At 61.8% G+C, this 57,671-nt stretch carries 50 protein-coding genes (2 of these 50 running past the window's edge); 17 read left to right on the forward strand and 33 right to left on the reverse strand.

Annotated features, from left to right (window positions below):
• From P3T20_RS03185 to P3T20_RS03195, 3 genes are all read right to left on the reverse strand, one after another.
• A protein-coding gene (locus P3T20_RS03185; protein ID WP_429286027.1) for a carbohydrate ABC transporter permease crosses the window boundary here: on the reverse strand, nucleotides 1-142 show its 5' portion. It extends 734 nt beyond the left edge of the window; only the first 142 of its 876 coding nucleotides appear in the window; its start codon is at nucleotides 140-142; its stop codon lies beyond the left edge, outside the window.
• A 93-nt stretch (nucleotides 143-235) separates the two neighbouring features.
• Nucleotides 236-1,468 carry an ABC transporter substrate-binding protein gene (locus tag P3T20_RS03190; protein WP_074269194.1) on the reverse strand — a complete coding sequence of 411 codons (1,233 nt, stop codon included), beginning with the start codon at nucleotides 1,466-1,468 and terminating at the stop codon, nucleotides 236-238.
• 29 nt (nucleotides 1,469-1,497) lie between these two features.
• Nucleotides 1,498-2,631, reverse strand: coding sequence for an ABC transporter ATP-binding protein (locus P3T20_RS03195; RefSeq protein WP_429286028.1), 1,134 nt, complete (start codon nucleotides 2,629-2,631; stop codon nucleotides 1,498-1,500).
• Nucleotides 2,632-2,906: 275 nt separating this feature from the next.
• Here P3T20_RS03195 and P3T20_RS03200 point away from each other — a divergent pair, with 275 nt between their 5' ends.
• Entirely contained in the window at nucleotides 2,907-3,935 is a 1,029-nt protein-coding gene (locus P3T20_RS03200; protein WP_429286029.1) for a LacI family DNA-binding transcriptional regulator, read from the forward strand.
• A 66-nt stretch (nucleotides 3,936-4,001) separates the two neighbouring features.
• On the opposite strand, the gene P3T20_RS03205 is transcribed toward P3T20_RS03200, so the two are convergent.
• Nucleotides 4,002-4,808, reverse strand: a complete 807-nt coding sequence (locus P3T20_RS03205; RefSeq protein WP_074269197.1) for a winged helix-turn-helix domain-containing protein — start codon at nucleotides 4,806-4,808, stop codon at nucleotides 4,002-4,004.
• Between the two features lie 309 nt (nucleotides 4,809-5,117).
• Here P3T20_RS03205 and P3T20_RS03210 point away from each other — a divergent pair, with 309 nt between their 5' ends.
• Both P3T20_RS03210 and P3T20_RS03215 read left to right on the forward strand, forming a co-directional pair.
• Nucleotides 5,118-6,782 carry an ATP-binding protein gene (locus tag P3T20_RS03210; protein ID WP_429286030.1) on the forward strand — a complete coding sequence of 555 codons (1,665 nt, stop codon included), beginning with the start codon at nucleotides 5,118-5,120 and terminating at the stop codon, nucleotides 6,780-6,782.
• On the forward strand, nucleotides 6,775-7,533 hold the full coding sequence (locus tag P3T20_RS03215; protein WP_074266211.1) for a response regulator: 759 nt from the start codon (nucleotides 6,775-6,777) through the stop codon (nucleotides 7,531-7,533). The genes P3T20_RS03210 and P3T20_RS03215 overlap by 8 nt, the downstream gene beginning before the upstream one ends.
• A gap of 72 nt (nucleotides 7,534-7,605) precedes the next feature.
• Here P3T20_RS03215 and P3T20_RS03220 read toward each other — a convergent pair whose 3' ends face one another.
• The 6 genes from P3T20_RS03220 to P3T20_RS03245 all read right to left on the reverse strand — a co-directional run bounded on the left by P3T20_RS03220 (nucleotide 7,606) and on the right by P3T20_RS03245 (nucleotide 15,600).
• Nucleotides 7,606-8,748, reverse strand: coding sequence for a porin (locus P3T20_RS03220; RefSeq protein ID WP_429286031.1), 1,143 nt, complete (start codon nucleotides 8,746-8,748; stop codon nucleotides 7,606-7,608).
• Nucleotides 8,749-9,203: 455 nt separating this feature from the next.
• On the reverse strand, nucleotides 9,204-10,760 hold the full coding sequence (locus P3T20_RS03225) for a methyl-accepting chemotaxis protein (protein WP_074266213.1): 1,557 nt from the start codon (nucleotides 10,758-10,760) through the stop codon (nucleotides 9,204-9,206).
• Between the two features lie 78 nt (nucleotides 10,761-10,838).
• Nucleotides 10,839-11,849, reverse strand: a complete 1,011-nt coding sequence (gene araH / locus P3T20_RS03230) for an L-arabinose ABC transporter permease AraH (RefSeq protein ID WP_074266214.1) — start codon at nucleotides 11,847-11,849, stop codon at nucleotides 10,839-10,841.
• A gap of 30 nt (nucleotides 11,850-11,879) precedes the next feature.
• Nucleotides 11,880-13,460 carry an L-arabinose ABC transporter ATP-binding protein AraG gene (araG, locus tag P3T20_RS03235; RefSeq protein WP_429286032.1) on the reverse strand — a complete coding sequence of 527 codons (1,581 nt, stop codon included), beginning with the start codon at nucleotides 13,458-13,460 and terminating at the stop codon, nucleotides 11,880-11,882.
• A gap of 135 nt (nucleotides 13,461-13,595) precedes the next feature.
• Entirely contained in the window at nucleotides 13,596-14,600 is a 1,005-nt protein-coding gene (locus P3T20_RS03240) for an arabinose ABC transporter substrate-binding protein (RefSeq protein ID WP_074266215.1), read from the reverse strand.
• A 70-nt stretch (nucleotides 14,601-14,670) separates the two neighbouring features.
• Complete coding sequence (locus P3T20_RS03245) at nucleotides 14,671-15,600, reverse strand: Gfo/Idh/MocA family protein (protein WP_429286033.1); 930 nt, start codon at nucleotides 15,598-15,600, stop codon at nucleotides 14,671-14,673.
• Between the two features lie 177 nt (nucleotides 15,601-15,777).
• On the opposite strand from P3T20_RS03245, the gene P3T20_RS03250 reads away from it, so the two are divergent.
• Together P3T20_RS03250 and P3T20_RS03255 are read left to right on the forward strand one after the other, a co-directional pair.
• Nucleotides 15,778-17,520, forward strand: a complete 1,743-nt coding sequence (locus P3T20_RS03250; RefSeq protein WP_429286034.1) for an IlvD/Edd family dehydratase — start codon at nucleotides 15,778-15,780, stop codon at nucleotides 17,518-17,520.
• A 705-nt stretch (nucleotides 17,521-18,225) separates the two neighbouring features.
• Entirely contained in the window at nucleotides 18,226-20,433 is a 2,208-nt protein-coding gene (locus tag P3T20_RS03255) for a LamG-like jellyroll fold domain-containing protein (protein ID WP_429286190.1), read from the forward strand.
• A gap of 68 nt (nucleotides 20,434-20,501) precedes the next feature.
• Here P3T20_RS03255 and P3T20_RS03260 read toward each other — a convergent pair whose 3' ends face one another.
• From P3T20_RS03260 to nac, 15 genes are all read right to left on the reverse strand, one after another.
• Nucleotides 20,502-21,572, reverse strand: a complete 1,071-nt coding sequence (locus P3T20_RS03260) for a zinc-binding dehydrogenase (protein ID WP_429286035.1) — start codon at nucleotides 21,570-21,572, stop codon at nucleotides 20,502-20,504.
• Between the two features lie 138 nt (nucleotides 21,573-21,710).
• Nucleotides 21,711-22,466, reverse strand: a complete 756-nt coding sequence (locus P3T20_RS03265; RefSeq protein ID WP_429286191.1) for a glucose 1-dehydrogenase — start codon at nucleotides 22,464-22,466, stop codon at nucleotides 21,711-21,713.
• A gap of 106 nt (nucleotides 22,467-22,572) precedes the next feature.
• Entirely contained in the window at nucleotides 22,573-23,421 is an 849-nt protein-coding gene (locus tag P3T20_RS03270) for a transporter substrate-binding domain-containing protein (RefSeq protein ID WP_174567538.1), read from the reverse strand.
• Nucleotides 23,422-23,492: 71 nt separating this feature from the next.
• On the reverse strand, nucleotides 23,493-24,221 hold the full coding sequence (locus tag P3T20_RS03275; protein WP_074266222.1) for an amino acid ABC transporter ATP-binding protein: 729 nt from the start codon (nucleotides 24,219-24,221) through the stop codon (nucleotides 23,493-23,495).
• A gap of 25 nt (nucleotides 24,222-24,246) precedes the next feature.
• A complete protein-coding gene (locus P3T20_RS03280) occupies nucleotides 24,247-24,996 on the reverse strand; it encodes an amino acid ABC transporter permease (protein ID WP_429286036.1) in 750 nt (249 codons plus the stop codon).
• A gap of 2 nt (nucleotides 24,997-24,998) precedes the next feature.
• Entirely contained in the window at nucleotides 24,999-25,700 is a 702-nt protein-coding gene (locus P3T20_RS03285) for an amino acid ABC transporter permease (RefSeq protein WP_074266224.1), read from the reverse strand.
• Between the two features lie 347 nt (nucleotides 25,701-26,047).
• The gene (locus P3T20_RS03290) at nucleotides 26,048-27,058 is read right to left on the reverse strand and encodes a 2-hydroxyacid dehydrogenase (protein WP_429286037.1); all 1,011 of its coding nucleotides are present in this window, start codon (nucleotides 27,056-27,058) and stop codon (nucleotides 26,048-26,050) included.
• A 57-nt stretch (nucleotides 27,059-27,115) separates the two neighbouring features.
• A complete protein-coding gene (locus tag P3T20_RS03295; RefSeq protein ID WP_074266226.1) occupies nucleotides 27,116-27,874 on the reverse strand; it encodes an SDR family oxidoreductase in 759 nt (252 codons plus the stop codon).
• 154 nt (nucleotides 27,875-28,028) lie between these two features.
• Nucleotides 28,029-28,796 (reverse strand): LamB/YcsF family protein, encoded by a 768-nt coding sequence (locus P3T20_RS03300; protein ID WP_429286038.1) that lies wholly within the window; start codon nucleotides 28,794-28,796, stop codon nucleotides 28,029-28,031.
• 34 nt (nucleotides 28,797-28,830) lie between these two features.
• Nucleotides 28,831-29,295: an acetyl-CoA carboxylase biotin carboxyl carrier protein gene (locus P3T20_RS03305; protein WP_429286039.1), complete on the reverse strand. Its 465-nt coding sequence runs from the start codon at nucleotides 29,293-29,295 to the stop codon at nucleotides 28,831-28,833.
• Between the two features lie 3 nt (nucleotides 29,296-29,298).
• Entirely contained in the window at nucleotides 29,299-30,306 is a 1,008-nt protein-coding gene (locus tag P3T20_RS03310; protein WP_429286040.1) for a biotin-dependent carboxyltransferase family protein, read from the reverse strand.
• Nucleotides 30,303-30,974, reverse strand: a complete 672-nt coding sequence (pxpB, locus tag P3T20_RS03315; RefSeq protein WP_074269200.1) for a 5-oxoprolinase subunit PxpB — start codon at nucleotides 30,972-30,974, stop codon at nucleotides 30,303-30,305. The genes P3T20_RS03310 and pxpB overlap by 4 nt, the downstream gene beginning before the upstream one ends.
• A gap of 83 nt (nucleotides 30,975-31,057) precedes the next feature.
• Nucleotides 31,058-32,410 carry an acetyl-CoA carboxylase biotin carboxylase subunit gene (gene accC, locus P3T20_RS03320; RefSeq protein ID WP_074266230.1) on the reverse strand — a complete coding sequence of 451 codons (1,353 nt, stop codon included), beginning with the start codon at nucleotides 32,408-32,410 and terminating at the stop codon, nucleotides 31,058-31,060.
• A gap of 75 nt (nucleotides 32,411-32,485) precedes the next feature.
• Complete coding sequence (accB, locus tag P3T20_RS03325; RefSeq protein ID WP_429286041.1) at nucleotides 32,486-32,953, reverse strand: acetyl-CoA carboxylase biotin carboxyl carrier protein; 468 nt, start codon at nucleotides 32,951-32,953, stop codon at nucleotides 32,486-32,488.
• A 132-nt stretch (nucleotides 32,954-33,085) separates the two neighbouring features.
• On the reverse strand, nucleotides 33,086-34,012 hold the full coding sequence (nac, locus tag P3T20_RS03330; protein ID WP_074266232.1) for a nitrogen assimilation transcriptional regulator NAC: 927 nt from the start codon (nucleotides 34,010-34,012) through the stop codon (nucleotides 33,086-33,088).
• A 283-nt stretch (nucleotides 34,013-34,295) separates the two neighbouring features.
• On the opposite strand from nac, the gene P3T20_RS03335 reads away from it, so the two are divergent.
• From P3T20_RS03335 to P3T20_RS03345, 3 genes are all read left to right on the forward strand, one after another.
• A complete protein-coding gene (locus tag P3T20_RS03335) occupies nucleotides 34,296-35,504 on the forward strand; it encodes an aspartate transaminase (RefSeq protein ID WP_429286042.1) in 1,209 nt (402 codons plus the stop codon).
• Between the two features lie 158 nt (nucleotides 35,505-35,662).
• A complete protein-coding gene (locus P3T20_RS03340; RefSeq protein WP_083611537.1) occupies nucleotides 35,663-36,736 on the forward strand; it encodes a porin in 1,074 nt (357 codons plus the stop codon).
• Between the two features lie 187 nt (nucleotides 36,737-36,923).
• The gene (locus tag P3T20_RS03345; RefSeq protein ID WP_074266235.1) at nucleotides 36,924-37,961 is read left to right on the forward strand and encodes an L-idonate 5-dehydrogenase; all 1,038 of its coding nucleotides are present in this window, start codon (nucleotides 36,924-36,926) and stop codon (nucleotides 37,959-37,961) included.
• An 88-nt stretch (nucleotides 37,962-38,049) separates the two neighbouring features.
• Here the strand turns inward: P3T20_RS03345 and P3T20_RS03350 are convergent, their stop codons facing one another.
• Nucleotides 38,050-38,718, reverse strand: coding sequence for an RraA family protein (locus P3T20_RS03350; RefSeq protein ID WP_429286043.1), 669 nt, complete (start codon nucleotides 38,716-38,718; stop codon nucleotides 38,050-38,052).
• 227 nt (nucleotides 38,719-38,945) lie between these two features.
• Between P3T20_RS03350 and P3T20_RS03355 the strand changes: the two genes are divergently transcribed.
• The 7 genes from P3T20_RS03355 to P3T20_RS03385 all read left to right on the forward strand — a co-directional run bounded on the left by P3T20_RS03355 (nucleotide 38,946) and on the right by P3T20_RS03385 (nucleotide 45,910).
• A complete protein-coding gene (locus P3T20_RS03355) occupies nucleotides 38,946-39,857 on the forward strand; it encodes a LysR family transcriptional regulator (protein WP_429286044.1) in 912 nt (303 codons plus the stop codon).
• 332 nt (nucleotides 39,858-40,189) lie between these two features.
• Nucleotides 40,190-40,897, forward strand: coding sequence for a 2Fe-2S iron-sulfur cluster-binding protein (locus P3T20_RS03360; RefSeq protein ID WP_429286045.1), 708 nt, complete (start codon nucleotides 40,190-40,192; stop codon nucleotides 40,895-40,897).
• 9 nt (nucleotides 40,898-40,906) lie between these two features.
• Nucleotides 40,907-41,908: an FAD binding domain-containing protein gene (locus P3T20_RS03365; protein ID WP_429286046.1), complete on the forward strand. Its 1,002-nt coding sequence runs from the start codon at nucleotides 40,907-40,909 to the stop codon at nucleotides 41,906-41,908.
• Nucleotides 41,905-44,151, forward strand: coding sequence for a xanthine dehydrogenase family protein molybdopterin-binding subunit (locus P3T20_RS03370; RefSeq protein ID WP_429286047.1), 2,247 nt, complete (start codon nucleotides 41,905-41,907; stop codon nucleotides 44,149-44,151). The genes P3T20_RS03365 and P3T20_RS03370 overlap by 4 nt, the downstream gene beginning before the upstream one ends.
• 88 nt (nucleotides 44,152-44,239) lie before the next feature.
• Complete coding sequence (locus P3T20_RS03375; protein ID WP_074266241.1) at nucleotides 44,240-44,827, forward strand: nucleotidyltransferase family protein; 588 nt, start codon at nucleotides 44,240-44,242, stop codon at nucleotides 44,825-44,827.
• A 203-nt stretch (nucleotides 44,828-45,030) separates the two neighbouring features.
• Entirely contained in the window at nucleotides 45,031-45,753 is a 723-nt protein-coding gene (locus tag P3T20_RS03380; protein WP_429286048.1) for a PIG-L deacetylase family protein, read from the forward strand.
• Between the two features lie 4 nt (nucleotides 45,754-45,757).
• Nucleotides 45,758-45,910 carry a hypothetical protein gene (locus tag P3T20_RS03385; RefSeq protein ID WP_167379410.1) on the forward strand — a complete coding sequence of 51 codons (153 nt, stop codon included), beginning with the start codon at nucleotides 45,758-45,760 and terminating at the stop codon, nucleotides 45,908-45,910.
• A 21-nt stretch (nucleotides 45,911-45,931) separates the two neighbouring features.
• Here P3T20_RS03385 and P3T20_RS03390 read toward each other — a convergent pair whose 3' ends face one another.
• The 7 genes from P3T20_RS03390 to P3T20_RS03420 form a co-directional block, all read right to left on the reverse strand.
• Nucleotides 45,932-46,999, reverse strand: coding sequence for a 2-aminoethylphosphonate aminotransferase (locus P3T20_RS03390; RefSeq protein WP_429286192.1), 1,068 nt, complete (start codon nucleotides 46,997-46,999; stop codon nucleotides 45,932-45,934).
• Nucleotides 46,999-48,174, reverse strand: coding sequence for a phosphonopyruvate decarboxylase (gene aepY / locus P3T20_RS03395; protein WP_429286049.1), 1,176 nt, complete (start codon nucleotides 48,172-48,174; stop codon nucleotides 46,999-47,001). Before aepY ends, P3T20_RS03390 begins: the two co-directional genes overlap by 1 nt.
• Nucleotides 48,171-49,877 carry a phosphoenolpyruvate mutase gene (aepX, locus tag P3T20_RS03400; protein ID WP_429286050.1) on the reverse strand — a complete coding sequence of 569 codons (1,707 nt, stop codon included), beginning with the start codon at nucleotides 49,875-49,877 and terminating at the stop codon, nucleotides 48,171-48,173. The genes aepY and aepX overlap by 4 nt, the downstream gene beginning before the upstream one ends.
• 646 nt (nucleotides 49,878-50,523) lie before the next feature.
• Entirely contained in the window at nucleotides 50,524-51,156 is a 633-nt protein-coding gene (locus P3T20_RS03405) for a hypothetical protein (protein WP_429286051.1), read from the reverse strand.
• 141 nt (nucleotides 51,157-51,297) lie between these two features.
• A complete protein-coding gene (locus tag P3T20_RS03410; protein ID WP_254368922.1) occupies nucleotides 51,298-52,578 on the reverse strand; it encodes an SEL1-like repeat protein in 1,281 nt (426 codons plus the stop codon).
• 3 nt (nucleotides 52,579-52,581) lie between these two features.
• Nucleotides 52,582-53,034 (reverse strand): phospholipase D-like domain-containing protein, encoded by a 453-nt coding sequence (locus tag P3T20_RS03415; RefSeq protein WP_429286052.1) that lies wholly within the window; start codon nucleotides 53,032-53,034, stop codon nucleotides 52,582-52,584.
• Nucleotides 53,022-54,587, reverse strand: a complete 1,566-nt coding sequence (locus P3T20_RS03420; protein WP_429286053.1) for a phospholipase D-like domain-containing protein — start codon at nucleotides 54,585-54,587, stop codon at nucleotides 53,022-53,024. The genes P3T20_RS03415 and P3T20_RS03420 overlap by 13 nt, the downstream gene beginning before the upstream one ends.
• A gap of 496 nt (nucleotides 54,588-55,083) precedes the next feature.
• Between P3T20_RS03420 and P3T20_RS03425 the strand changes: the two genes are divergently transcribed.
• Together P3T20_RS03425 and P3T20_RS03430 are read left to right on the forward strand one after the other, a co-directional pair.
• Nucleotides 55,084-56,628: a methyl-accepting chemotaxis protein gene (locus P3T20_RS03425; RefSeq protein WP_429286193.1), complete on the forward strand. Its 1,545-nt coding sequence runs from the start codon at nucleotides 55,084-55,086 to the stop codon at nucleotides 56,626-56,628.
• A 425-nt stretch (nucleotides 56,629-57,053) separates the two neighbouring features.
• Nucleotides 57,054-57,671 carry the 5' end (the start) of a peptidoglycan D,D-transpeptidase FtsI family protein gene (locus P3T20_RS03430; RefSeq protein ID WP_429286054.1) on the forward strand. It continues 1,179 nt past the right edge of the window, so 618 of the gene's 1,797 nt are visible here — the first part of the coding sequence; the start codon lies at nucleotides 57,054-57,056; its stop codon lies off the right edge, out of view.

Consider the following 57,671-nt stretch of genomic DNA (forward strand, 5'->3'; position numbering starts at 1 on the left):
AGTTATAAAAGCTCAGCATGATGCTGCGCAGGATCGGATAGATAACGTACGCCGTGAACATCAGGCACGCAGGCGTCAGAAACAACAGCGCAGCACGGCGACGTCGCCGCGCGAGCGGCGACGCAACGTTGGATACAGACATGATTCGGCTCGCTAAAGCGCGCTCAGGCGCGCATTGCATTCGTTGAAAGCGTTTCGCCGCAGCGCAGGTGCAGGCCGCCTGCGCTGCGCAAACTCATTGCTTGTAGATGCGCTGACGCGTTTCCTCGAGATGTGCGAGCACCTGATCGAGCGTCGACGGATCGCTGACGAAGCGCTGCATGCCCTTCATCCCCTCGTCGGCCATTTCCTTGGTCATGTCCCGATCGTAGAACTGCGCAATGCCGCCCTTGGTGTTGGACAGAATGGCAAAGCCCGTCTTCGTGAACGGATCGTCGGCAACGCTCGCCTGGTTGTTCGCCGGCAGCGACCCGAACGCCTTGGCCCAGCGGGTGTCCATGGCGGGTGTCGACATAAAGGCAAGGAAGCGGCGCGCATCGACCTTGTTCTTCGCCTTGGACGGAATGTTCAGGCAATCTGCCGAACCGTCTTCCGCCACCGTGATCCTGGGATCCATCACGGGGAACTGGAAGTAGCCGACCTTGGGTTTGATGGCGTCGGGCAAGCCGCCGGCAATGAAGCTGCCCATCAGCATCATCGCAGCCTGGCCCTGTATCAGCAGCGGCTGGGACGAGTCGAGCGTGTAGGAGAGCGGATTGTCGACGAAGTACTTGTTGTCGATCAGCATCTTCCACGTTTCATAGACTTTCTTGACGCGCGCATCGGTGTAGGGAATCTTGCCGTCCATTAGCTGCATGTGGAACGCGTAGCCGTTCAGACGCAGATCGATGTAATCGAACCACGCGGCGAGCGGCCACGCATCGCGGCCGCCCACTACGATCGGCGCAATCCCCGCTGCCTTGAGCTTCTTGCAGTCGTCGAGGAATTCGTCCCACGTCTTGGGCTCGCCTTTGATGCCCACCTTGTCGAACAGATCCTTGCGGTAGAACACGCCCCACGAGAAGTAGTCGGTCGGCAACGCGTACTGCTTGCCTTCGTACGACGAAGGTTCTTTCAGCGAGGCCAGAGTCGTGTTCCAGCCATTCTTCTGCCAGTCGCCCGACATGTCGTCCAGCAAGCCACGTTTGGCGTAGTAACGCATCCGTTCACCCTCATGCCACTTGACGATATCGGGTGCCTCCGAAATCAGCCAGCCGGGAAGCTGGACCTTGTAGGCCTCCTCCTCGATATACGCGGCCTTCACGGTGACGTCGGGGTTGGCCTTCTGGAACTCGGCGATCGCCGTGTCCCAGAAGGCGCGTTGATTCGCGCCCTTGAACGCAATATTGACCGTCAGTGTGCCCGCGTGGACCTGTGCGGCAAAAACCAGCGCCGCGCCGAGTAGCGACAGGCGGAAGCCATGTTTCATTTTTGTCTCCTGGGTATTTGTTATGCAGCTCAAACGGCCACGCCGTGCTCGTCGAACAGATGGCATGACATGGGGTCGATGGCGAGGCGAACCGTCTCGCCCGGGCGGACCGGTGTATTGCCCTGGACCTTGACAAGAAGCGTCGAGCCGTCAGGGTCGTTGCAATGCAGATAGCTCTGCTCGCCAAGCCGCTCGATCAGCGATACCGCGCGCGTCAGCGTCGCCGCACGGCCGCTATCGATGCCGGCCGGGCCGGTCTGGGAAGCCGAAACGTGTTCGGGCCGCACACCGAGCGTCACGGCCTGCCCCGGTTCCAGCCGGCGCGTGACATTGCCCACGCGGACGGTTTCCCCGGTACTGTTGAGAGCGACGATGGCGTTCGCGCCATCCAGCTGGCTAACGCGGGCCGGGAGAAAATTCATCTGCGGCGAGCCGATGAAACCGGCCACGAAACGGCTATTGGGCCGCAAATACAGGTCCATCGGTGTGCCGATCTGCGCGATGCTGCCCGTGCCGGCTGAGTCGCGGCTGACGTTGAGGAGCACGATCTTGTCGGCCAACGTCATCGCCTCAACCTGGTCGTGCGTGACGTAGACCGTGCTTGCCGCGCTGAAGCGGCGATGAATGCGCGCAATTTCCACTCTCGTCTGCCCGCGCAGCGTGGCATCGAGGTTCGACAGCGGTTCGTCGAACAGGAACACGCCCGGCTCGCGGACAATCGCGCGTCCAATCGCGACACGCTGACGTTGTCCGCCAGACAGCGCGGCCGGCTTGCGATCGAGCAACGACTCGAGCTGCAGGATCCTCGCGGCCTCCTTGACCTTGCTGTCTACCTGTGCGGCCGGCAGCCTTGCGAGCTTGAGGCCAAAGCTCATGTTCTCCGCCACCGTCATGTGCGGGAACAGCGCATAGCTCTGAAACACCATGGCGACGCCGCGCTTCGCGGGCGGCACCGTATTGACCACCCGCCCGCCGATCGAAATCTCGCCGCCGCTTGGGTCTTCAAGACCCGCGATGATGCGCAGAAGGGTCGACTTGCCGCAACCTGAGGGACCCAGAAACACGCAAAACTCGTCTTGTGCGATGTCGAGATCGACGTCCCGAAGCACCGGCGCGTTGCCGTCGAATTGCTTCGAAACGCCCCGCAGGGAAATGGCTGCCATTGTGTCTCCAACCCATTTGGTTTAACGTTAAACCAAACCAACCGAAAAATACGGCCAGCGGCCGTTCAGGAGGTCGAGCAACGTCTATCTGAGGATGAAAGTTAGCAGCGCGGGATACGCTTGGCAAGTTTTTTTTCTGTGCTTTTTCGGCGCACGAAAAATTAACGGCTTCCTGTGCGGGTTGGTAAGATCGGCGTCTGCGATGATATTTACGCCTGTACTGGCGCGTGGATGGCAAGGCTTAAGGGGGGAAAATGTCGAGGCGGGAAGGCTTGATGGCGACGATCAAGGAGGTAGCCGAACTGGCGGGTGTCACGCCAACCACGGTCTCGAATGTGCTTCGTGGCCGCGGACGCGTCGGAACCGAAACGCGGCAACGCGTGCTGGACGCGGTGGAAGCCAAAGGCTACCGGCCCAATCTGAACGCGCGAGCGCTGGTCGAACGTCGCGCGCCGACGCTTGCTCTCATGCTCGGTTGCATCACCAATCCGTTTTATCCGGAATTCACCTTGCAGGCCAACAATGCGGCACGCCGGCACGGGCGCTTTCTACTGGTTTGCAATACTGACTATGAGCCGGACGGCGGCACGGGATTTCTAGCCGACGTGGCGGGCTCATTGTCGGACGGTATCCTCGTGGCGAACAACGGCGATCTGCGCATCGAAGAACTGCAGGCCATCCAGGCAACCGGCACGCCGGTGGTGATATCGATCTGGGAGTTTCCCGATGAGTCGCCCGGTGTTCCTTGTGTCGCTTTCGATTCGCACAAGGCCGGATCGATCGCCACCGAACACCTGCTGGAACTCGGGCATCGCCGTATCGGCGCGCTGATCGGCAGCGCAAAAAACGGCATCCACGGCGGTCGGTATGAGGGTTTCCGTGACGCGCTGCGCTTGCAGAAAGTCAAACACGTGCAGGCTGACGCGCGCTTCGTGACGGATACATACCAGGGCGGCTTCGACTCCGCCACCGACCTGCTCAGCGCCCGCCCGGACCTGACGGCGCTTTTCATCTCGAACGACCTGATGGCGCTCGGCGCGCTCAACGCGGTGGCGGCGCTCGGCCTGCGCGTGCCTGAGGATGTGTCAATCGTCAGCATCACCAACATCGAAATGGCCAGTCAGTCCCGGCCGGCGCTCACGACTGTTGCCATTCCGACGGCCGAGATGGCCGAGCAAGGCGTCGAGCTGCTGATCAGGCTCGGCTCGGGCGTACGCGGCGTGCCGAACATGATTCGCACGTCCGATCCTGTGCTGATCAGGCGTGCGTCGACGGCTCCGGCGAAGCAGGGCACGCAACCGTGATCACGCCACAGAACCCGCGGGGCACGTGAGATGCGCAGACTGCGCGCAGCCCCGCCCCAAGCCGTTTTATGCCCACGCTTCATGCATTTGCGCATGCTCCGTGCTGGCCGGTATGCGCGGAGTCTTGATGCGGCTCGAACGTGCGTCACGGGCCTCGCTGCCCTTACCCGTATCGCCGCAGGGCACAAAAATATACCCGCGGCCGCGCACGGTCTGAATGTATTGCGGACTCCCAACGTCAGGCTCGATGACCGAACGTAGGCGGAATACCAGTACATCCAGGCCACGCTCCGTCTGCCCGGTGTCGCGCATGCCAAGCAGGGCAATCAGGCTCGGGCGCGACATGATCTTCAGCGGATTCACGGCGAAGACCTTGAGCAAGGCGAATTCGCTCGAGCGCAGGTCGACCTCTTCGTCGTCCTTGATCAGGCGCCGCGTTGCAAAGTCGATCTGCCAGTCGCCGAACGAGTAGCGCTCGCGGATCTCAGGCGCGGCATACACCACCGATGCCCGGCGACGCACGACCGTACGCAGACGCACCGTCAGCTCACGAACATCGAACGGCTCCACTAGGTAATCGTCAGCACCCAGTTCGAATGCGATGATCTTGTCGATCACGTCCGCCGACTTGCTGATCATGACGACCGGCATGTCGTAACCCGCGGCGCGCAAACGCCGCAGCGCCGCATGGGCCTCGGAGACAGGCAGTTCGGCGCGCATCACGATGGCGGTCGGCAATTCCTGCTCGACGCGGCGAACCAGGAAGGTCGCGTTGTATAGCACCGACATTTCGATCTGTTCACGGTGAAAATGGGCACGCAGTTCATCGCGTACCGCCTGGTCTGGCTCAACAACAAGAAGCCGCATGTTCATGACGTTCGAACACCTCTAGACTGCTGTGAAGAATAATCCGGTGACCTCCGCTTCGGCCTCGCAGCTGGGCCTGGCGGTCAGAACGGTTACCGGAGCAACCATGACGCCATAGTAGGGACCAAATGCGCACCCAAAATGGGGAAACCAAGGAGAAACTGTGAAGAACACCCGACATGAGCTTTGACGGGTGCCCGCGGATGCGAAAATCGGGCAACATACGCCGCTTCCAATGGGTATACGCGCTGCGGCAAAACCCGGCGCTCACCCGGGACAGGCGGCCACGCAAAGGCGTGGCGGCAGGAAATCCAAATGAAAATAGGCATCACGTCCAAGCTGTTTCTGGCTATCGCCACCTCATGCATTGCGATTGCAGTCGCGATGGGCGCGGCCATGCGCGTGAGCTTTGAAAACGGCTTTTTCGATTACGTCGGTCAGCGCAACACCAGCAGCGCCAACCAGCTGGAGAAGGCTCTCGAAGACGCCTATGCACAGCACGGCAGCTGGGACTTTCTGGTAAACGACCGCTCCGCGTGGATGAAGTTTGTCGAGAATTCGAGCGCCGGCACGTCAAGGTCGATGCCGTGGGGGTCGGGAAATCCCGACGGCCCGGGTGGGCCTGGGGGTCCAGGCGGTCCCGGTGGCCCAGGCGGCCCGGGTGGTCCGGGCGACGACATGGGCCCGCCAGGTGAGCCTCCCGGCCCGCCACCGGATATGCCCGACCAGCCAGGCCGCAGCAACGGCCCGGACGCGCCGGGGGGACCTCAGTTCGCCAGCCCTGCACCGAACGCCGCTGTGGCGAACCGGCCCGAAGGGCCCGCCGCGGCCTCGCAAGCCACGGCAGCGGCCGGCTCGACGCAGCCCGCCTCCCGCAGACCCGGACCGCTTCCTCCCCGCGCGCTGTACGACGTGAACAAGCGTCGCATTGTCAGCAACGGGCCGTTGCCGCCTCCCGGCTCGCCGCTGGAACCGTTGAAGGTTTCGGGTCAGGTGGTCGGCTGGCTTTCGATCGAGTCGCCCGAAAACATCTTCTATGCAGCGGACCGCCAGTTCCAGGTCCGGCAGCTAAGGGCAACGTGGATCATCGTGGCGTTGGCAGCGGTACTGGCCGCAGGCGTGGCGATGGTGCTGGCGAGGATTTTCCTCGCCCCGATCCGGCGTCTCGTCGAGGCGACCCACCGGCTCGCCAGCGGCGACTACGCGACCCGCGTTCCAGAAGGCAGCGGCGACGAATTCAACCAGCTGGCCAAGGACTTCAACCAGCTCGCCGTATCGCTGCAAACGGCGGAGACCTCGCGCCGCAATTTCATCGCCGATATCTCGCACGAATTGCGCACGCCGCTCGCCGTTCTGCGGGGTGAACTCGAAGCGCTCGAGGACGGCGTGCGCCATCCCGACCGCGCGTCGTTGTCGTCGCTGCAGACCGAGGTGGCCATGCTGAGCCAGTTGATCGACGACCTGTATGAATTGTCGCTCGCCGACATCGGCGCGTTGTCGTTCGAAAAGGTGCCCGTGGATGCGGCAGGCATCGTCGAGGCCGCTACCGACGCGTTCGAAGAGCGGCTCAACACGCGCAACCTCGCGCTCGAAACAGACATCGTCGACCAGCCCGCGGTGATCGTGGGCGACCCGTATCGCCTCACGCAATTGCTGAAGAACCTGCTGGAAAACGCCCTGCGCTATACCGATCCTGGCGGCAAGGTATGCGTCAGCGTTTCGATGCACGGGCAGCAATTGCATATCGATGTTCAGGACTCTTACCCAGGCGTACCCGAGCCTCTATTGCCTCACCTGTTCGAGCGCATGTTCCGCGTGGACATCTCACGCAGCAGACAAAGCGGTGGCGCGGGTCTGGGACTCGCATTGTGCCGCCATATCGCCGAGGCGCACGAAGGCACCATCGAGGCTGCACGCTCGCCAATCGGCGGTCTCTGGATCAAACTGCGCTTTCCGCTTCAGCCCTCTCACCATGACTGATACGCCCACTACCATTCCAATCCTGATCGTCGAGGACGAGCCGAAGCTTGCCGCGCTGCTTTCAGATTATCTGCAAGCGGAGGGTTACAGTACGACGATCATCGCCGACGGCCTGCAGGTGATTCCATTCGTGCGTGCGCAACCGCAGGCGCTGGTTCTTCTCGACCTGATGCTGCCCGGACGCGGCGGACTCGAAATATGCCGCGAATTGCGCAGCTTCTCGGCGGTGCCGGTGATCATCCTGACCGCGCGGGTGGATGAAATCGATCGCCTGCTCGGTCTCGAGCTCGGCGCGGACGACTACGTCTGCAAGCCGTTCAGTCCACGCGAAGTGGTCGCGCGCGTGAAGGCTATCTTGCGGCGCGCAGGCAAACTGGCGACGACGACGGCAACGACGACGCAGCCCGAAGCTGTACCGAAGCCGCCGTTGCTGGTGGATGTCGACCGGCACGTCGCGCTGCTCGACGACAAGGATCTGCAGCTCACGCCGATCGAGCTTCGGCTGCTGGCGTTGCTGCAGTCCACGCCCGGCCGGATCTACCGGCGCGATCATCTGCTGCGGCAGCTCTACGACGATCACCGCGTCGTCACCGATCGCACCGTCGATACACACGTCAAGAATCTGCGCCGCAAGCTGCAGGCCGTCCGTCCGGGGCAAGACATGATCCGCTCGATCTATGGGGTGGGCTATCGGCTCGACCCGGATCTTGAGACTGACTCCAGCGAAGGACCATCTACCGGTTTGCAGTAACGCGCCGCTGCAAACAAAAGACCCGGCATTTGCCGGGTCTTTTGCATCACGCGGGGCGAGACGAAGCAGACCTTAGAACCGGTGACGAATACCGATCGTGGCCGCCACCTGGCTGTCCGTCGACGACGTGCTCAGGCCGTTGATATCGGCCGTGATACCCGAATCGCCGGTGTCGCTGACATGCTGATACACGCCCATCAGGTAGACATCCGTGCGTTTGGACAGCGCATACGCCGTCTGCAGGCTGAACTGGTTGTACTTCGGACTCACGCCGTCGAGATGCGCATCGGTGAACGTGTACGCAGCCGAGAGCGACCATGCCGGCGTGATGTTGTAACGGCCGTTCACCTCATAGTTCGTGAAGCTTGCGCCGCCGCCCGTCAACGTCAGGCCGGACGACGTGCCCGAAGCCGACGCGCCGATGCTGCTCGCGTTGTAGAGATGGGTCTGCGTGAACACAAAACCGACCTTCGCCGGACCGAAGGCATAGTTCAGGCCTGCACCGTAAGTGCGTTGCGTGCCGGCCGTGAAAGTCGCATCGCTGGTCACCGCGCCGCTCGAGTTGTACGACGTGCCCGCCTTGTTCAACTCCAGGTAGCCTGCTGCCACATTCAACGGACCGTAGTTGTACGAAGCGCCTGCGCTGTAGGCGCGGTTCGTGGCGAAGCCCCCCGCGTCATTCGAGAAGCCATACAGGGTGCCGAACTTGAAACCGCCATAGTTCACGCTCGAGTACTTGATCGAGTTGTTGATGCGGAACGAGTTGTCGAGGTTGTCGTTGTCGAACGGGTGGGCAGCCTGGGTGCCTCCCGATCCTGTACCGGTGAGGGCCAACGGAGCCAGGTAGTCCACGACTGAGTCATATTGACGACCCAGTGTGACCGCGCCGTACTGGTCGCTCGACAGGCCCACAAAGGCCTGGCGGCCGAACTCGAGACCGTTCTGGCCGAGCTTGCCGGTCGCCACGCTGAAGCCGTTTTCCAACGTGAAGATTGCCTTCAGGCCGCCACCCAGGTCTTCCGAGCCGCGCAGGCCCCAGCGGCTGCCGTTCACTGCGCCGCTGGTTTCCTGGACGTTATGTGCGCCACCCTGATTGCTCGTGTAGGTGATACCGGCGTCGATCAGGCCGTAGAGCGTGACCGTGCTCTGCGCGTGAGCTGTGCCCGCACCGCCTAGAACCGCCAGCGAGAGGCCGGACAGGACGAATTTCTTCATTGCTTCTCCGTTAACCTTGAATCGGTTGTTATTGAGTGGCGGAGATTATCGCAATCCTGTCAATTCTGTATTTCGTAATTCCTTACGCTTCACTTTTTCTGCCGTTTATTCGTTTTTTCTTGTAACGCTACAACTAGAAAATACAAAAGCGGCGCGCCAATACGAACGGAGCATGCCGCTCTCGCGAACACGCTTCGAACCCATACTGAATGGATCTTCAGGAGAAATCCGGAGGTGCGTTGGCAGCATCAATCCCGGGCAATGCCAAGCCGCGCAACTTCAGATAATATTTCCTCAACTTTCTTTTAGTCAGTCACATCGAATGGCAATTTCAATAGCGACAATTTTAATTCTTCAAAGTTCCGAAAAATTAGATGCGCAATTTATTACCAGTTTCGCAGTTTCGCTTAATCCGGCTTACCCAGCATTACGTCGATGACTCAAGCAGATGCCGGTCAGGCACCCGCGACCTTGAACACCGAAACGGCCTCCATCAGCCTGGCTGCCTGCTCCTCCAGCGACTGGGACGCGGCCGCGGCCTGCTCGACCAGCGCCGAGTTCTGCTGGGTCGTCTGGTCCATTTCCGTCACAGCGAGATTCACCTGCTCGATACCTTTGCTTTGCTCGCTTGCAGCGAACGAGATTTCGGCGATGATCTTCGTGACCTTCTGCACCGAGCTAACCACATCGTTCATCGTCGAGCCCGCGCGTTCGGCGAGCGCCGAGCCCTGCGCGATCTGCCCGACCGAGTCGTTGATCAGCTGCTTGATCTCGCGCGCGGCAGAGGCACTGCGTTGCGCGAGATTGCGAACCTCGCTTGCGACGACCGCAAAGCCACGCCCATGCGCGCCTGCACGCGCGGCTTCGACCGCTGCGTTCAACGCGAGGATATTGGTCTGAAATGCGATGCCGTCGATCACACCAATGATCTCGGAGATTTTGCGCGAATGCACGGAAATCCCCTGCATGGTCTCGACGACGTTGCCGACCACCTGGCCACCAAGCACCGCCGTGTCCGATGCGCTCAACGCAAGGGTATTGGCCTCATTAGCGTTGTCCGCATTCTGTTTCACCGTCGACGTGAGCTGCTCCATGCTGGACGCGGTGCGTTCGAGCGACGCCGCCTGTTGCTCCGTACGATGGGACAGGTCGCTATTGCCCGAGGCGATCTCCTGCGCACCGACGTTGATCGATTCCGTGCTGCTGCGCACAGTCGCCACCGTCGTCACCAGGGCGTGCTGCATTTTCTTGAGGCCGGCGAACACCGCGCCCATTTCATTCTGACGTTCGATCGTGATCTCGCCGCGCAGATCGCCAGAGGCGATGCGCTCAAAATGCGCGATGACATGTACCAGCGGTCGCACGACGGCGCCGATCAGGATGTGTCGTGCAAGAAAGCCCAGCAGCAACGCAACGACCGCGACGCCACCGAGCACGCCGACCATCGACTTGAAACGTGTCTGCGCTTCGGTATAGCGGGCCCTTTCGCGCTCGGTAAGCGCGTTTTCGAGGCTGGACATTGCGCTTTGATAGGCGTCTGACAAGGCTTTGGTTTCCTTGCCTTGCAGCGTCTTGAAGGCGCTAAAGTCCATCTGTTCGAGGGCATCGAAAGCGGGCAGCAACGCCTGTTTGACAAACGCACTGCGCTTGCCCTGCAACTGCGTCGCCAGATCCCTTACCGCCGGATCCATTGGCTGGTGCGCGAAATAGTCGGCAAATTGCCGGTCGGACTCCTTGATATCCTGACGGGCATTCACGAGCAACTGCGGTTCAGGATCTCCGACTCCGTACAGCGCGTGATAGCTGTCAAGCGACACGCGCACCCGTTGCAGCAATTCGCTGCTGGTCTTCAGATCGACCAGTATCCGGGTATCCTCCTCGACCATCTTGCTCATGCCTTCATTGCTGAGCTCGAGCATGCCGACGCTGATACCGATCACGCTCAGCAGGATCACGACAAAGGCCGTGATGACGAACGTGATGCTCCCGCGGATACTGGTGTCCTTGAACATCGTGCCCTTCCCCGTATTTTTTGATGTCCCCGCCGGCGTGTAATTGATTTTTGCCGTACGGGGTGGCCCAAAATCCGCTTAGCCCACTCGTTTGCTACGCCGGTACCGGTCGAACAGCACGGCGAGCAACAGGATGCCGCCGCGAATCAGGTATTGATAGAACGTTGGCACGTTCAGCAGGCTCATTGCGTCCTGCACCGACCCCATGATCAGCACGCCCACGAGCACGCCGGAGATTGTTGCAACGCCGCCCGTCAAGGAGACGCCGCCGAGCACGCACGCCGAGATCACACCGAGTTCAAGGCCGACCGAAGTCTTGGGGTCACCGAGGCTCATCCGCGATGCGAGCATCACGCCGGCAAAACCGGTGACGAGGCCCTGCAGTACAAACACCACGATCTTGATGCGCGTAACAGGCAGGCCCGCCAGCAACGCGGCTTCGCTATTACCGCCCACAGCCAGCACATTCTTGCCGAACACCGTCTTTTTGAGCAGGAATCCGAACAGGACGAAGCCGACGATGTTGCTCCAGATCGGAAACGAAATACCGAGGAACGAACCGCCGCCCAGATCGAAGAAGCTTTCTTCGGAAATCATCACCGCGTCGCCGTTCGACGTGATGTACGCGAGACCGCGCACCACTTCCATCATGGCAAGGGTCACGATCAGCGAGTTGATCTTGTAGCGTGCGACGAGCACGCCATTCACGAGGCCGACGGCGCCTCCCGCCAGCACGCCGCCGGCAATGCCGAACATCACGCTATGCGTCGCGGTGATCAGCGTCGAAGCCACGACGCCCGAGAACGCGACGATCGATGCCACCGACAGGTCAACTTCACCGAGCGCCAGCACGAACATCATCGTGACCGAGATCGAACCGATCAGCGTAACCGAGAGCAAAAGCCCCTGAATATTGCGTGCGCTGATGAAATCCGGCACGGTCAGCGACAACGCGCCAAACAGTATGATGAAGACCATCACAATGCCTGACTTGTTGATGAAGTCCCATGCCTGCATGGCGCGCGGACGCGTGGCGACGCCGGACGCCGGATTCGTGGCTGCGGTGTTGGTAGGTTCTTGTGTTTGCATTGTGTCTGTTTCCATTCGGTCAGTCTGGCCTTAGCGCGGCAGGGCGAGCTTGATCAGCGCGTCTGGGCTCGCCTGGGCCTTCGGCAAATCGCCGACGATGCGGCCTTCCTTCATCACCAGCACCCGGTCCGCGATGCCAATGACTTCTGCGAGGTCGCTCGATACGACGATCACCGTGCGACCCGCTTCGGCCAGCCCATAGAGCAGGCCGTAAATTTCGCTGCGCGCGCCGACGTCGATGCCGCGGGTCGGTTCGTCCATCAGGAACACGTCGATCTCTTCGGCAAGCCAGCGCGACAGGATCACCTTCTGCTGATTGCCGCCCGAAAGCGTGCCGATAGGTGTCTCGCCGTTGCGCGTCTTGATTGCCAGCTTCGCGATGAATTCCTTCGCGGTCTGCGCTTCCTTGCGGCTGTTGAGCACGTTGAAGCGGCTAAAGTGGCGGCGGCAACTGATGTTCAGATTGTCTGAGACCGACGCGATCGAGACGATGCCTTCCTGCTTGCGATCTTCTGGACACAGCGCCACGCCGGCTCGCACCGCATCGCGCGGCGTCGTAAAGCGCACCGGCTTGCCTCTCAGCACAATCTCACCAGCAGCCGGTTTCACCGCGCCGTAGATCAGCTTCATCAATTCGGACCGGCCCGCGCCCACAAGGCCAAAGAAGCCGACGATCTCGCCCTTGCGCGCGGAAAACGAGGCGGGCTCCTTGAGCCCCTTTCCCATCAGACCCTTCACTTCCAGTTGCACATCGCCCGTGGGACGCGTGCGGTAACCATACACATCCGCAATCGAGCGCCCCACCATGCAACTGATCAGGCGGTCCCGATCAAGCCCCGTACCTGCTTCGAAGGTGTCGATATGGTGTCCATCGCGAAACACCGTGACGCGATCGCACAGCTCATAGACTTCCTCCATGCGGTGCGTGACGTAGATAATCGCGCGACCTTCGGCCCTGAGCGCGCGGATGATGCGGAACAGCTGCGTCGTCTCGCGCGACGAGAGCGAACTGGTCGGCTCATCGAAGGCGATCACGCGGGCATCGCGCATCAGCGCCTTGCCGATCTCGATCATCTGACGCTGACCGATAGACAGATACTTGACCTGCTGTGCCGGATCGATCTTTTCGCCGAGGCGCTCGAGTTCGCGCATGGCACGCGCCAGCAGCGCCTTCTCGTCAAGCACACCGAAACGGTTGGGGAGCGCACCGAGCATCAGGTTCTCTGCCACCGTCAGTTCCGGCACCAGATGCAGTTCCTGATAGATGATCGCGACGCCCGCCTCGATGGCAGCCTTGGTGGTGGTGAACTGTTGCGCCACGCCGTTCAGCGCGAGCGTGCCCGCGGCCGGCTGATTCACGCCCGACAGGACCTTCAGCAGCGTGGATTTGCCCGCGCCGTTTTCGCCCATCAAACCATGAACTTCGCCGCGACGCACGTCGAGCGAAACCTGATCGAGCGCCAGTACGCCCGGAAACTGCACGGTGATGCCGGCAAGCTGGAGATACGCCTCGGTATCTGCGGAACTCCCGCCAGGAGCCGCGCTGGACACAGCAGCAGACGCCGCACCGCTGGAACTCAGATGCGCCGCGTCGGGTTGGGAAACCGTCATCAAATGCCTCTTGCTGGTGAATACGACGCGCGGGCGGACACCTTGAACAGTTTAGGTGTGCCGCCCGCGCCGCGAGTGTTGCCCGTCATGCGGGCAGGCTCACGTGCACGCTCTTTCGAGCGCTCATTCGAACGCTTAAATACCGAGTTCCTTGCGCACGCTTTCCCAGTTGCTGCGCACCATCAACTCACCCGTCGTCTGTGTATCGGCAGGCGGCTGCTTGCCCGTCTTGATCCACTCGACGAGGTTCTCCGTGCTCTGCTTGCCGTGGTTCGTCGAGCTGACGGCGATCGTGCCGTAGAAGCCGGTCGGTTCCTTCTTCTGGAACTCGGCGAACGCTTCGCCAGCGCCGTTGATGCCGACGCCAATCACATCGGACGCGGGAATGTGCAACTGCTCGGTCGCGCGCACGCCGCCCAGCACCGTTTCTTCGTTGAGCGCGAAGATCACCCACTTCTTGATGTTCGGATGCTGTGCAAGCACCGGCGAGACTGCGTTGAAGCCGCCTTCGTCATCCGTCGTCTTTTGCGGTGCATCGAAGATGTTTTCTTTCTTGAAGCCGTTGGCGAGCAGCGACTGCGTGGCACCGTCGGTGCGTTGCTTGGCGGTCGGCAGTTCGTAGTCGGTGATGCGCAGCGCACCGACTTCTTCCGGCTTCCAGCCGCGACGTTTCATTTCATCGGAGATTGCCTGGCCCACCTGATTACCGATCTTGATGGCCGACATGCCGAGGTGCGGCACATCGCCGAGCGGCTTGCCCGTCGAGTCCACCAGTTGATCGTCGACGGTGACGAACTTCATGTTGTAACGCTTGGCGCGTGCTTCGATTGCCGGTCCGAGACGCACGTCAGGCGCGCAGATCACAAAGCCCTTGGCGCCTTGCGCACCGAGGTTATCGATTGCAGCCAGCACCTTTTCGCCGTCCGGCGTGCCGATGTTCACTACCGAGAAGCCATCCTTCTGACCGACAGCGGTCGCGGCCTTCTGTTCATTGATGAACCACGCCTGTTCCGGCATCTTCACGAGGAAGCCGATCTTGAGGGGTTCATCTGCGCGCACCGAAACCTGGGCCGCGAACGGTACCGCGAGGACAGCCGCGGCAACTGCGGACAGGGTCAATCGGCGAAGCTTCTGGTTCATCTGGGTCTCCTGGAATACAACTTGGGTTTGACTACGTGTGGTCTAAGACTTGTGACTCGGCAGACGGCGTTCACTCGACGAAGGCTTCAACCGCGTGCCGGTGACCTAGCAGCAATGCATCGGCCACATGCTCGAGCGGTCGCAGATCGACGTCACTGCGGCCCGCGGTGATCAGTTCATGAAAGCGCTCGTAGAGGCCGGGATATTCGCGTTCCGGGCCGACGTCGACGGCCACGCCGTCGATATGCAACTGCTTGCCGCCCTGCGCGAGACGCAGCACACCGCTGCTGGTCGTCACCTCGATCTGCCACAGTTCTTCAGAACCATGGCGCCAGTCGAACTCTGCGCGAACCGGCGTATCGTGGTCGTCGATGAAATTGAGGTTGGCGGCAATCGGGGTCTGCCGGTTGGACGGCACCCATAGCTCGGCCGACTTCAGGAAAAACGCGCGCGGCAAGATGCGCGTGATGATCGACAGCGCGTTGATGCCCGGATCGAACACGCCCAGGCCACCCGCTTCCCAGATCCAGTCCTGATTCGGATGCCACTTGCGGACGTCTTCTTTCCAGAGGACGGTCACCGACTTGATCTCGCGCTGTGCGAGCCAGGCCCGCGCGGTCTCGACCCCAGGCGCGTAGCGTGAATGCCACGAAGCGAACAGGCTGCAGCCTTTTTCCTGGGCCAGCGCGGCGAGAACGGTCACCTCGACGACACTCGCGCCGGGCGGCTTTTCCAGCATCACATGTTTACCGGCCAGCAGGGCAGCACGCGCCTGCTCGAAACGCACTTGCGGCGTAGCGCAAAGCGAGACCGCATCGAGATCAGGCTCTGCCGCGAGCAGTTCCTGCACTGTCTTGTAGTTGCGCACGCCGTCGACCTGCGCGTTGCGGCTGGCACAGGCGACGAGCTCGAACCCCTCGTTTCCCGCGAGAGCCGGCAAATGCTGATCGCGCGCGATCTTGCCCACGCCAACCAGGCCCACCGAAATTTGCTTTGGCATGTTTTGGCCTCAATGATTTTTACGCTGCTTCCGGCCACGCCTCGCCAGCGAGGTCGCGCCGTCCATCACAATTTTTAATAGTCACACTATATTGCGGGTGTTTTGGCACAAATATTCGTGAATACCCTAGTGAACACTCTAAATAGTCTTACTATAATGTGGGATCAGGAGGGCATCATGCCAGACAAAAAACGAGCGTTGCGCTCGACGCAGTGGTTCGGCACAGCCGACAAGAATGGTTTCATGTACCGCAGCTGGATGAAGAATCAGGGCATCCCCGATCACGAGTTCCAGGGCAAACCGATCATCGGCATCTGCAATACGTGGTCGGAGCTGACGCCGTGCAATGCGCACTTCCGCAAGATCGCGGAGCACGTCAAACGCGGGGTGTTCGAAGCGGGTGGCTTCCCGGTCGAGTTTCCGGTCTTCTCGAACGGCGAGTCGAACCTGCGCCCCACGGCCATGTTTACGCGCAACCTCGCGAGCATGGACGTGGAAGAGTCGATCCGCGGCAATCCGATCGACGCGGTTGTTCTGCTCGCGGGCTGCGACAAGACCACTCCTGCGCTCCTGATGGGTGCGGCAAGTTGCGACGTGCCCGCCATTATGGTCAGCGGCGGCCCGATGCTCAACGGCAAACATCAAGGCCGTGACATCGGCTCCGGCACCGTTGTGTGGCAACTGAGCGAGCAGGTCAAGGCGGGCAAGATCTCGCTGCATGAATTCATGTCCGCTGAAGCCGGTATGTCGCGCTCGGCGGGTACCTGCAATACGATGGGCACCGCTTCGACCATGGCCTGCATGGCAGAGGCGCTTGGCGTGACGTTGCCGCATAACGCCGCGATTCCTGCGGTGGATGCACGCCGCTACGTGCTTGCCCATATGTCCGGCATGCGTATCGTCGAGATGGCGCTTGACGACCTGCGCCTGTCGAAGCTGCTGACGCGCGAAGCGTTTGAGAACGCGATTCGCGTGAATGCGGCGATTGGCGGCTCCACCAATGCAGCGATCCATCTGAAGGCGATTGCCGGGCGGATTGGCGTGGACCTCGAACTCGACGACTGGACCCGCGTGGGCCGCGGCACGCCGACGCTCGTCGACCTGCAGCCGTCGGGCCGCTTCCTGATGGAAGAGTTTTACTATGCAGGCGGCTTGCCTGCGGTGCTTCGACGTCTCGGCGAAGCGGGCCTGCTGCCGCATCCGGATGCGTTGACCGCGAACGGTCAGTCGCTGTGGGACAACAATAAGGAAGCGCCGCTCTATAACGACGAAGTGATTCGTCCTCTGGACAAACCTCTCGTCGCCGACGGCGGGCTCTGCGTATTGCGCGGCAACCTCGCACCGAATGGTGCCGTGCTCAAGCCTTCCGCCGCCACGGCGTCGCTGCTCAAGCACCGCGGCCGCGCTGTCGTGTTCGAAAACTTCGACGACTACAAGGCACGCATCGGCGACCCCGACCTCGACGTGACCGCGGACTCCGTGCTCGTGATGAAGAATTGCGGGCCGAAAGGTTATCCGGGCATGGCCGAAGTGGGCAACATGGGCTTGCCGCCGAAGCTGCTCGCTCAAGGTGTGACGGACATGGTGCGTGTCTCGGATGCGCGCATGAGCGGCACCGCTTACGGCACCGTCGTGCTGCACGTGTCGCCGGAAGCACGGGCAGGCGGCCCGCTCGCCGTGGTCCGCGAAGGCGACTGGATCGAACTGGACGCCCTCGCCGGACGGCTCCACCTGGACGTCAGCGCGGAAGAACTGACCGCGCGTCTGGCCGACTGGGCAGAATCGCAGCAGAAGTCGCCGGCTGATACGAGCGGATACCGCCAGCTTTATGTCGATCACGTTCTGCAAGCCGATCAGGGTTGCGACTTCGACTTCCTGGTGGGATGCCGCGGCGCCGAGGTGCCTCGCCACTCGCATTGAAAATACGACGGCAACGGTAGCGGCCATGCCCTGCTAACCCGCGGCGTCGAATCCACTCACCGGCAGGCTCGCAACGCGATGCCTGCCGGGTCGCAACGCCCACCTTCCGCCAATGCATCGACCCAGCTCGACGCATATCTTCAGTCACTCCTCCCAACGAATTTCGGTCGTCAAAAGCCAAATAAATCCTGAGACTTTTATAAGGATTTTCTGAATCTCCAATTGAATTTCTTTACCAAATCCAACAATCGCGAAATTTATTTCTTACCAGATAAAATAACTCTAACATTTACCCTTCAGGCCGCGTGAGATCCGCCGTTTACAAAAGGAGGTGGCGATCGTAGGCAGACTTCGCCACCGCGGCAAATCCAATCCGCCGTATCTGGCGTATTGAATAGCCGGAATAAATCGATTTGCATCGGCATTAAGATTTGATGTCGTAAATCGAATGCATACCCGTACCAGGCGTTTCTATAAAAAATAGGAATGCAAAGTACTGGGTGCCGCATGGAAAGCACCCGCAATGAAGTGGTCCGCCGTTCAGTCCGGAGGAGGAACGTCGCGGGCCCGAGCGCAAACGTTTGCCAACTATTCAGGAGTGTGAAGGGTATGAAGAGGTCGAAACCGAGGCTGGTCGATACACAAAGAATCGTTGCGAATCCGGGCACATCGGAGACGCAGTCTGGACAGTCAGACAGTCTCGCCATGCAGGCACAAATTGCTGCAAGCATTTCGCGCCGCACGTTTCTTTACAGCCTGGGCGCCCTGGCGCTGTCGGCATGTGGTGGCGAGGGAGTGGGAACGTCGTCCGATCAGGCGGCGCAGACATCCGAAGCGTCCAGATCCGCGACGACGGCATCGGATCTGGCGCAAAGCAGTTCCTCCACCGGCACGTTCGTGCATCCGGGCTTGCTGCACACCCAGAGCGATTTTGACCGGATGAGCCAGAAGGTCGCGGCGCAAGCTTCTCCGTGGATAGATAGCTGGAACATCCTGATCGCGAACAGTCACGCGAGCCTGTCCTATTCGCCCCGCCCGCAGGCGGTCGTCTACCGGGGCAGCGACGGCGTGCATTCGCAGAACTACACTTTGCTGTACAACGACATCGCAGCCGCGTACGCCTGCGCGTTGCGCTGGAAAGTGACGGGCGCAACGGCGTATGCCGACAAGGCGGTGCAGATCATGAACGCCTGGTCGTCCGCATTGACCGCACTCGGCGGCGATACGAATGTCGACCTTGCCGCCGGCATTTACGGCTACGAATTTGCCAATGCTGGCGAAATCATGCGCACGTATTCGGGTTGGGCAGCCGCCGACTTCGCACGCTTCCAGAACATGATGTCCAGCATCTTTTATCCGATCAACCACGACTTCATCAACCGGCACACCAACACCCAGGAGACGCACTATTGGGCCAACTGGGATCTGTGCAACCTGGCATCGATCATGGCCATCGGCGTGCTGTGCGATAACCAGTCGCTCTTCGACGAAGCCGTTACCTTCTTCCAGAGCGGCCCCGGCAACGGCTGCATCCTGCAGGCGGTCTACTACGTGCATCCGGGCTATCTCGGCCAATGGCAGGAATCGGGACGTGACCAGGGGCACGCCACACTCGGCATCGCGCTGGCAGGCGCGATCTGCGAAATGGCCTGGAATCAGGGTGTCGATCTCTACGGCTATGACAACAACCGCTTCCTCATGGGGGCTGAATACGTTGCGAAAAGCAATCTGATCGAATCGGGCACGACCTATTACACGGTGCCCTTCGTGCGCTACAACAACGTCGACAATGTCAATCAGACCGGGTTTTCAACCTCCGCTCAGGGTACCGCGCGGCCTTGCTGGGCCCTCGTCTACAACCATTACGTCAACCGCAAGGGCATGGCCGCACCTTATACGCAGAAGTTCGCCGTGCTGGTCCAGCCGGAAGGCGGCGGAGGCAACTATGGATCAACCAGCGGCGGTTACGACCAGTTGGGCTATGGAACGCTGACCTGCACGCTGGACGCCATCGCCAATGGCGTACCGCCGAGCGGGCTCGCCGCGACCGCAAGCGCGGGACAGGTCATCCTGTCGTGGTGGGGTACGACCTATGCAACGAGCTATAACGTGCAGCGCGGCACTGCATCCGGCGGCCCCTACACGACGATTGCAAGCGGCGTCACCGATCTGCTCAGCTATACGGACAGTGGCCTCGCAGCAGGAACCTATTACTACGTCGTGACTGCGCACACGCCGTCCGGTGAAACAGCCGTGTCGAACGAGGCGGTCGCCATCACCGCCGTACAACTGCAGACCTACCTGACTTTCGACGAAGGCAGCGGCACGAATGCGGCCGATTCAAGCGGCAAAGGGCACACGGGTACACTGACCGGCGGTGCGACCTGGGTGGCCGGCAAGCAAGGCCATGCTGTATCGCTCGACGGCAACACAGGCTATGTCAGCCTGCCCGCCAACATCGTTGCGGACGTCTCCGACTTCACGATCGCGGCCTGGGTGTACTGGAACGCGTCGAAGAACTGGGAACGCATATTCGACTTCGGCAGCGGCACGGGCCGCTACATGATGCTGACACCCCGCGCCAACACGGGCATCGCGCGCTTTGCGATCACACTCAACGGCAGCGCGGGCGAGCAGGACATCAACGGCAATGTCGCGCTGCCCACCGGACAGTGGGCGCATGTCGCGGTAACGCTGTCGGGCAATGTCGGTACGCTGTACCTGAATGGCAACGCCATCGGCTCCAATACGGCAATGTCGTTCGCGCCGTACCTCGTGGAAAGTACCAACCAGAACTGGATCGGCCGTTCGCAGTTTGCAGCAGACCCCTACTTCAACGGCTTGATCGATGAGTTCCGCATCTATCGCAACGCGCTCACTGCCGAACAGATCACTGCATTGATCTCGGCATAGCGACGGCCTGCCGGATGCCGACGCCTTCTACAGGCATCGGCATCCACGCACGCGCAGCCTTGCTACTCTCACGCGAAATCCACCACCGTGCATTGCAGCCCTGCCATCTGTCCTGCGGCGTCTATCGCCGCCTCAAGAGCAGCGACTGAATACGACTGCAGCTCGACCGCGTCGAGCGATATCTGGCCCGACGCTACCAGTGCAACCAGCGCAAGATAATCGGCACGCGTGTACATGAAATTGCCGATCAACTCCCAGTTGTTTAGCATCATCTCCTGATACGCGATCGGCAAGTCCACCTGCATGCTGCCCATCAGCACGAGCCGGCCGCCGCGGCGCAAGCTGCGCAGCGCGGCGAGCGTCGCCTGAGGATCGGTTGCCTGGCCAACCATGTCGAACGCGAGATCCGCACCGCCGCCCGACGCGGTGCGAATCGCGGCAGCGTCCTGGGTGGCATCACCCGTCAATACGACCGGTATGACCCGCTCTCGCCCCAGTTCGACGAGCGCCTGCAGCGGTTGAGGCCGCCGGCCCAGCGCGATCACACGGGTCGCGCCCATCGCAAGCGCAGCGAGTACCGCGGCCGATCCGAAATAACCGGTGGCGCCGTTTATCACGACGGTTTCACCCGCCGTCAGCCGGCCGCGCCGCAGTCCGCCGAACGGCACCGCGAACTTGCCGAGCACCGCAAGCCGCGTGGCTGAAACGTCTTCGAGGCCATCGAGCGCGATTAGCGTCGCAGCAGGAAACTCGGCCAGCTCGCGCAACGTGCCGTGCGTGAAATCATCCAGCAGCACGCCGCTGTCCGCGCTGATCGCTGTCAGGCCGAGCAGCGCCTGAGCAGGTTCGCGCACGGTTTCATCCGCGACCCAGTAGGGATTCACCGCAACGCGTTGACCGGCGTGGAATGCCACTACGCCCTCACCGACCGCCTCTACCCGGCCCACACCGTTCGTCCCGGGTGAAAACGGCCCCGGCGGGTATGCATAGGGCAGCTTTCCTTCGACGTAGCTGCGCGTGTAACTCAAAAGCGGCACCGCTTCCATCCGCACCAGCACCGCGCCGCGACGCGGCTGCGGTTGTGCGACCTCGCGCAGGGCGAGCGGTTGACCGGGTTCATCGAGCATCCAGGCTTTCATGTCTGACTCCAGAGAGAAGGTTGACTGCATGCCTTGACTCTAGAACGTAGCCACGTATTCCTGAAATCAATTACTCAAATGCGACCCATCAGCATGATTGATACAGATGGTATGAGGTCCGGCGTCGCACGCTGCCAATCACAGCGTCGCCGTGACTCCACCGTCCACGTAAAGAATGTGACCGTTCACGAAGTTCGACCCGTCGCTTGCGAGGAATACCGCCGCGCCGACGAGGTCTTCGACTTCACCCCAGCGCCGCGAAGGCGTGCGTCCGATCAACCACGCGCTGAACTTCTCGTCGTTGACTAGCGCTTCAGTCAGTTCGGTTTTGAAGTACCCCGGTCCCAGACCATTGACCTGAATGCCATGCTGGCCCCAGTCGATGGCCATGCCCTTGGTCAACATTTTCACCGCGCCTTTGCTCGCCGTGTAAGCGGCAATATTCGGCCGACCCAACTCGCTCTGCACCGAGCAGATGTTGATGATCTTGCCGCGCTTACGTTCGATCATATGACGCGCCACCGCTTGCCCCACCAGGAAGACGCTTTCGACGTTCGTCTTCATGAGTTCTTCCCACTGTGCATGGGAAAACTGCTCGAGGGGTGCGCGCCGTTGCATGCCCGCGTTATTGACCAGAATATCGATCGGGCCGATCTCCCGTTCGATACGCCCGATCGCTGCCTCCACTTCGCCAGGCGACGTCACATCGAAGCTGGCGGCGTGCGCGGTTGCACCGTCGGCATTCAGCCGGCCGACAGCGTCGTTCAGGCGCGCCTCGCTGCGAGCGTTCAGAACGACCTCAGCCCCCGCTGCGGCAAGTCCTGTTGCCAATGCATAACCGATCCCGGTACTCGAACCCGTAATCAAGGCACGGCGGCCCGACAGATCGAACATCCCCAAGATATTCTTCAACTCAGATCCTTTGCGTCCTTGCTAAAGACACCGTTTTACCGCACCGGCGCACAAGGCGCCAGGGTGCGGCACATTTCAATGCGTCTCTTCACGACACCGGCGTGAACTTGAGCTGACTGATCGGCGTGACCTTGTCGGTCCGCACAAGGCCGTACGGTGTCTTCGGACCCAGCCACTTATTGAACACACCGCTCATCTCGCCGCTCTGCTCCATCGCCGCCAGCGCCTTGTTGACCGCATCGAGCATCGCCGGTTCGTTCTGACGCAGGCCCACCGCGATCGGCTCGATCAACATCGGCTCGGAAGCAATCGCGACCGCGCCATCCGTGCCGTCAACCTGTTTCGTGATCTTGATGGCAGTCATCTGGTTCGTGACGAAGCCCTTCACCTTGTCCTGCTCAAGCGCGAGGAACGCCGAACTCGTATCGTGGAAGGTCACCGCCTGGCCATCCTTGATGGACAAAGGAATCGACTGCGCGGAAGTCGAACCGTCCGCGGCACTGATCTTCTGTCCAGCGAAGTCAGTCAATTTCTTCGTCGCATCGGCTTTCTTGACGACCAGCACTTCCTTGGTCGAATAGTAAGCATCGCTGAATGCAATCTGCGTTGCGCGCGTCTTCGTATAGGCCAGGTTAGCCACGACCACATCGACGCGTCCAAGCTTCAGTTGCGGAATACGCGCCTCCACAGCCAGCGGTTCGAGCTTCGCCTTGACGCCCAGTTGTTTGGCGATTCCATTGCAGAGGTCGACATCCATGCCTTCGAGCTGGCGTGTCTGCGCATCCGGATACGAAAACGGTTCGACGTTCGAATAGACACCGCAGGTCAACTCGCCGTGGCTCTTGATATCAGCCAGTTGATCCGCATAAGCAGGAGTCAAACATGCAGCCGTACCACCAAGGACTAACAGCCCCGCAACAAACTTCTTCCCTTGCATCGTCATGCTCCTGAGTTATATGAGTAAGGCTATCGATCAGCCAGGTGGTACAAGATGTCTACATCGAATCGTCAATGCGTACGCAGATCGGACAGGAATCGCTGCGCACGCGCATGCTGCGGGCGTGAAAAGAACTCTTCGGGCGGCGCCGTCTCCAGAATCTTGCCGGCATCCATGAACCAGACCCGGTCGGCCACTTCGCGCGCGAAACCCATCTCGTGGGTGACGCACATCATCGTCATGCCTTCCTGGGCCAGACTCTTCATTACGTTCAGGACTTCACCCACCATCTCCGGGTCGAGCGCGCTGGTCGGTTCGTCGAACAGCATCGCAGGAGGGTCCATTGCCAGCGCACGGGCAATCGCCACGCGCTGCTGCTGGCCACCCGAGAGTTGCGGCGGATAGGCGCTCGCCTTGTTGGACAGTCCCACGCGTGCCAGAAGATCGGCCGCCTTACGCTCGGCGTTCGCGCGCTTCAGACCGTTTACACGCATCGGCGAGAGCGTGATGTTCTCCAGCACCGACAGATGCGGAAACAGGTTGAACTGCTGAAACACGAAGCCGATGCGGCTTCGATAAGCATTCAGACTGAGCTTCCGGTCGTGAATATTCTGGCCATCGAACGAAATCTGTCCGCGATCGATTTCCTCGAGCCGGTTGACCGTGCGAATCAGCGTCGATTTGCCGGAGCCGGACGGTCCGCACACGACGACCACTTCGCCCTTGCGAACCTCGGCGTTCACATCCACGAGTGCGTGATATTCGCCGTACCATTTGTTGACGCTGGAAAACTTGATCATGCGAATTCCTTGGATAGTGGGACGCCTAGTTCTCGCTAGGCAGCGGATCAGGCAGAGAGGCCGAGGCCACCTTGCTGTTCCTCGCAGTCGAACCCGCCCGCTTCTTCGTCACGCGGCGCTCCAGATGGCGCGCGAAGCGCGTCAGCGCATAACACAGCACGAAGTAGCTCAGCGCGAGAATCAGATACACGGAGAACGGTTTCGTCAGCAGCCGGTTGTTGATCTGGTCGGCCGCGAACGAGATTTCCTGGACGTTGATGATGTAGCCGAGCGAAGTTTCCTTCACCGTCGAAACGAACTGCGTGACCATGCTTGGCAGTACGTTATAAAGCGCCTGCGGCAGGATGATCGCGCGCATCGTCCCCAGGTAGCTCATGCCGAGCGCGCGCGATGCTTCGACCTGGCCTTTCGGAAGCGCCTCGATACCGGCACGGATGATTTCGCCCAGATACGCCGAGTCGTAGACCACCAGGGCGCACAGCATCGTCACGAAGCCCGTGACCGGATAGCCGGTCAGCACGGGCACGAGAAAGTACACCCAGAAGATCACCATCAACAACGGGATGCCGCGCACCATATAGACCAGGCCCGTAGCCGGCGCGCGAAGAAGCGGGAACGGACTGATCCGCGCAAGTGCCACGAGGATGCCCAGCGGAAAGGCAATGACGAGTGCCGACAGCGACAGCAGTATCGTCAGGACGATGCCGCCCAGCGGGCCATGCGGATACTGCCCGATCAGCAGCAGCGTCCAGTTGTCGCGCAGGATCTGCAACATGATCACTTCACTCCCGGAATGCGGTAGTGCGTCGCGAGCTTCGCTCCCGCCAGCATGATGACGAGCGAGATCGTGAGGTAGACCACCGTCGCGACAAAATACGACTCGAAGGAGAGGAACGTTTCGTTTTCAATCTGCCGGGTGACGTAGGTCAGCTCGGCCGCTCCGATTGCCATCGCAAGACTCGTGTTTTTGAACAGCAGGACGGCGTGGTTGACCATCGGCGGAATGGCATTGCGCAGGGCCTGGGGCAGAACGACGTAGCGCAGGCCGCTGACAAAATTCAGGCCCAACGCACGGGAGGCTTCGTACTGGCCATAAGGAATGGCACGCAGGCCGCTGCGAATATCTTCGGAGAGGTAAGCCGCGCTGCACAGGCCGATCGCAATCACGGCAAACACGAACTGGCCGTTGTACTGGTTCAGCAGATCCTGCAAACCTTGCGGCAAGACATTCGAAATGCCGAAGTACCAGAACAGGATCTGGACCAGCATCGGCACGTTGCGGTGGTAGGCCACGAACGCTGACACGAAGGCAGTCGCGGCACGATTGTTGGTCAGGCGGATCAACGTCAGCAGAATCCCCACCACCAGCGAGAGAAGCCACGCCAATACGGCCATCGCGAGTGTGAGTTCGACACCGTGCAGGAAGAGCGCGCCGTAGTCGCCTTGCAGCACCGTCGCCAGATCAAAATGAAGTTTCATATTGCACGCCCCAATGATTCGGTTCGGACCGATGTTCGCTGCATTGCATGATCAGCAGTCACATCGTCTTTGAAAGCGGAAATGCCGTCTGCTCCCACGTTGAATTCATACTAGCTCGCGAAAATAGACCCTTGCAGAGGCCTTTCTTCTGGCGCAATAAGTTTCGCGAATGATGCGGGTGACGACCGGCGGACAGCCTGAGGGACCGGGCTTTGCATGACTTTTGTCTCCAAGACAGGGGGCGTTTCCAGCCACCCTGCTTTTTTAAGCGCGCTTTTGCGGCGAGGCAAAAGCGCGTAACACTCAAACGCGCAGGCCAGTGCCGCCTGTGTCGCGTTACGGCACGCTCAGACGGTGGCCGCCGCGTGCGTCAGCACTTGCGGATTGATCGGGGTGGGCGGCTTGCCCGGCGTATTACCCAGTCCGAGTGCGGCGATCAGATTGTCTACACAAAGCGCCGCCATGGCCCGCCGGGTGGCGACCGAGGCACTGCCGATATGCGGCGTCAGAACCACATTGCTCAACTCGAGCAGTGCGGGATTCAGCGCCGGCTCGCCCTCGAAGACATCAAGGCCTGCCGCTGCGATGCTGCCCTCGGCCAACGCAACCGCCAGCGCGGCATCGTCGACCACGCCGCCGCGTGCGATATTGGTCAGCGTCGCCGACGACTTCATCTGCTTGAGCTGCGCCGCGCCGATAGCGTGATGCGAACTCGCCGAATACGGCACGACGATGATCAGGTGATCGGATTCGCGCAGCAGCGTGTCCTTGTCGACGTAACGCGCCTGGCAACTTGCCTCGACTTCAGGCGCGAGCGGCGAGCGGTTGTGATAGATCACCTGCATGCCGAAGCCCAGGGCGCCACGTCGCGCGATGGCCTGGCCGATACGGCCCATGCCGAGAATCCCCAGGGTCGCGCCATGCACATCGCCGCCGACGAACATGTCGTAACGCCCCGTCTTGATCCATTCGCCGCGGCGCAGAAAGCGCTCCGACTCCGTGATGCGCCGCGCGGCTGCCATCATCAGCGCGAAGCCGAAGTCGGCGGTCGTGCCGGTGAGGACGTCCGGCGTGTTCGTGACCAGTACGCCACGTGCCGTACAAGCGTCGACGTCGACGTTGTTGTAACCCACGCCGATATTGCAGACGGCCCGCAACTGCGGACAGGCGTCGAGCAGGGTAGCGTCGATCCGGTCGCTGCCCGCCGTCACCGCGGCCGTTTTGCCTTGCAGGTGCGCGATGAGTTCGGGTTGGGTCCAGACGGTGTCATCAGGGTTATCGGTCACATCAAAATGCACCCGCAGACGATCAACGATGTCGGGAAACGACGCACGGGTAACGAGGACCGATGCTCGCATGGGACAGCTCCTTGGTTGGATTCAGATGATGTTCTTGCGCATGCCGGACGCGTTCGATCAATCTGCGTGATCAACAGGCTCACGCTTGATCGTCGTCAGGCCGCCGGGCACCTGCAGCGTCGGCAAAATTTCCATGTTGCTGATGTTGACGGCCAGTGGCGCGGCGATCGCGAACGCAATCGCGTCGGCGATATCGGACGGGAGCGGCAATTCGAATCCGTCGATGAACTTCTTGCGTGCTTCTTCGATATCGCCATGCACGTGGCCAAAGATATCGGTCGCAACGCGGCCTGGACAGATCTCGGTGATACGCACCCGCTTGCCAGTGGCATCCACCCGCAACTGACGCGACAGCGCATGAATACCCGCCTTGGTCGCGTGATAGATCGAGTTGCCGTTGAAGTTGTAGATGGCCGCAATCGAGCTGATGTTGACGATATGACCGCGGTCGCGCGCCACCATGCCCGGCATGGTGAGACGCACAATGTGCAGCACTGCTTGCAGGTTCACTTCCACCTGCACGTCGATGTCTTCGACATTCGCATCCAGAATCGAGCCTTTGCGCGACACGCCGGCATTGTTCACGACGATATCGAACGGCACTTCTTGCGTCAGCTTCGTCACGGCAGGCAGATCGGAGACGTCGATCGCATGCGGAATGCACCCGGTGCGCTCGGCCAGTTCATTCAGACGATCCGCGTTGCGTGCAAGCGCATGAACCTCGAGTCCTTCCCGGCAAAAGCGCTCGACGATTGCCGCACCCATTCCGGTAGAAGCACCAGTCACCAGCGCGGTTTTATAGTCTGAAAACGGCATGAATTACCTCTATTTGTGGTTCTGAATCTATCGCGGTTCGAATGACGGCAACCTTGAGATTCAATGTATACGGCGTGAAAACCGCACGCCAAGACGAAATGGATTTGTAGGGATAAGTCGACCTTATGACGCGCCAGATCGGCTTGCGCACTGTTCAGCGCACCAGCTTCGATACCGGCACGACCCGTCCACCCGCCGCTTCGATTCCCGCGCGCACCGTGCGTGCGAGTTCGACGGCGCCTGGCGTATCGCCGTGCAACAGAATCGACTGCACTGCGACCTTGAGCTTGCCGCCCGTGACCGTCGTAATCGTCCCGTCTTCAAGCAGTTCCTTGACGCGCGCAAGCACCGCGGCGCGATCCTTGATCACGGCGCCTTCCAGCTTGCGCGAGACGAGCGCGCCCTGATCGTCGTAAGCGCGATCGGCGAGGAAAGTGTTGGCCGTGCGGATGCCTACCCTGTCGGCGGCACGCTCGATTTCCGTGTTGGTCGAGACGCTGATGATGAGGTCACGATCGAACTCGGCCACCGCCCGCACCAGCGGCTCGGCCAGTTCGTACGACGCAGCAGCCATGTTGCCGAGCGCACCGTGAAAGCTCATGTGCGTGACGCGGTGCCCCGCTGCCTTCGCGATCCCGGCCAATGCCCCCATCTGATAGAGCACGTACTTGGCCAGTTCCAGCGGATCGGCCTGAATCTGCCGCCGGCCGAAGCCCAGCAGATCGGGAAAGCCGACATGCGCGCCAATCTCGATCTGCCGCGCGAGTGCCATGCGGACCGTCTTGTCCATGATGACCGGATCGCCTGCATGGTAGCCGCAGGCCACGTTGGCGGACGAGACGATATCGAGCATCGCTTCATCCTCGCCCATGGTGTACGGGCCGAAGCCTTCGCCGAGGTCGGCGTTCAGGTCGATTTCCACTCTTCACTCTCCATTGTCTGATCCCGATTTACCCCTATGCCGAAGCTGCCAGCACGAACAACGGCGTTCCGTAACCCACCTTATCGCCATGCGTCGCAAGTACCCGCAGGACACGACCGTCGACCGGCGCGAGAACTGGCACGCACAACTGAGCAATCTGCAGCAGCCCGACAATATCGCCCCGCGCGACGTGACCATCGATGCTGACGAACGGCGTGGTGCGCGCCGGATGTGCGGCCAGAAAAATCCCCACCGAACTGGCCGTCACCGTAGTCACCTGCTTTTGCGCACCTTCCAGCACATGGGCCGCTGCAGCGGTGCCTCCGCCCGGCACCGCCGGCAGCGGCGATTCGTGCAAGGCACCACGCTGCTGGGCCTCTGCGGTTAGCCGAATAGTCGTTCCAGGCCTGCTGATCTCGACGAATTCGATATCGACCTCAGTCAGCCACGAGGTGATCTGCCGAAGTTCGCTGACCTGTACTTCGATTTTGTGTGTCATGTTTCAGTGTCTGGAACCGCGAAAAAGGTCGACCAGGTTGCGAACCTTGGCGAGATAGCGCTCCACGTCTTCGAGTGCGGCCACCGCTTCAGGATAGGTGGTCCGCACAAAACGGAGCTTCGTTCCGATGCGAGCCTGCGCGAGCCGCCACAGGTCTGCTTCGATCACGGTGCCGATCTTCGGGTAACCGCCCGACGGCTGCGCGTCGCGCAACTGGATGATCGGCTGACCGTTGTGGGGCACCTGAATCACGCCGGGCACGATGCCGTGCGAGCGCTTTTCGATTACACGCACCGCGCTCAACGTCGGACCTGCAAGGCGGTAGCCGTAGCGGTCGCTCTGCGGCGTCACCTTCCATCCTTCGCTCCAGAACGCAGCGAGCGATTCCGGCTGGTAGCAGTCGTATTCGGCGGCGGGCAGCACACGCACCACCGTTTCGGTCGCCTCGGCCTCAGGGACGGCCAGCGGACGGGGTATCGAAAACTCAGGCGGCACGGTGCCGAACCCGGCTTCGTGGGCCAGCTCATATAGCGGCGCAGCCTGCTCGAGGCCGACAGCCTGCACCACATCGCCTTTCTGCAACTGGCGCCCGTTGTAGCCGCCGAACTGCCCGCGCAACTGCGTGCTGCGCGAACCGAGCACGACGGGCACATCGACACCCCCTGCGAGCGACAGATAGCAGCGCGTGCCGCTTGCCGGTACGCCGATCGTCAGGACGTCGCCTTTGCTTGCCTGCGCGGTCCACCAGGGGAGCACCGAACGCTCGCCCAGACGCGCGGCGCAATCGGCGCCGGTGATCGCGAAAGCGGTGTCTTCAAGGAAGCGAATGCGGAACGGAAACATCGGAATTTCGATGCCCGCCGCGTCCTCGGGATTGCCGAGCAGGAGGTTGCCGACCGAGAGCGCCAACCGGTCCATCGCGCCGGCCGTGCCGACACCGTAGCGCAGATAACCCTCACGCCCCTGGTCCTGCACCGTGGCAAGTGCTGAGGAAGACAGGATCTCGATCATGAGACGATCCTCTCGACGCGAAAACGAATCATGTCGCCGGGCGCCAGGGTAGCCGGATTGTCGCGCATCGGATCGAAGAAGGACATCGAGGTATGGCCGATGGTATTCCAACCGCTGGGCCCTGTGGAGGCCGAAACGCCCGTCTGCACGCCGCCGATCGACACAGCGCCCCCTGGCAGACCAAGCACGGGCACCTTGCGGCGCGGCGTGGCAATACGCGGATCCATGCCGCCGAGGTAGCAGTAGCCTGGGTGGCTGCCGAGTGCGAAGACGGTATAGAGCGGCGCGCAATGCAACTGCACGACCTCATCCACGGACAAGCCGGTGTGGGCCACCACGTCGTGCAGATGCGGCCCGAACTCGCCACCGTATTCCACCGGCAGCTCCACCACTTTGCCTTCAATCTGCAGTTCGCCCGCCGCGGCCCACGCGTCGCGCAAAGCGGCGTCGAGCGAGCCCGGATCGGCAGGCGGCGTGGAGAACGTCAGCATCAGATTGGTCACGCCCGGCACCGCCTCACGCACGCCCGGCCACGATTCGACCTCGCGCGCCAGCGTCCAGATGCGGCGTTGCGCACGCAGATCGAGCGCGCCGGGCGCTTCGAAGAGCATCGCCGTCGTGCCCAGCATGCTGATGCAAAGCGGAGGGTCCGAATCGTCCTGTTTCATCGCGTGGGCGGTCCTTTCTGAATCCAGTCGCATCTGTCCGGCCGTGCCGGCGTACGCGATCGATGCATGTTCGATGATGCACGTCATGTCGGTTTCCTGTTTGCAAGCCAGCGTTCCAGATGGTGAATATCGACGCCGCCCGCACAAAAACCCTCGTCCTCAAGTATGGCCTGATGCAACTGCACATTAGTACGAATGCCTTCGATGCGCATCTCCGAGAGTGCGAGACGCATGCGCACCAGGGCTTCCTCGCGGCTCGCGCCGTAGGTGATGAGCTTGCCGATCAGCGAGTCGTAATACGGCGGCACCACGACGCCGCTGCTCATGTGCGAATCGATCCGCACGCCGTTTCCTCCCGGCAATTCCCACGCTGTGATCTTGCCGGGACACGGCAAGAAAGTGAAAGGGTCCTCGGCGTTGATACGGCATTCGAGCGAATGACCATTGGTGCGGATGTCCGATTGCCGGATCGTCAGCGCATGGCCCTGCGCAATGCGAATCTGTTCCTTGACGATGTCGATGCTGGAGGTCATCTCTGTCACCGGATGTTCGACCTGCAGGCGCGTGTTCATTTCGATGAAGTAAAACTCGCCGTTCTCGAACAGGAATTCGAACGTGCCCGCGCCGCGGTAGCGGGTCTGCCGGCATGCCTCCACGCAGCGCTCGCCGACCTGCCTGATCAGCCCCGGATCGATGCCTGGCGCCGGTGCTTCTTCCAGTACCTTCTGATGACGCCGCTGCAGCGAACAGTCACGCGAACCGAGCCACAGCGCATTGCCATGGGTGTCGCACAGGACCTGAATCTCGACGTGGCGCGGATGCTCGAGAAACTTCTCGACGTACAGTTCGGGCTTGCCGAAAGCGCGGCGCGCTTCCTCGCGCGTCACCGAGACCGCTTCCAGCAACTGCCCGGCACTCTGCACCACCCGCATCCCGCGCCCGCCGCCGCCCCCGGCCGCCTTGACGATAACGGGAAAGCCGATCGCTTCGGCGACCTTAAGGATCGCTGCGGGATCATCGGGCAAGCCGCCGTCCGGGCCTGGAACGCAGGGCACACCCGCTGCGCGCATGGCGCGCTTGGCCGCGACCTTGTCGCCCATCGTCCGGATGGAGCGCGGTTCCGGACCGATGAAACTCAGCCCTGCCGCTTCGACTTCTTCGGCGAAGTCGGCGTTTTCCGAAAGAAAGCCGTAGCCGGGATGAACGGCCTGCGCACCGCTGACATGCGCGGCAAACAGGATCGCGCCACGGTTCAGATAGCTTTGCCCAGGCGCGGCGGGACCGATGCACAACGCCTCGTCGGCCAGCCGCACGTAACGTGCGTCCGCATCGGCTTCCGAATAGATCGCGACCGTCTTGAGCCCCAGCTCACGGCACGCCCGTTGGATTCGGAGTGCGATCTCGCCGCGGTTGGCAATCAATACCTTGTTAAACATCGTCGCCCGACCGGAAGAAATGGCACGTCGCCACAACGGAGCGGCAATTCATCGATGGATTCGTACGCATGGCCATCATCCGATGCGAAACAGCGGCTGGCCGGCTTCCACCTCGTCACCCGGCTTGACGAGAATCTCGATGACGTTGCCCTTGAACTCGGATTCGATCGCGTTAAACATCTTCATCGCTTCGATCGTGCAGAGCGCCTGCCCTTCTTCAACGGCATCGCCTACGCCTACGAAGGGTGGCTCCCCGGGCGCCGGCGTTAGATGAACGATGCCGAACATCGGAGCGCAGACCAGCTGGGGCTCGCTCGCCGTGACATCCACTGTGGTGGAAGCGGCGACCGGTGGGACGGCCTGCACCGCTTCCTCGGCGGGGGTCGAACGCGCGGCGCGAGGGATGTCCTCGCTCGCATCGGACGTCGCGCGCCGATGTGTTTTAACAAGCCGAATCTTCTCGTCGCCCTCGATCAGTTCGAGTTCGGCAAGGCGCGATTCGGCCAGCAGGTCAATGAGACCCTTAATCTTCTGAAGATCCATTTCTGAGTCCGTGGCCTGGTTAAGGCTAGTCGATCCGGCTCCATTCAAGCTGGACGATCTACGCTGGACTCAATGTACCTGGCGCATAAAAAATGCGCCAAGACGGTTTGGGTTTGTAGCGATAAGGCGCGCTTATGTATCGGCGCCGGCCTCCGAACGCACGTCGAGCGCAAGGTCTCCCGCCAGTTCCAGCAGGATGTCCTTGACGGCCGCGGCGGGCTCGGAAAGGGGAAGGTGGTCCGACAGGCAGACCGAGAGGGGGATCTTGATGACCGGCGAAACGATGCGGCACTGGACGATATCGCCCGCCGCCGCGACGACCCGCGCGGTGGAGTCCGGCAGGATCGTGGCGCCGATGCCGGCGCCCACGGCGGCCGAAAGCGTCGACGCCGATTCGATCTCGGCCACCACCTTGGGGATCATCTGGACACGCGCGAAGCCCTCGTCCACGTACTTGCGCAGATAGTTATAGGGCCGCGGCAGCAGCAAGGGCACATCGCGCAGGGCCGTCACGTTGATCTGCTCCTGCGTGATGCCCATACTGCGCGGCGCGACGAGGAACAGCTCCTCGTTCATCAGAAGCTGGAACGACAGGCCGTGGACCGGCTTGTCGCCATACAGGACGGCCATGTCCATCCGCCCGTTCATGATCAGTTCGCTAAGCGTGGTGCCAAAGTTCTCGTTGATATACAGAAGGATGTCCGGATGGCGGGCGCGCACCGTGCGCAACAACGGCAAGGACAGGGCCGACGCCCCCGTGCCCGGCGCGAGACCCACGGACACCTGGCCTGACAAGGTTTGCCCGGCGCTCTTCACGTCCGCCTGCGCCTGCTCATACTGCCGCAGGATCAGTTGCGCGTGACGGTAAAGGGTGGCGCCCGCTTCGGTCGGCGTCACGCCGCGCTTCGTGCGCACCAGCAGTTGCTGCTGAAACTCGTCTTCGAGCGTGATCAGTTGCTGGCTCAGCGCGGGCTGGGCGATATGCAGCACTTCGGACGCCTGGGTCAGGCTGCCGATATCGACAATCTTCACGAAGTACTTCAAACGCCGCAGGTTCACGCTGATTGCATCCGTGGTCGGTTAAGGGATTGCAGCAATCATAGGGCAAGCGCTGTTCGACGCACAGCCCTCAAAAAACCCGTGTGCCGACGACGCGACAGATGTGGCGCATTGCCCCCGGCAGCAGCGATTGCGGGAAGTACTAATTGCTGCGATGCGTGTGCAGTGCGCAGCTCGTCCCGTCATAAGTGGATGTTATTACGCCAGCGGAAAGACATCTTAGCGACATCTTTTCTGCGCGCTTACTGTTAGGCCTCATTAAACCCCCATCCAGGAGTCCAGTGTGAGTGCATCGCGCATCGCCGCCCGTGTCCAGCGCATCAAGCCGTCGCCTAGCAGTGCCGCGGCGGATCGTGCCGCCGAACTGCGGCGTCAGGGCAAAACGATCGTCAATCTGGTCGTTGGCGAACCCGACTTCGATACGCCCGAACATATCCGTCGTGCCGCATTCGAAGCGATGGAGCGCGGTGAAACACGCTATACGCAAACCGCGGGCACACCTGCACTGCGCGCCGCTATCGCCGACAAGCTCAAGCGCGAGAACGGGCTTTCGTATGATCCGAAGCACGTCATCGTCACGTGCGGCGCCAAGCACGCAATCTTCAACGCCCTCGCCATCACCGTCGAAGAAGGCGATGAAGTGCTGATTCCCGCGCCTTACTGGGTGTCTTATCCGGACATGGCGCTGGCCTGTGACGGCGTACCCGTCGTAGTGCCATGCACCGAGGACGATGGTTTCAAGCTGACGCCTGCGACCCTCGAAGCCGCGATCACCCCACGTACACGCTGGCTGATCATCAATTCGCCGACCAATCCGACCGGCGCGACCTATACGGCCGGCGAGCTGCGCGCACTGGCCGACGTGCTGCTGCGTCATCCACGTGTGCTCGTCATGCTGGACGATATCTACGAGCACATTCGCTTCGACGGCGAGGCGCTTCAGCATCTGCTCTCAGTCGAGCCTCTGTTGATGGATCGGACCCTGGTGGTCAACGGCGTGTCCAAAACCTACGCGATGACCGGCTGGCGTATCGGTTATGCAGCCGGTCCGGCCGACCTGATCGGCGCTATGGACACGCTCCAGTCCCAGTCGACCAGCAACGCGAGCTCGATCAGCCAGGCTGCCGCGCTTGCCGCGCTGACCGGCGACCAAAGCTTCGTCACCCGTTCGGTGCGTGTCTATCGCGAACGGCGCGACCACGCGCTGGCAGCACTCAACGCAATTCCGGGCATCAGTTGCCGCACGCCGGGTGGCGCTTTCTATCTGTATGTGAATTGCGGCGGCATGATCGGCCGCACCACCCCGCAGGGAAAACGCCTCGAAGGCGACGCCGATGCCGTGCTCTACCTGCTCGAACACGCAGGGGTTGCGCTGGTAGCGGGCTCGGCCTATGGGGTCTCCCCCTTCTTCCGGATGTCGATCGCCACCAGCGTCGAAACCATCGACGAAGGCTGCAAAAAGATCGCGGCGGCCGTAGCTGCCTTGGATTGAGGGCAAAGATGCGGCGCGAAATATCGCGCCGCATTCTCAGATAAAGACATGCCGCACTGTCTGGATGCGGCAGTTGAACTGTAATTTCCGTTTTCTTCAAACTGCAAGGGGATCTTCTCGTGAAAAAGAATACATTAGGTGTACTGATTGGAGTTGGATTGGCAGTATCTGGAACCGCGTATGCGCAGTCGAGCGTCACGCTGTACGGCATCATTGATGAAGCGGTGCGTTACGACAATCATCAGACGAAGACCGGCAGCGGCAGTCTTTTCACGATGGGCAGCGGCGGCGAAATTCAAGGTAGCCGCTGGGGCTTGCAGGGAACGGAAGATCTCGGTGGCGGCATGGCCGCAATCTTCCAGTTGGAAGGCGGCTTTACGCCGAACACCGGTGCGACGCAGCAATCGGAGCCGAACGGCACGGCGCGTCTGTTCGGCCGCACGGCTCTCGTCGGGCTCACCACCAACTACGGCACGATCACAGCGGGCCGCCAATACACGCTGGTCCACGAAATGGGCTGGACGCACGACATCTATGCGTTCGCCAATTACACCGGCACGGTCGGCTTCCAGGGAGCGGGCGAAACCGGCGGCGGACGTCTGGACAACTCGGTGCGATACACGTCGCCGACTATTGCCGGCATTACCGCTAAGGGTTCCTATACATTCGGCCAGACCGCCGGCAATTTCCATCAGTATTCGTCGCCCGCATTCGCTCTTTCGTACGACAACGGTCCGTTGAGCGTCGGGGCGGCCTATCAGGTGATCAACGACATTGGCGGCCTGACGCCCGCCACGACCGAGTACGGCAGCACCTACTTTGGCCTCACGATTCCGGACAGCTCGCAAAAGGTCTTCACGGCCGGCGCAACGTACAAGTTCGGTTCGGCCAAAGTCTTTGCCTCATACATCTTCAGCCACGTCTATCCGGCGGACTACCGTAACGACTCGTTCTCCACAGCTCTTCAGTACTACATCACACCGGCCTTCGTTCTCGACCTGCCGCTCTATGTCGACTTCGTTCACCACGCCGGCGAGAGCGGTACGCGCATTACCGGTGGCCCGACGTTCGATTACTTCCTGAGCAAGAGCACGGACATCTATATCGGCGCCGACTACAACCATCTGACCGGCGCATGGGTCACGCTGGCTGCGGCTTCGGGTTCCAACCAACCGTTCTACGGCCATAACTCGCTGTTCGAGGCGGATATCGGCCTGCGTCACAAGTTCTAAAACCTACTGAACCAGAGGTCTGCTTCGCGCCTCGTCAGCCGAAGCAGACCCGGCATCGCAAATCAACAACCATAAGCTGTGCCGATTGGCCCAGACAAAATCGCTCTTGGTCGCTTGCATCGCACAGGCCTAAGGTATAGGTTGATCATTCACCCGAATCTCCCGATTCGCTGACCGAGACCTTTCCATGCACGCACTCGTCATTCACGCCCCGCTGGATTTACGCATCGAGGACGTTCCGACTCCCGAACCCGACGCTGACCAGCTGCTCATACGCGTTCGAGCTGGCGGCATCTGCGGTTCCGATCTGCATTACTTCAATCACGGCGGCTTCGGGACCGTGCGCATCAAGGAGCCGATGGTGCTCGGCCACGAGGTGTCGGGCGTCGTAGCCCGCACGGGTTCGGCCGTCACCGATATGCCGGTTGGCACACGCATCTCGATCAGCCCGAGCCGGCCGTGTGGACTCTGCCAATACTGTCAGCAAGGCCTGCAGAACCATTGCCTGGATATGCGCTACTACGGCAGCGCAATGCGCACGCCGCATGTGCAAGGCGCGTTCCGCCAGGAAATCGTCATCGATCGCTCACAGGCTCATGTCGTTGCAGACACCCTGACTGACGAAGAAGCCGCGATGGCAGAACCGCTGTCCGTCGCACTGCACGCGGTGCGCCGCGCAGGACCGTTGCTCGGCAAGCGCGTGCTCGTTACGGGATGTGGACCGATTGGCGCGTTGATCGTAGCGGCTGCCCGCCGCGCGGGCGCAGCGCACATTGTTGCGACCGATGTGAGCCCGCTGCCGCTGCAAAGCGCACTCCAGGTGGGCGCAGATGTCGCGCTCAACGTCGCCGAGCAAGCCGACGCTCTTGTGCCCTTCTCGGCCAACAAGGGAAGCTTCGATGTCCTGTTCGAGGCAAGCGGAAACGCCGCTGCATTGCGCAGCGCGTTCGACGTGCTGCGTCCGCGCGGCATCGTTGTTCAGGTCGGCCTCGGCGGCGGTGAAGTCAGCTTGCCGATGAACGTGGTCGTCGCCAAAGAATTCGAATTGCGCGGGGCATTTCGCTTTCACGAAGAGTTCGCGGTAGCAGTGGAGCTGCTGAACAAAGGCCTGATCGACGTCAAGCCGCTGATCTCCGGCGTGTTTTCGTATCGGGATTCGATCGCGGCATTTAAAGCCGCTGGCGACCGGTCGAAATCGATGAAGGTGCTGGTCAATTTCGAATGACGTTTTGTTGCCAGTAGTTGGATCGCGACGGTTAGCGTGTGAGGCATAACCGTCGCAAACAACTCAAAGCCTGCCCAAACTTCGGGCCTTAGTTATTGCAGCGCGCTTCCAGCGCGTCAATGAACGCCCGGTCCCAACGACCTTCTCTCATCGCACGCATCGTTTCGGCCTCCGCTTCCAGCACGGCGAGCGCCTTCTCGATGACAAACCTTGCGTCTTCCTGAGGAATGGCCAGCAAGCCGTCCTGATCGCCGACGACAATGTCGCCCGGGTTAACGACCATGCCGCCCACACATACCGGCACATTGATCTCGCCCGGACCGTCCTTATACGGTCCGCGGTGTGTGACACCGCGCGCATAGACCGGAAAATCCCGCTCACGAATCTCCGCGACATCGCGGATCGCGCCGTCGATCACCACGCCCGAGAGACCGATCGTGGCAGCGTAAAACGTCAAGATGCCACCGACAACCGCGTTGTTGAGGTCGCCGCCGGCATCGACCACCAGCACGTCGCCTGGGCGGCAAAACTCGAGCGCACGCAGATAGGTCAGGTTATCGCCGCCGCGCGAACGCACAGTGACCGCCGTGCCGGCCATCGTCTTCTTCCCGGGGCGCTGGTAAGGATGCAGTCCTGCACTGCCGGTGTTGCGATGCATGTTGTCGCTAAGCGCGGAGACCGGAATGTCGCGCAACGCGTTTAGAGTGCTGACTTCGGCCTGAGCAGCCGAGGGGTTCTTGCGGATGGCTTTGTACATAGTCGATGTTCGTGTCGGGAATAGAGGGAACCGCTTGACGCTGTCACGCACTCGTAACGGTATGCTCGCCACCGCGGGCACGCCAAGATGAAATCGGTCTGCCGCAATACCGAACACTTATGAAGCGAAGCGCGATCCGTCGCCGCCCTGATTAGCAAACGCGCGCTTGAACTCCAGCGCCCAGCTACGTATTCTTGTGATCAATCCCTTGGAGGCGACCCATCAACATGATTGATCTACGCGGTATCGACCTGAACCTGCTGGTGTCACTCGATGCACTGCTCGCAGAGTCCAACGTCACGCGAGCAGCCGAGCGCCTGCATCTGACGCAGCCCGCCGTCTCGACGCAACTCGCGCGGCTGCGGCAGATCTTCGGCGATCCGCTCCTGATCCCCGCCGAAACCGGCCGCGGCATGACGCGTAGCGCGCGGGCGCTGGCCTTGATGGAGCCGTTGCACGCAGCCTTGAAAAACCTGGAAGTGGTGGTGCGCCATCAACCGGCCTTCGATCCGCATAGCGACGTGCGGCGCTTCGTCATCGCAGCTAACGACAACGCCACCTCCGTGCTCGGTTTGCCGCTGATGGAGCGGCTGCCCGAACTGGCCGGCCAGGGCGTGCGCATTGCGTTCGTCGTGGCCGATCAACCGTCGACGGCAGAGCGCCTCGAGCGTGGCGAGATCGATCTGCTGCTCGGTTCCGAACGGATGATTCCGGCGTCGATGAAAGCCCGCAAACTGTTCGACGAGCGTTTCGTCTTCGTGCAGCGCAAGGGGCATCCACGAGGCACGGCGTCGCTCGATCTGGATACGTATTGCGCGCTAAACCATGTACTCGTCTCGACGAGTGGCGGCAGTTTCTACGGCTTCATGGACGAACATCTCGATGCGCTCGGCCGTGCGCGGCCCGTCGCACTCTCGGTCCAGCATTTCACGCTAGTGCCCGAATTGCTGGTGAATTCGGACTACGTTTCGACGTTGCCGTCGCGCTTTGCGGAGCGTCATAACAAGCGGCTCGATCTGTTCGAACTGCCGTTCGAGGCGCGCGGCTTCACGCTATTCGCGGCGTGGCATCCGCGTAACCATGTCGACCCGGCACTCGTGTGGCTACGCGAAACACTAACGGATCTGGCAGCAGCATAGGGCTTCAATTCCTCTGTATGCCTTACCAATAGCACGTTTGACCGCCGATTTTCCGCTCCGTGGCGGCACCAATAGCTCCTGTTGTATTGCACAAAACAGTGTTTCTTTTCTAGCCCGATAACGGACGCTTGATCCTCTGCGGCATTGCATATAGTTAATCGCAACGTGCAGCGATGCCGCGTCGCATCCGCATGTCCGGACGTCTTCCCGCAGTTCCCGCTCACCACCGCGGCATCGAAATTGCTGACTTCCTATACGCCGCCAGTGCATCGCATAGAACTCCCGACGTGTCGCGGGTTTGCATCGACCTTTCATGGAGCAAACAGAACGTTATGTCCAGAAATCGAGTCCCCCCGGGTTCAGACGACGAACCTGACGCCACCCCCAATAAACCTTCGCGCCGCCGCTTCCTGCAATCCGCTGCGGCCGCCGCGACGGTAGGCGTTACGCCGCATGTCCATGCCCAGAACCAACCTGCCGCCGTGCCGTCGCCCGAAGCGCCGCGCGCGCCCGAGCCGCCGCAGCCGGTCACGCTCAATGTCAACGGCCGCGCCTATACGCTGCAACTCGAGCCGCGCGTGACGCTGCTCGATGCACTACGCGAATACGCCGGGTTGATGGGCACGAAGAAAGGCTGCGACCGCGGCCAGTGCGGCGCGTGCACCGTCATGGTGGAAGGCCGTCGCATCAACTCTTGCCTGACACTTGCCGTGATGCACGATGGCGAAACCATCACTACAGTGGAAGGCCTGGCGAGCAATGGCGTGTTAAGTCCGATCCAGCGCGCCTTCATCGAACACGACGCCTTCCAGTGCGGCTACTGTACGCCCGGGCAATTGTGCTCGGCCACTGCCATGCTCAACGAGTTCGGCAACGGTACCGCCAGCACCGTCACGGCCGATGTCCGCACGCGCCCCTCCCAACTCAGCGACGATGAAATCCGCGAGCGCATGAGCGGCAACATCTGCCGCTGCGGTGCGTATGCGAACATCGTCGCCGCCGTGCGCGCCGTGCATGACGGCAGCACGGGCAACGCCTAGGAGGCCGGCATGGACGCGATCTCCTACGAACGCGCTGTGGACGTGAGCGGCGCGCTGCGCGCAGCGCAGCAACCCGGCACGATGTTTATCGGCGGCGGTACCAACCTGCTGGATCTGATGAAAGGCGGTGTGGAGCAACCCGTACATCTTGTCGATATCACGCACCTGCGCGGCCTCGACACTATCGGCACGCTGCCCGACGGCGGCCTGCGCATCGGCGCACTCGTGCGTAACAGCGATGCCGCCAATCACGCCCTGGTACGCGAGCAGTACCCGTTGCTGTCACAAGCGTTTCTGGCCGGCGCCTCGCCGCAGTTGCGCAATATGGCCACCGTTGGCGGCAATCTGATGCAGCGCACGCGCTGCGGCTACTTCTACGATACGGCATTTAGCCAATGCAACAAGCGCCAGCCCGGCAGCGGCTGCGCTTCGATAGAAGGGCAAAACCGCACGCATGCGATCCTCGGCGCCAGTTCGCAGTGTGTCGCCGTGAACCCGTCGGATATGAGCGTGGCACTCGTAGCGCTCGATGCCGTGGTGCGCGTGAGCAGTCTGCGCGGCGAGCGCACGATTCCGATCTCGGAGTTTCACCGCCTGCCTGCCGATCGTCCGGAAGTGGATACGACACTGCAACCCGGCGAGCTGATCACGGCGGTCGACTTGCCGCCCCCGCTCTTTAGCGACCACTCCCATTACCTGAAGGTGCGCGACCGCGCGAGTTACGCGTTTGCGCTCGTTTCGGTCGCCGCGGCTTTGCAAATGGATGGCAATACGGTTAGGACTGCGCATATCGCCTTAGGCGGGGTCGCGCATAAGCCGTGGCGCGCGAGTGTCGCGGAGCAGATGCTGAGTGGGAAACCGATCTCGGATGCGAATCTGCGCGCGGCCGCCGCTGCCACGATGGGCGAGGCGCAGCCGCTCAGCGGCAACCGCTTCAAGGTGCAACTCGCGCAACGCTCGATCGTGCGTGCCGTGAATCAGGCCGCGGGCCGGACGGGAGGTGTCGCATGACTACGAACCTGAACACGAAGGCGCCACTGGTCGGTCAGCCGATGGATCGCACCGACGGCGTGCTGAAAGTCACCGGCGAGGCCCGCTATGCAGCGGAATTTGGCGGAGCGCGCCTCGCGCACGCAGTGCTGGTGACGAGCACGATCTCGAGCGGCAGCATTGCCTCGATCGATGCGAGCCGCGCGCAATCGCTACCGGGCGTACTGCTGGTGATGACGTATCAGAACGCGCCGCGCCTGCCCAATGGCGGGCGTCCGCCGCTGGCGCCGCCCGCCGGCCGTCATCTGTCGTTGCTGCAGGACAACCAGGTTCACTACAGCAATGAGCCAGTCGCCGTGGTGGTGGCCGACACGCTGGAGCGCGCCACCGACGCCGCACAGCAACTGCGCATCACGTATCAGGCGACGCCTGGCGCGCATAACTTCACGCGCGCCAAAGCGACCATGCACGCGCCGATCAGCCCGCAGGGCCGCCAGACCGACACGCAACGCGGCAACTTCGATGAGGGCGTGGCCGCCGGCAGCGTGCGCATCGATCAGGTCTACACGACACCGGTCGAACATCACAACCCCATGGAGCCGCACGCCACCATGGCGCATTGGGATGGCCCGCAACTGACGCTGTACGACTCCACCCAGGGCGTGAGCGGCACGCGCACCGCCGTGGCGAAAACGCTCGGCGTATCGCCGGATGACGTGCACGTGACCTCGCCGTTCCTCGGCGGCGGTTTCGGCGGCAAGGGCTCGTCCTGGTCGCATGTGGTGCTCTGCGCGATGGCCGCGAAGCAGACGGGACGTCCGGTGCGCCTCGCCTTGACGCGCCCGCAGATGTTCGGCTCGGTCGGCGCGCGACCGCGTACAGAGCAGCATTTCCTGCTCGCCGCGCGGCCCGACGGCACGCTCACCGCGATGCTCCACGACAGCATCTCGAACACGTCGACGATCGAAGACTGGACCGAGACCTGCTGCATGGTCACGCGCATGCTCTATGCCGTGCCGAATCAGCTGACGACGCATCGCCTCGTCCAGTTGAACCTTGGTACGCCTACATTTATGCGCGCGCCAGGCGAAACCACAGGCTCGTTCGCGCTCGAATCCGCGATGGACGAACTCGCGTGGAAACTCAAGATGGACCCCGTCGCATTGCGGCTGAAAAACTACGCGGAAGTCGATCCGCAGGAGAACAAGCCTTTTTCGAGCAAGGCACTGCGCCAATGCTATGAGATTGGCGCGGAAAAATTCGGCTGGTCGCGGCGTACTTCGACACCCCGTTCGATGCGCTCCGGCCATACGTTGATCGGCCTCGGCATGGCGAGCGCCACGTATCCCGCCAACCGCAGCCCGGCCGCAGCCATTGCGCGCATCCTGCCCGACGGAACGGCAATGGTCGGCTCGGGTACGCAGGATCTCGGCACCGGCACCTACACGGTGATGACCCAGGTGTCCGCCGACGCGCTCGGCTTTCCGCCCGAAAAAATCCACTTCGAGCTCGGCGATTCGAGCTTGCCTCAAGCGCCCGGTTCGGGCGGCTCGCAATCGGCCGCGAGCGTCTCGCCGGCGGTGCACGATGCCTGCACGCAGGTACGCAACCAGTTGATCTCGCTCGCGCTGGCCGACAATGCATCTCCGGTGCACGGCATGGATGCGTCCGATGTGACCGTGCAGGACGGCTGGGTGGTCAGCCGCGCGAATCCGTCACTGCGCGACCCCGCGGCCGCAATTCTCGCGCGCGCCGGCGGCAAGCCAATCGAGGCCGTGGTAAGTGTGAAGCCCGGCCAGGAGCGCAGCGAATATTCGCTGCATTCGTTCGGGGCGGTGTTCACGGAGGTCCATGTCGATGCGGATCTCGGCACGATCCGGGTGCCGCGCATCGTCGGCGTGTACGACGTCGGCCGGGTCCTCAATGAGAAAACCGCGCGCAGCCAGATGATGGGCGGCATGGTGTGGGGCATCAGCGCCGCATTCGAAGAAGACACGCTGCTCGACGAGCGCTATGGACGCTTCGTCAATATGAATCTCGCCGAGTATCACGTGCCGGTGAATGCGGACATCGGCGCGCTGGATGTCACCTTCGTGAACGAACCGGATCCTCATATCAATTCGCTGGGCGTGCGGGGGATTGGCGAGATTGGCCTGACCGGCGTGGTGGCAGCGCTCGCGAACGCGGTTTATCACGCCACTGGCGTGCGGGTGCGGGATTTGCCGATCACGCTCGATAAGGTGTTACCGCCGGTGGAGGTTTGAAGGGGCCGGCGCGCCCGCCACATTCGCGCTTGCCTGCTCGCCGGTTGCGCCGCACAATCGACCTCATCCTCCTCTCCAGGTGCCGCCCATGGCCTATGCCTCGCTCGCAACCGGCGTGCTGCTCGCCGCCGGCTACGGGTCGCGCTTCGATCCGGACGGTCTGCACAATAAACTGCTCGCCCGCATGCCGGACGGCGGCATCGTTGCGCATGAAGCCGCGCATCGCCTGCTGCTGGTGGTCAGCCGCGTGCTCGCCGTGGTGAGGCCAGGATCCGAAGCGCTGGCCCGCATGCTCAATGAGGCCGGTTGCGACGTGGTGTTCTCGGCCGACGCCGAACGCGGCATGGGCGCGAGCCTCGCCGCCGGCATCGAAGCGAGCGCCGACTCGGAAGGGTGGATCGTCGCGCTGGCCGATATGCCGCGCATTGCTGTCGCCACGGTAGAAGCCGTAGCGCGCACGCTCGACGGCGGAGCATCGATTGTCGTGCCGTTTTATCAAGGCCAACGCGGGCATCCGGTCGGTTTCGGCGCGGAGCACGGCGAAGCCTTGCGCGGACTCGACGGCGACACCGGCGCCCGTGCCCTGCTGGCCGCAAACCGGGTCGCACGTCTGGATCTCGACGATCCGGGCATCCTGCGCGACGTGGATACACCCGACGATCTCGCCGGCGTGTGACCGGACAACCCTGCGTGCAACCTCCCAGACGATCTCGCGCGGCGCCTCCCGGGCGGCGCCGCGCTCAGGCACACGCCTTGCGAATGCACAGACGTTGTGCGCAGCGCGCGCCAATACCGACTAAGCTGATGTGACGCGTTCCCGTCGTCACATCAGACGCGGTATGCCGCGTGCCTCGCCTCCGACAATCCAGTGCGACTCCCATGAGCGAAACCAGCCCGCGTCTTTTTGTTGTCTCGCCCCATTTCGACGATGCCGTCTTTAGTTGCGGCGCGTTGCTAGCCACCCATCCCGACGCCGTCGTCTGCACCGTCTTCGCCGCGGCGCCCGAGCCGGATATGCAGACTGAATGGGACCAGCAGGCCGGCTTTACGAGCGCGCAGGAATCGGTGAATGCGCGCACACTGGAAGACAATCGTGCGCTCGAACTGCTCGACGCGGTCCCGGTCAGGATGCCGTTTCGCGACGGCCAGTATCTGGACTCGCCGTCGATCAGCAGGTTGTCGGCCGCGCTTGAAGAAACCATTTACCGCTCGACCGCGAACACGCTGGTGATGCCGCTCGGTCTGCATCACGCCGATCACGCGCTGGTCTACGACGCCTGCATCGAAATCCTGCCGCGGCTGTCGCACCTGACGTGGTTTGCCTACGAGGATGCGATCCACCGCCGCCAGCCGGGCGTGGTCGAGGCGCGCCTCGACGATCTGGCGCTACGGGGGATTGTGGCGACGCCGGCGCACCCGTCGATCGCACACACGATCGATGCCGAACGTCAGGCGTACCTGAAGCGCGAGGCCGTCTATGCTTATGAGAGCCAGCTACGCGCATTCGGGCCGAAAGGTTACGAAGATGTGTTTCGCGCCGAACACTACTGGCAGTTGAGCGTGTCCCGTGCTCCCGCACGCCGCTCCTCTCCCGCGAGGTGACGTCATGTTTTTCCGCATGCATACCAACCCGATTCCCGACCCGCTTGCGGACCCGACACGCGATCCGGAGGGCGACCCGCTGGCGCCGCCCTCGCCCGGCCATCACAACGACGAGCCGCAGCGGCCCGAAGGGCCGCCGGATAAAGATCCGGTTTGACGCTGCGGAGTCGGGCTGGCTTTAACGCGTGATTTCGGTAAAGCCTTGCAGCAGACGGTCGACGTCCGCGGGATGGATGTTGCCCATCGTCGAGATGCGGAACAGTTCCGCCGAGAGGCCGCCCTGGCCTGCGTAGATCACAAAGCCGCGGGCCTTCAGCGCGTCGTGCAGTTGCGGGTAGCTGATGCCGGCCGGCAGCCGGTAAGCGCGCAACACCACCGACGACTGCTCCGGCGGCAGCACGCTCTCCATCCCGCGCGCAGCCAGACCTGCACGCGCCTGCTCGGCAAGCGCCGCATAGCGCGCGTGACGTGCCTTCCAGCCGCCTTCGTCCTCGAGTTCACGTAATGCTTCGACGAGTGCGTAGTAGGCGTGCACCGACGGCGTGAACGGCGTATTGCGCTGATCCTGCAGTTTGGCGAGACGCGCCAGGTCCAGGTAGTAGGTACGGCTTGCCGCGTGAGCCAGGGCCTCGCGCCGGACAATGACAAACGACGCGCCCGGCACGCCATGCAGACACTTGTTGGCGGTCGCCGCGACGGCTGCGATGGTGCTGTCGGCGAAATCGATTGCCTCGGCGGCGAAACTGCTGACGCCATCCACCAGCAGACGCACGCCATGCATGCGGCACACCGCGGCCAGCGCCTGCAGATCGTTCAGACGGCCGGTGGTGGTCTCGTGATGAATCACCGCCACGTGCGTGAAGCCCTCGCCCGCAGCGAGGCGTGCCGCTATCCGTTCGAGGTCGGGCGCCTGCATCCAGTCGTGCTTGAGCGCTTCGTGCGCGATACGGTACTGGCTCGCAATCTGCGTAATGCGCTCGCCGTACACACCGTTTTCGACCACCAGCAGCTTGCCGTTCTCCGGCACCAGGCCCGCAATCATGCTTTCGACAGCAGCGGTACCCGAACCGGTCATCAGCACGGCTTGCCACTCGGCGGGGTCGAGCTGATAGATCTGCAGCAGACGCTCGCGCGCCTCTTCCTGCAGATCGAAGAACTCGCTCTCGCGATGACAGAGATCGGGCTGCAGCAGACTCTGGCGCACACGCTCGGTCAACGTCACGGGGCCGGGATTGAGCAACAACATCATTGGGCTCCTTGAGCGGTGGCGATATGGCACATGAGACGCGTCTTCACATCCGGCGGAGTGATGGTGGGGCGCGGCAGGCCGTCCGGCGTGCCGCGGCGGATCGCAAGGCGCACGAAACGCGGACCCTTGAGCGGCGCCGCGGCGAGTACTTCGTCGAGCACGGCCAGATCGTCGCTTTCGACCGCCGAGGCATAACCGCACGCGGCCGCGACGCCCGCGAACGACACCTGCGCAGACACCGTTGCCTGACCGCCGGTCGAATCGTGCGCGCCGTTGTCGAGCAGGACGTGTGTCAGATTGGACGGACCGTATGCACCCAAGGTGGCGAACACGCCCATACGCATCAGCGCGGCGCCGTCGCCGTCGACTGCGACCACGTGCAGGTCGGGACGCGTCAGCGCCAGACCGAGCGCGAACGGCGTCAGGCAGCCCATCGAGCCGACCATGTACAGCTGGTTCGGCCGGTCGTCGAGCGCATACAGTTCGCGCCCGCAAAAACCCGTGGATGCCAGCACCACCGTCGATTCAGCCGGCGTGTGCGCGATCACGCGCTGCAACGCGGCCTGGCGCGTCGGCAGCGCATCCGCCGCCACGCCGCGCCACTGCGCTTGTGCCGCGGACGGCGTGCGGCGCGCCGCGCCGTCACCCTGCTTCAGCTCATACGGCGCTACGCTGCCCTTCTGCATGACGAGCGCATACGGACGACCGGTCTCGTCCATGTGAGCAATCGCGCGATCGAGCGCCGGGCCGATGGCGTCGGCTTCGGTCGGGAACGTCTCCCACGGAATTTCCATGGTATCGAGCATGGCCGGCGTGACCGGTCCCATCAGCGCATGCTGCGGCTCGTCGGACACGCCGGGCTGGCCGCGCCACGTGACGATCAGCAGTTGCGGCAGACGGAACGTCCAGGTCAGCGACGTCAGCGGGCTCACCGCATTGCCGAGCCCGGAGTTCTGCATCATCGTGACGCCGCGCCGGCCGTTCTGCGCGCCGAGCGTGACGCCGGCGATCAGCGCGACCGCGTCGCCTTCATTGGCCGCCGAGACGTAATGCAGCGACGGGTCCTGCAGCACATAGTTGATAAACGGCGTCAGATACGAACACGGCACACCGGCATACCAGTCGAAGCCACGCTCGCGCGCCGCCTCGACAAACTGTGCAGCCTCGATCATTGCGCCTCTCCGCTGGCGGCGCCAGAGGCGAGCGGCGTTTGCGAGTGCGCGAAATCGCCGGCACGACGGAAGTCTTCCAGATCGTTGACGCCACGCCAGTGACCGTGCACGTACTGCACTTCGATCGCTTCACCGGCTTCGATCAGCGCGTTGAGCAGCGCGGGCATATCGAGCTTGTCGAAATCCGGACGAGCACGCAACGTGGTCAGCACCGCGTGCAGACGCTCGCGTCCTTCGCCGCGCACGTTCAAGAGACCAACCCAGCGGCCGTCCGGCTGCTTGACGTCGCTCGAAGTCGCGTTGCCCTGCAGCTCGCTCGAGACGCGCTTGAGCAGCACCTTGTTGCCGAACAGACCGCGATCGTCCGACGCCGAGCACCATGCGAAGTCGCGCACGCTGCTGTTGACCGGCTCGGTCAGTGATGAATCCACCACGACGCTAAACGGCGCTTCGCTTTCGACCAGGTCGCGCACGATATAGCTGCGGAACAGCAGATCGCCGTACGAGATGACCGTATCCGACTTGAGCGCATCGACGGCGCAGGCGAGCGAGGCCAGTTCGCCGGTCTCCGCATGGCGTTCGTTGACGACCAGCTTGATGCCGGCGGTTTCGATGGCATCGGCGCGATAGCCGCCGACCACGGTGATGTCGTTGACGCCCTGCTTCTTGAACGCATCGACGAGCCAGCGCAACAGCGGCTTGCCGGCGATCGGCAACATGACCTTGGGACGATCCGCCGTCACGGCTTCGAGACCGGCACCACGGCTGGCGGCCAACACGACGGCCGAAGCCGACGCGCGCGAAGCCGACAGATAGCGGTTTTCGGCTTCCGAGTATTCATCGGCGTCCTGCAGACGGAAGATTTCGTTGACGGACGCGATGCGGTCCTCGACATCGACGAGCGTTTCGCTGGCGTGGATTTCTTTGGCAACCGCTTGCATAGCCGAGGTCGACGCGCGAATCAGATGGTTCGCCCAGATGACGGTGCTGATGCCCGCTTCGCGGAACACTTCAGTCGGCGTGCTGTAGTACTTGGTCGGCACGATGACGAGCGGACCACGGCCGGCCCATTCGCGGGCGAACTCGAGGATTTCGTCGGGACGCGACAGCTTGCTGTGAATCAGGATCGCGTCGGCGCCGGCCAGACGATAGGCTTCGGCGCGGCGCAGCGCTTCATCCATGCCCCAACCGGCGATCAGTGCTTCGACGCGCGCGACGATCGAGAAGTCCTCATCGGTCTGCGAGTCTTTACCGGCCTTGATCTTGCCGCAGAACTCGTCCATTTCGGCGAGCGGCTGACGTTCGCCGTTGATGAAGCTATTGGTCTTGGGGAACTGCTTGTCTTCGATACAGACGCCGGCGATGCCACGTTGTTCGAGTTTGCGCACGAGGCGGCGGACGTTATTGAAGTTACCGTAGCCGGTATCGCCATCGAGGAGGATGGGGAGATCGCTGGCATCGGCCATGAATTCGAGGTTATCGACGACCTGGGTCCAGCTGGCTTCGTTGTTGTCGCGCACGCCGAACTGGGCGGAGATGGCGAGACCGGAGGCCCAGATGGCCTTGAAGCCGGCTTCCCGGACGATGCGGGCGGAGAGGCCGTTATGGGCCTCCATCATGAATTCGAGCTGGGTGCTGGTGAGCATCTGGCGCAGGCGGGAGCTGCGCGAGGCGGCGACGAAAGCGGGTTCGCGGGCGTTCATGGTTTGGGTGTGCTCCTGCGGTGTCTGTTTGCTGTTTTTTGCCTGCCGCGGGGTTGGATGTGCTTTGCTCGCGGCGCGGGTTTGGGTTTCATTGCCGATGGCTGGGGGTGATGTTCGCGGGTTTCATTGCGGTGTCACCGTGATCTGGGCCAGTCTCGCGTCTGAAAAAAAGTGACTATAACGGATAAGGATTGTTTTCGCTTTTGCGGATGCCATTGTGGTTGCCATATATGGCGATTTTTGTGGAAATGTGGCTTTTTTTGCTGTTTTCATTATTTAGGGTTCTTTTTCTCATACTGAGGGTTTTGATTTTTTTGTTTATCTGGAATTGCGGTTTTTTATTTTCGCTTTCGCGGGTCGCTTGTTATTAGGGTGTTGGCCTTTCCTTGCATTCTTATCGGTCTATTAGCGATGCCCCTGCCCGGGGCGGCACTTACTTTCGCGCGTCCGACGTCGTTGTGTGGACAGATTCATTTTCAATCCGGAAGAGACAGCGAATGCTAGCCATCCTGCCCTGAGATGGCGGGCGACATGTGACAAGACGTCAGTCTGCAAGGATGCGATGGTCGTGCAAGCGGTGCTGCGCGTCGAGCCCGCGAAATGCGGCACTGACCTACGGATAATTCGGCTTCGTTGCCAATCTACCCTAGTGCGTGAGATCCGGATTCTGTTCAGTCGCACACGCGCGCAATGACGCCGCGATGGCAGGCTTTTTTATTTTGTCAAAGACATCCGCCAACTGCGCCTGTGCAACCGGATCGCCTTCGCGTGCAGCGCGCCAGCGCAACGATTCGATCGTATCGAGCGTGCCGTCGCTGGGCGCGTCGCCATCGTAGCCCGAACGCGCCTCGAGTACGTCTGCGAGCTTGTTGTATCCGGCCGGGACATGATGCACAAGCAGCCAGGCGACAATCGGTACCGCGCCTTCCCAGTACTCGTCCTCAAGACTACTGTTGACGAGCCGAGCTGCAGCGCGCCAATAACCAAGAGATGCCGCTTTCGCATATCCCCTGTCCGCTTCGGGCCCGCGCGTCATAGAAGCCTGGTTGAATGCGGAAAGCGCAGCGGGAGACGGAGGGGGAAGTTCCAGCTTTGTACAACTGAATTTGGTCGGTGCATTTTCCGGCAGATTCGCCCAGCGCTCCTGCTCCTTTAACACGCGGTCGAGCGTAGATGCGACATCGCTATCCTTTAATGTTTTAAAGACCCAGTCGGTTCGGACATGCTGGTTCTGCCACCAGTCGTCGTCCGCGCTGGCGTTCTGGGCAAAGACAACCATTGGAATCACTGCGATACAGCAGATCAGGCGCTTAAATCGTGATCTGCCAATAGGTATATATCTGAACATAACGTGGTCTAAGTATTGATTGCGTCAGGAATCGAGGGCGGAAGTAGGCTTATATTCGTGTCGATTTATCCCCTATGCATGATCGAGGTAAGCCTTGAGGCTCCATTCCTCGTTGGTGCGGTATACGCGCATGCCGAGCAGCCAGTCCAGGCCAGGAATGGGACGGGGATCCTTCAGGGCGAGTGGCGGCATCGTCTCGCCTTTCCTGAAACGGCGGGTCGCGTCGTAGCTGACCGAAGCGAATCCCCGGACACACCACACGCCGTCCTGCGGGCAGACTTCACCGGGGCGAACGAGCGTGCCCAGCGGTACGCGGCTCTCCAGTTCCTTTTCATGCGCGGTCCTGACCCGAAGGCCTGTCGCCGGGTCGAGGTTCTTCTCGCGGGCCAGCCGTTCAACCAGCGCATCGGACGGCTTCGGCGGCGGCACGGCTGCGGCCTGTTCCTTCTCCCACTGGAACGTGCCGTCCCACGGCGGTAGTTTCGCGGGCGGCAGTGGCACGATCTGGTCGACGTCGGGGACTTTCGGGTTCAGACCTTCGTTCCTGTCGAGGAATTTGCCGATCGCTTTGTAGCGGCGCGAGCGTTCGGGATCGTTCGGAACAGCTAGGTAATACAGCACCCGGTTTTCTGGAGTTACCGCAAAGCCATTTTCAAGAGCCCAAGCAGCCAGGCGATTTCCCGCCATGACGCCCTGCTGGAAAGCCCTGAGTGCTTCAGCGTAGACCTCGTCGTCGGCGCGACCAATCGCCAGAGAGGTCGCGGCCTTGCCATGTCCCTGGTCTGCTGAGCACCGGTACATCTGCAGCGCAACCTCAGGTGCGGCGTCAACCGGGAACAGTTTCTCCGCGAGGTAATACTGCGCATCCGGACTGCCCAGGTCCGCTGCCTTGCGGAAATAGCGCAACGCGGTCTCGCTGTTCTGCTTCAGCCCGTAGCCGAGTTCGAGGTAATGCGCGATGTCGTAGTAGCCGGCCGGCACACCCTGTTTGACCAGTTGCGCTGCCAGGTCGATCGTCTCTTTCGGTGCATCCGGAGAATCGGCCAGCCCCGTCGACACCAGCGCCTGAAGGTTGGTATTGGCCTTGTAGTGATCGTGAGCCGCCGCGATCCGGTAATACCGCGCGATATCGTCGAAGTCCTTCGGGCCGTCCTGCTTCTGCAGCCAGCGGCCGTATCTGAACAACTGGTCCGCATCGGGATCGAGCGGCGGCAGATGGTCGTCCTCGTGTACGCAGGTAAAGGCGAGATTCGCGCGCACGGCGCTCAGGTCAGGTAGTGAAGCCAATGGGTTCTCCTTTGTACAGGCGCAGGCAAGACTCGCCACCAGGGCGATGAGAATGCCTCGTCTCATGAGTCAATCCTCGTAAGTGCGTGTGGGCGAGGTCCGCAGGAAGCCTACGAGGGACGCGATCGGAGCCCGCTTTGCGCTCTGTCTTTTGGTGTTCTTGGAAATGATGTAACTCCACTGCAAGTACGCCTCCGACACATCATCCTGAGCCCCCCTATTGTTCGTATGCAGCGCCCACATCTGTTTGCGCAGCGCAGACGTCAGGCCGCCATGCTCATGGCAGATATTCAGTTCGCTATCCACCTCCATGCTGCGCCGGTTGACATTGGCCGAGCCGTGCGTCGTAAACACGTCGTCGACGATCATCAGCTTCTGGTGGACATAGACGTAGTCCCACGCCTTGCCTGCAGGCGTGTCCGGTGCGACCAGGGTACAGACCAGCACCTTCATCCCCGGCATATCCTGCGGCGGCACCAGCTCTCCCTCCTTCGTCATGCCGTCCGGGCTCACGCTCGCCACCCGCCGTTTCTCCTGCCTCGTCTGCTCCAGCTGCTGCCCGATTTCCGCCTGCCGGAGCTGGCCGCCCTGCAGGTAATTCGCGAGCCCCTGCATCTGCGAGAAACCGCGCCCTGCATCATCGCGCGCTGGCTGGCCGCCTGTTCGTCAGCAAGCTGCTTCTCCAGCGTATGCTCCTGCTGCGTAAGCTGGTCGTTCTTCTCCAGTGTCTCGACCCCGGGCATCCGGTCGCCATATCCGAGCGCCGCGAGCATCTGGTAGCTGCTCACTGTCCCGCGGCCGATGCCGTCGTCGTTCGAGTTCGTGACCACGAACAGATAGACCTCACCATGCTTCGCCGGGTTGCGCCCCCCCTTGATCTGCGCGTTGACGTTCTCCCGCAGCCTGTCGGCCACCGGCATGTAACGGAAATACTGGTTTTCGATGTACACGAATCTCGTCGTGTTGTTCACCGCCTGCAGGTACAGCGAAGCGATGTCCTTCGTGCCGTCCTTGCCGTGCTGCGACTGCGTGCGAAGGATCTGCGCCATCACCGGCGTACCGTGATCCGCGCGCAGCTTCAGCCGGCAAGCCAGCGCCGCCCGCGCCTGGGTCAGGTTCTGCCCGGTCGCGTCGTCCCACGCCTGGCAGAAATTCTCGTTCAGGTACTCGAGGACCGGACCCGTCACCTTCGCGGACATGTCCTGCCGCGGATGCAGGCCGTTGCGTCCCATTCGCGGCGCCTGCCGCAGCCAGGTGTGATCGTCCCGGTCCCAGTATTCGTCCAGCGTGTTGTGCCCCATCACGAACCCGATGGCCCGCTCGGGAAGCTCGTAGTCGACAAGCACCATCTTCTGGTGATGCGAGGGCTCCGCCGTCATCGCCGCGGTGTTCCGCTCTCTCAGCGTGGGGTCGCCCTGCGGGCCGCTCATCCACGTGCGCCAGGCGATTTCGGCGCGCTCTCTCAGATCGAAATCGCGCGTGGCGAATTCAATGTTTGCCAGCGGCCTGGGCGCGCCCGGCAACGCGTTCAATGCCGCGGTCACCACCGATTTCGCTGCGGGGAACGGATTGGCCCTCGTCCCGGCCGACATCCGCGTGACATTGTTCCGGTTGGCCCGCCAGTACCAGAGCTGGTCGAATTCCCGCTGGGCGCGGGTGCGCCCGTCCTGTGCAGCCCCCGCCAACCCGACTGGCCCGTGGTTGCCTGGCATCATGTCTTCCGAGAAGGACGCCACGTGCAGTGCGTCGCTCCAGACCAGCAGCCGGATCCTGATGTGAGGTTTCTCGAGGCCCTTGTATTCGAGCAGTTCACCGATCGACGGCGAACCCGCCGCGTCGCTGCCCCGTCTGAAATACATGGACGGCTGGAAACCCCAGCACAGGATATCGATGCTGTGCTCCGCGTTCCGTATGGCGTCGAACACCGCCGCAAAGGCCGTCTCGCCATTCACCAGCGGCAGGTACGTGGCCAGCGCGGGGTTGTATTCGGTGCGCTGCACGAACCATGGGGAGGTGAGCGTTGCGCTTCGCGTGCAGGAAAGCGCGAGCGGCGTGGTAGCGCTCTGCTGTTTCATGGTCAGGCGTCCGTATCAGGGTTGAGCAGCGGGTTGCGCCTGATTCAGCAGGACTGCAAAGATCAGGAGGCCGCGATGCGGAGCTTGTTTAGCTCCTGAAGGTTTTTACCCCGCATGCCATCCCGATTCGTGCGGAAAAATCTGCAAATCAGTCGTTGAAAGTCGAGGCGCCATTCGGCAGGCTTCGCTCTTATCCAGCGACACCCGGAAAAGCCGTGCCCATTTCCATCTCGCGTACAAACTCTCCTGATGCAATGGGGCTTAAGTTGAGAGCACTGCCCCGCAAAGGGGCATCGCTAATAGACCGATAAGAACGCAAGGAAAGGCCAAAACCCCAATAAAACAAATAAACGCATTAATCAGACAAAAACAAAAAACAAAAACCCAGGGTTCCCCCCTACTTCACCAAAAACCCGGCGAAGCCGTTAAACACCATAACCCCAAGCCCGCCGCGGGCGAAAAAACACCCTCACCTGGAACTCGCAAAATGCCCTCCATGACCTTGAACAAAAAACTCGGGTCGATGATCCTCATCTTATGGATCGGCCTGATTCTGATCGGCGGCTTTGGCGCGTACCAAAACCGCGCCTCCATGATCTCCGAGCGCCGCGATCAACTCATGGCCGTCGCCCAGCAATCCGTCAGCATCATTAACCACTACTACACGCTGTCCCAGCAACACGCTCTCAGCGAGCCCGACGCCCAGAAACAGGCCCTCGCCGTCCTCGCCTCCGTGCGCTACGGCAAAGACGGCTATGTCTCCGTTAACAACTCGCAGCCGGTCGTGCTGATGCACCCCATCAAGCCCGAACTCAACGGCAAGGACATGTCCCAGTTCACCGATCCAGCCGGCAATCATCTGTACGTCAACATCGTCAACGCGGGTAACAGCAACGTCAACGGCGGCTTCGTCTCGTATCTGTGGAGCAAACCCGGCCATGATCAGCCCGTCCCCAAAACCAGCGTCTCACTGCGCTTCGCCCCCTGGGACTGGTACGTCGTCACCGGTATGTACATGGACGACGTTCAGCAAGCCTTCTACGCCAGTCTCATCGTCTGGCTCGCCATCACCACGGTCCTCGGCGGCATCGCCACGTTCGTCATGATGCTGGTGCTCCGCAGCGTACGTCACGCTCTCGGTGGCGAGCTCGAAATCGCCGTCATCGCCGCACAGCGTATGGCAAGCGGCAATCTCGCCGTCAACGTGCCGGTCCAGTATCGCGATACCGGTAGCCTGTTGCACGCCCTGCACACCATGCAGGCCGGCCTCGTCGAAACCGTGTCGCGCGTGCGCACCGGAACGGAAAACATCAACGTGGGCGCTTCCGAAATCGCCGCCGGCAATACCGATCTCTCGCAACGCACCGAGCAACAGGCCGCTGCGCTCGTCCAGACCGCCTCCAGCATGGATCAGATGACGGTCAACGTTAAGCAGAACGCCGAGAGCGCCACCCAGGCCGCGCAACTCGCCGGCCAGGCAGCGGACGTCGCCACGCGCGGCAGCCGCGTCGTCGACGACGTGGTCCGCACCATGGGCGAAATCACTCATAGCTCGCGTCAGATCGGTGACATCATCGGCGTGATCGATGGGATCGCTTTCCAGACCAACATCCTCGCCCTCAATGCAGCCGTCGAAGCGGCTCGCGCTGGCGAACAGGGCCGCGGCTTCGCCGTCGTCGCCTCGGAAGTGCGCAGCCTCGCACAACGCTCGGCCACCGCTGCCAAGGAAATCAAGGCGCTGATCGAAACCTCCACGAATACTGTCGAGGCCGGTGCATCGCTAGTCGCCAACGCCGGTTCGACGATGGGCGAGATCGTGCAGTCAGTACGCCGCGTCAACGAAATTCTCGAGGAAATCAGCCACGCCTCGCGTGAGCAAAGCGCCGGCATCGAACAGGTCAACCGCGCGGTCGGTGAGATGGATCAGGTCACGCAGCAGAACGCGGCATTGGTCGAGCAGGCTGCCGCCGCTGCGCACTCGCTCAAGGATCAGGTCGGCTCGCTGCGCGAAGCAATCTCGAGTTTTGCGCTGCCGGCCTGAGGGCGAGCCGCTATAGCTATACATACGTTACCTGTTTCTGCCGGGCGCCTTTAACACGCGCTCGATGCCTGAAAAGAAGGCGCCCGCAAAACGCCTATTGGGATGCGTTTGGTGGCCGGGCGCCTCTCAACACGCCGCGTCGGAGAGACGCATTGTTTGAACGAACCAGTCGCGCGGATTTTTCAGGCTGCGTGGCTGGTTTTTGACCCGCCGCCTTCCTTCTCTTCGTGTTTCCCTACGCGCACCGATCTACGGAAGCGCAACTTCTCTCCCCTTTGCAACCCGCTTAAGCAAAGCCCGACGTCCTTGACGCGACGTGCTTCCTCGCCGTCGCTATGGGCTCGCATAGGCCTCGCATTAATATTACGTTTTAATTACAATCACGACGTTGCCGCCACCTGCGTTCGCTGCTCGCATCCGCACTCATGTTCCAGAAGCCCAGATCGCAGCCACCTCGGACTTACGCATCGGCCGCGAGACACCCCATGCTCGCGTCGCGCCTGCCGACATGGCGTTCAAAATTCATCATCGTGCTGATGTTCGTGGCATTCGGCGGCCTCGCCGCACGCGCTTTCTGGGTCCAGGTGGTCAATCAGAACTTTTATGCAGGCCAGGGACAAAAGCGCTATCAACGCGTCATCGAACTGGACGCCACACGCGGACGGATTGTCGATCGCAACGGTTCAATGCTCGCGGTCAGTCTCGCGACCTATGAGGTCTGGGCAACGCCCAGGCTGCTCGATGAGACATGTTTTTTGCCGCTCGCCAGGCTGCTCAAGGTACCGCTCGTGGAACTACGCAGCCGTGTAGCCGGCGACAAAACATTCGTGCTGCTCAAGCGCCAGGTGGACGCGGACACGGCCAGCCGCATCGACAAGCTGCAACTCGCCGGCATCACGCAGATCGCCGATTCGAAGCGCTTCTATCCGGAAGGTGAATCGGCGGCGCATGTGGTCGGCTTCACGGATATCGAGGACAAAGGCCAGGAAGGTGTCGAACTCGCCGCCAACCTGCAGTTAAGCGGCGCGGCGGGTCAGCGCGAG

Source organism: Paraburkholderia sp. GAS206C, from assembly GCF_050435645.1.
In the GTDB taxonomy this organism is placed as follows: Bacteria; Pseudomonadota; Gammaproteobacteria; order Burkholderiales; family Burkholderiaceae; genus Paraburkholderia; species Paraburkholderia phenazinium_B.

Coding starts and splice junctions, on each gene's coding strand:
- P3T20_RS03370 (WP_429286047.1), top strand. CDS start 41,905: ATGACTACGAACCTGAACACGAAGGCGCCACTGGTCGGTCAGCCGATG.
- P3T20_RS03225 (WP_074266213.1), bottom strand. CDS start 10,760: ATGTTCAAGGACACCAGTATCCGCGGGAGCATCACGTTCGTCATCACG.
- P3T20_RS03265 (WP_429286191.1), bottom strand. CDS start 22,466: ATGTTCGATCTGTCGGGCCGCCGTGCCTTGATTACGGGTTCGAGTACC.
- pxpB (WP_074269200.1), bottom strand. CDS start 30,974: ATGAAACAGGACGATTCGGACCCTCCGCTTTGCATCAGCATGCTGGGC.
- P3T20_RS03405 (WP_429286051.1), bottom strand. CDS start 51,156: ATGGTTGTCTTTGCCCAGAACGCCAGCGCGGACGACGACTGGTGGCAG.
- P3T20_RS03425 (WP_429286193.1), top strand. CDS start 55,084: ATGACCTTGAACAAAAAACTCGGGTCGATGATCCTCATCTTATGGATC.
- P3T20_RS03280 (WP_429286036.1), bottom strand. CDS start 24,996: ATGTTGCAGATCCTGCGCGACAACTGGACGCTGCTGCTGATCGGGCAG.
- P3T20_RS03205 (WP_074269197.1), bottom strand. CDS start 4,808: ATGAACATGCGGCTTCTTGTTGTTGAGCCAGACCAGGCGGTACGCGAT.
- accB (WP_429286041.1), bottom strand. CDS start 32,953: ATGGATCTTCAGAAGATTAAGGGTCTCATTGACCTGCTGGCCGAATCG.
- araH (WP_074266214.1), bottom strand. CDS start 11,849: ATGCAAACACAAGAACCTACCAACACCGCAGCCACGAATCCGGCGTCC.
- aepX (WP_429286050.1), bottom strand. CDS start 49,877: ATGAACGCCCGCGAACCCGCTTTCGTCGCCGCCTCGCGCAGCTCCCGC.
- P3T20_RS03190 (WP_074269194.1), bottom strand. CDS start 1,468: ATGAAACATGGCTTCCGCCTGTCGCTACTCGGCGCGGCGCTGGTTTTT.
- araG (WP_429286032.1), bottom strand. CDS start 13,460: ATGACGGTTTCCCAACCCGACGCGGCGCATCTGAGTTCCAGCGGTGCG.
- P3T20_RS03275 (WP_074266222.1), bottom strand. CDS start 24,221: ATGATCAAGTTTTCCAGCGTCAACAAATGGTACGGCGAATATCACGCA.
- P3T20_RS03375 (WP_074266241.1), top strand. CDS start 44,240: ATGGCCTATGCCTCGCTCGCAACCGGCGTGCTGCTCGCCGCCGGCTAC.
- P3T20_RS03295 (WP_074266226.1), bottom strand. CDS start 27,874: ATGCCGTTTTCAGACTATAAAACCGCGCTGGTGACTGGTGCTTCTACC.
- P3T20_RS03420 (WP_429286053.1), bottom strand. CDS start 54,587: ATGAAACAGCAGAGCGCTACCACGCCGCTCGCGCTTTCCTGCACGCGA.
- P3T20_RS03305 (WP_429286039.1), bottom strand. CDS start 29,295: ATGACACACAAAATCGAAGTACAGGTCAGCGAACTTCGGCAGATCACC.
- P3T20_RS03240 (WP_074266215.1), bottom strand. CDS start 14,600: ATGAACCAGAAGCTTCGCCGATTGACCCTGTCCGCAGTTGCCGCGGCT.
- P3T20_RS03210 (WP_429286030.1), top strand. CDS start 5,118: ATGAAAATAGGCATCACGTCCAAGCTGTTTCTGGCTATCGCCACCTCA.
- P3T20_RS03220 (WP_429286031.1), bottom strand. CDS start 8,748: ATGAAGAAATTCGTCCTGTCCGGCCTCTCGCTGGCGGTTCTAGGCGGT.
- P3T20_RS03380 (WP_429286048.1), top strand. CDS start 45,031: ATGAGCGAAACCAGCCCGCGTCTTTTTGTTGTCTCGCCCCATTTCGAC.
- P3T20_RS03350 (WP_429286043.1), bottom strand. CDS start 38,718: ATGTACAAAGCCATCCGCAAGAACCCCTCGGCTGCTCAGGCCGAAGTC.
- P3T20_RS03385 (WP_167379410.1), top strand. CDS start 45,758: ATGTTTTTCCGCATGCATACCAACCCGATTCCCGACCCGCTTGCGGAC.
- P3T20_RS03410 (WP_254368922.1), bottom strand. CDS start 52,578: ATGAGACGAGGCATTCTCATCGCCCTGGTGGCGAGTCTTGCCTGCGCC.
- aepY (WP_429286049.1), bottom strand. CDS start 48,174: ATGATCGAGGCTGCACAGTTTGTCGAGGCGGCGCGCGAGCGTGGCTTC.
- P3T20_RS03390 (WP_429286192.1), bottom strand. CDS start 46,999: ATGTTGTTGCTCAATCCCGGCCCCGTGACGTTGACCGAGCGTGTGCGC.
- P3T20_RS03245 (WP_429286033.1), bottom strand. CDS start 15,600: ATGCCAAAGCAAATTTCGGTGGGCCTGGTTGGCGTGGGCAAGATCGCG.
- P3T20_RS03360 (WP_429286045.1), top strand. CDS start 40,190: ATGTCCAGAAATCGAGTCCCCCCGGGTTCAGACGACGAACCTGACGCC.
- P3T20_RS03200 (WP_429286029.1), top strand. CDS start 2,907: ATGGCGACGATCAAGGAGGTAGCCGAACTGGCGGGTGTCACGCCAACC.
- accC (WP_074266230.1), bottom strand. CDS start 32,410: ATGTTTAACAAGGTATTGATTGCCAACCGCGGCGAGATCGCACTCCGA.
- P3T20_RS03355 (WP_429286044.1), top strand. CDS start 38,946: ATGATTGATCTACGCGGTATCGACCTGAACCTGCTGGTGTCACTCGAT.
- P3T20_RS03285 (WP_074266224.1), bottom strand. CDS start 25,700: ATGAAACTTCATTTTGATCTGGCGACGGTGCTGCAAGGCGACTACGGC.
- P3T20_RS03260 (WP_429286035.1), bottom strand. CDS start 21,572: ATGAAAGCCTGGATGCTCGATGAACCCGGTCAACCGCTCGCCCTGCGC.
- P3T20_RS03345 (WP_074266235.1), top strand. CDS start 36,924: ATGCACGCACTCGTCATTCACGCCCCGCTGGATTTACGCATCGAGGAC.
- P3T20_RS03365 (WP_429286046.1), top strand. CDS start 40,907: ATGGACGCGATCTCCTACGAACGCGCTGTGGACGTGAGCGGCGCGCTG.
- P3T20_RS03250 (WP_429286034.1), top strand. CDS start 15,778: ATGCCAGACAAAAAACGAGCGTTGCGCTCGACGCAGTGGTTCGGCACA.
- P3T20_RS03215 (WP_074266211.1), top strand. CDS start 6,775: ATGACTGATACGCCCACTACCATTCCAATCCTGATCGTCGAGGACGAG.
- P3T20_RS03310 (WP_429286040.1), bottom strand. CDS start 30,306: ATGATCGAGATCCTGTCTTCCTCAGCACTTGCCACGGTGCAGGACCAG.
- P3T20_RS03270 (WP_174567538.1), bottom strand. CDS start 23,421: ATGCAAGGGAAGAAGTTTGTTGCGGGGCTGTTAGTCCTTGGTGGTACG.
- P3T20_RS03195 (WP_429286028.1), bottom strand. CDS start 2,631: ATGGCAGCCATTTCCCTGCGGGGCGTTTCGAAGCAATTCGACGGCAAC.
- P3T20_RS03290 (WP_429286037.1), bottom strand. CDS start 27,058: ATGCGAGCATCGGTCCTCGTTACCCGTGCGTCGTTTCCCGACATCGTT.
- P3T20_RS03255 (WP_429286190.1), top strand. CDS start 18,226: ATGCAGGCACAAATTGCTGCAAGCATTTCGCGCCGCACGTTTCTTTAC.